The organism is Dermatophilaceae bacterium Sec6.4 (assembly GCA_039636865.1).
Taxonomy (GTDB): domain Bacteria; phylum Actinomycetota; class Actinomycetes; order Actinomycetales; family Dermatophilaceae; genus Allobranchiibius.
In genome coordinates, this window is record CP144172.1 from 3,568,346 (window position 1) to 3,624,917 (window position 56,572).

Here is a 56,572-nt window from a genome sequence, read left to right on the forward strand (position 1 = left end):
GGAGTCGGAGTTCTCGATCTCGGCGCGGATCTGGCTGACCCGACCGGCGATCTGGTCGGCGTCACCCGCACCCTCGACGATGGTCGTCTCGTCCTTGGAGACGGTCACCCGACGCGCGGTACCCAGCAGGTCCAGCTCGGCGGTGTCGAGCTTGAGGCCGACCTCTTCGGAGATGACCTGCGCACCGGTCAGGATGGCGATGTCGCCGAGCATGGCCTTGCGACGGTCACCGAAACCGGGAGCCTTGACGGCCACGGACTTGAAGGTGCCACGGATCTTGTTGACCACCAGGGTCGACAGGGCCTCGCCCTCGACGTCCTCGGCGATGATCATCAGCGGCTTGCCGGACTGCATGACCTTCTCAAGCAGCGGGAGCAGGTCCTTGATGCTGGAGATCTTGGAGTTGACGACCAGGATGTACGGGTCGTCCAGCACGGTCTCCATGCGCTCGGTGTCAGTCACCATGTAGCCGGAGATGTAGCCCTTGTCGAAGCGCATGCCCTCGGTGAGCTCGAGCTCCAGACCGAAGGTGTTGCTTTCCTCGACGGTGATGACGCCTTCCTTGCCGACCTTGTCCATCGCCTCGGCGATGAGCTCGCCGATCTGGGGGTCAGCAGCAGAGATCGAGGCGGTAGCAGCGATCTGCTCCTTGGTCTCGATGTCGACGGCCTGGTCCGAAAGTGCCTTGGACACGGCGGCCACGGCGGCCTCGATGCCACGCTTCAGCGCCATCGGGTTCGCGCCGGCCGCAACGTTGCGCAGACCTTCACGCACCATCGCCTGCGCGAGCACGGTTGCGGTGGTCGTACCGTCTCCGGCGACGTCGTCGGTCTTCTTGGCGACCTCCTTGACCAGCTCGGCGCCGATCTTCTCGTAGGGGTCCTCCAGCTCGATCTCCTTGGCGATGCTGACACCGTCGTTGGTGATCGTGGGGGCGCCCCACTTCTTCTCCAGCACTACGTTGCGACCCTTGGGGCCGAGCGTGACGCGCACGGCGTCGGCGAGGATGTTCATCCCTCGCTCGAGGCCGCGACGGGCCTCTTCGTCGAAAGCGATGATTTTAGCCATCTGTGTGGTCCTCCCACATTACGTACCGAAGCTGGCCATACGACGCCCGCGACGGACGAGTCGCGCCTGCCCGGGCGTACGGTGCGCGGGAGGTGAGCGGCTCTCGTCGGACGGCCACTGTCTGTCACTCTCATAGCGAGAGTGCTAACGCCATTATTGGCACTCTCCCCATGCGAGTGCAAACGACGGGACGGACCGTTCCTGAAGTCCTCGGTCGAGGCGGCTCAGTCTTTGTCGTCGTCGAAGCCGAGACGGCGCGCCGTGCGCTGCCGCATCCGACCGGCGCGCAGCCGCTGCAGGCGCTTGACGAGCATCGCGTCGTACGCCATCGCCTGCGGGGTGTCGATGAGGGAGTTCAACGTCTGGTAGTACCGCGTCGAACTCAACTCGAATGTTTCACGAATCGTCTGTTCCTTGGATCCCTGCAGCTTCCACCAGGTGCGCTCGAAGTCCAGAATGCTGCGTTCGCGCGTCGACAGGGCATTGACGGCCTGCGGCGGTTGGGCCTCGGCGGGGGCGACGCTCATCAGCATCCTCTCGGGACATCGGGGACGGGTGACCCAATAGTAGGAGCGAATGACACCGATGTCATTCCGGGACGGGGCAGTCGGGGTCGCCCCGATCTTCCGATAGGTTGTTGCTCGCTTACTATTTTGCTAGCATTCTTTCATGTCGCCCAAGGACCCGTCCCCGAAAGTGCAGTTCAACGTCTACCTGCCACCCGATCTCGTGACCCGCGTCAAGCACCGCGCGATCGACGAGGGCAGCAGTCTGTCCACCCTCGTCTCGCGGGCGCTGACCGACTACCTGGACGGCGACGCCCCACACCCCCGCTCCTCCCGCCCGGTAAAGGAATCGTGACCATGTCCCTGACTGTCGCCGCCATCCGCTACACCGATGATCTGCCCGCCATGCGCGACTTCCTGGAGCTGCTCGGGCTCTCCCCCGCAGTGGTGTCCTCGGGCTGGATCGACCTGCATGCCGGCGCGGGGCGCGTCTGGTTGCACGCCACCAGCAATGCCGACTCACCGAGCACACCCGGTCAGACCAACCTGTGTTTTGAGACCACCGACCTGCCCGGGCTCGCCGAGCGACTCGGCACGAACTACATCGATGAGACGTTCGGGGCGTCGCTGCTGATCACCGATCCATTGGGCGACACCGTGCAGATCAACTCGCGACACACCGACACCTACGGGTACGAATCGCTGCAGCCGCGCCCGGACCTGCAGACCTCAGTCGTCGCTGTGCGGTTCACTGACCCCGCCGGCTCGTACGTGCCGTTCCTGCAGGCACTCGGGCTGCGTCGTTCGGTCAGTACGTCGAATGCGGACTACGCAGAGTTCTCCGCAGGCACCGGCATAGTCGGCCTGCATACCGCGGGCCCGGACACCGGCGATCGAACGCACGCCACCAGCGCCCACGTGGCTGTCGTGCAGTTGGCACTGAGTACGACACGCGACCTGGACGCGATCGCGGAAACCCTGCGCAGCGGCGGCCACGGCGATGCCCACGTGGTGGCCGGAGGCTCCCAGCGCTCGGTCCATGTCACCGACCCCGACGGCCAGTCACTCGAGATTCACCCGGCGTGACCCTCGGCCGGCCTCGCCAAAGCGGCTCGGGTCGCATCTTGTGACGATGGGTGAGCAATAGCCGCACCCTCGTCAAAAGATGCACCCCGCGCCATCGTCCGCACAGTGCGTCCACCCCCTGCTGTTGTCGGGCCGGTTATCCACCGCACCCGGGAGCACACTGGCAGCCGATGCCGGGGTTGCTGGACTGTGGCCGATGTGACCCTCTTGACCATGCAACAGTCCACCTTCCCGGCCGGCATCAGCTCTGCGCTGATCGCCCGCGCCGCCGCGCAGGGGTATGCGTTCACCCGATCCGACGCACAGGAACTCGGGTGTCCCGACAGTCAGCTCCGCGCCTGGTGCCGGACCGGGCAGCTGCGCACGCCGGGTTATGGCGCCTATTACCTGCCACCGGCCATCAACAATGGCTCCTCGGACAGCCCAACGGACATCTCTGCCGACCTTTTCTCCGCCGACCGTGAGGACGCCGTGCGCCGGATTCGATCGATCGTCCTGACGATGAATGATTCTGTGGTCGTTACCCATGAGTCGGCTCTGCTGCTCCATGGGCTGCCGGTCTGGTCCACCAGGGCAGTTCTGGACACCCACCTGAGCAACGGTGGCATCCGGACGCGGACGCGCCGCAGCGGCGTGCGGATGCACCGTTCTGCACCGGCACTGCAGTCGATGCTCATCGATAACGTCTGGGTGGCCTCAGCTGCGTGGGCAGTGGCCCAGACGGGCTGCACCCTGGGACTGGAGGCAGCGGTGGTAGCCGCCGACGCGGCCCTGCACGCGGGGTTCACAAGCGTCGGCCGACTCGGCGAGGCATGCACGGAACTTACTGGCACCAGGGGCAGCAGCGCGCTCTCCGCGCATCCCCGACTCGTGGATGGCCGCTCCGAATCGCCAGGCGAATCTCGCCTCCGGCTGCTCGTGGACGGCGCGGGGTTCGACGTGACGCCCCAGCTCGTCATACGCAACGAATTCGGCGACTTCGTTGCGCGAGTCGACCTGGCACTCGATGGCTCACCGGTGATCATCGAGTTCGACGGGATGCTGAAATACCGCGGTGCCGCAGCTCGTGGTGCGTTGGTGGCCGAAAAACACCGCGAACTGTCCCTGAACCGGCTCGGCTACATCGTCATCCGGGTGACGTGGGAAGACCTGCCGCACCCCGAACGCATCGTTGGCTGGCTGCGCACGGCTCAGGCGCGCACCGGAGGTCGCATCTTGTGGTGAGGGTGACGCTATTGCCGCACCCTCACCAAAAGATGCGGCCGGAGCCGGATGAGCGACGCTCAGGCCATCGAGTCCAGAATCGCGACGATGTCGTCCTCGGTCGTGCGGGGGTTGACGATCGCGAACCGTGCCAGCGTCTCCCCGTCGTGCGAGGTCGGCACCACAAAACCTTCCTGGCGCTGCAGCAGGCCATCGGACCAGCGGTGGTAGTCCGCAGAGTCCCATCCGAGCCGGCGGAAGACCAGCACCGACAGGTCTGCATGATGGACCGCTTCGACGTATTCACGCGAGCGCACCTGCTCCTCGGCGAAACGGGTCACCTCCAACGTGCGTTCGACAGCATCGGTGTATGCCTGGGTGCCGTTCGCGACGAGGGAGAACCACAGCGGCAGACCGCGGGCGCGACGGGTCAGGCCGATGGAGTAGTCCGTGGGGTTCCAGTCGGGTGCGTCATTGAGCACGTCGAGGTAGGACGCGTGCTGAGTGTGCGCGGCGCGCGCCTGCGACGGATCGCGGTAGAGCAGCGCGCAGCAGTCGAACGGCGCGAAGAGCCATTTGTGCGGGTCGACGATGAAGGAGTCACATCGCTCGATGCCGTTGTACTTGGCCCGCACGCTCGGGGCGGCCAGACCGGCGCCGCCGTAGGCACCGTCGACGTGGAACCAGATACCGAACTCTTCGCAGACGTCTGCGACCGACGTGAGGTCGTCGATGACGCCGAAGTTGGTGCTGCCGCATGTCGCGACCACCGCGAAAAAGGTCTCCGGACCGTGCTCCAGCAGCACCTCGCGTAGCCGCTCCCCCGTCAGGCGCATCCCGTCATCGGTCTGCACCGGCACCATCTGCGCATCCATCACCTCACACGCCGAGGCAATAGAGGAGTGGGCGCCCACCGTCGCCGCAACACGGAAGGGCCGCCCGCCGCGACGATTGCGGGCGCTACTCCGCGCGGTCACCAACGACGACAGGTTGCCGATGGTGCCGCCCTGCACGAACGACCCCCCGGCGGTCTCAGGCAGTCCGACCAGACCGGCGATCCAGCCCAGCGCCTGGTTCTCGGCATACACGGCGCCTGCGCCCTCCAGCCACGACCCACCGTAGATCGAGGAGGCACCGACGACCAGGTCGAACATCGCCGCTTCGCGGGTCGGGGCGCACGGGATGAACGACAGGTAACGCGGGTGGTCAATCGACAGGCACGCCAGCGAGAGCTCCTCGGCGAAGAGGCGCAACGCCTCCTGCCCGCCGAGCCCGCCCGAGGTCAGCGCCTGCCCGGCAACCGAGTCCAGGTACTCCTTGCTGCGCGGGCCGTCCAGCGGCACCGGATCAAGCGCCAGACGCTCCGCGGCGTACCGCAGGATGGACTCGCCGAGGGCCTGGGTGTCTTCGTTGAACTCATGCACGCAGCGAGTGTAGGTGCCCCGGCTGGTAGGCACGGGCCGTGGCGGACCTCGTAAATTGGGGGTATGCCGACCGCTGCCCTCCCCGAGTCAATCCACCCGAGTTGGGTCCAGACGCTGGCCCCGGTCGCAGACAACATCGCTGCCTGCGGTGATTTCCTGCGCGCCGAGCTCGCGGCCGGTCGCGGATACCTTCCCCCGGGGCCGGCGGTCATGCGCGCATTCGAACAGCCGATGGACGAGGTCAAGGTGCTCATCCTGGGCCAGGATCCGTATCCCACCCCCGGCTACTCGATCGGGTTGTGTTTCTGCGTCGCTCCCGACGTCCGCCCGGTGCCGCGCAGCCTGGTCAATATCTACGCGGAGCTGAGCACCGACCTCGGAGTACCGACTCCGAGCAACGGCGATCTCACCCCGTGGGCGGCCCAAGGGGTACTGCTGCTGAACAGGGTGCTCACCGTCGAGCCGAACAACTCCGGTAGCCACCGCCGAAAGGGGTGGGAGGAGGTCACCGGGTGCGCTATCGCGGGTCTCGTGGCCCGTGCGCAGCCCCTGGTCGCGATCCTGTGGGGACGCGACGCCCAGTTGGTCATCCCGCAGTTGGGCAGTACTCCCTACATCGCGAGCGTGCACCCGTCGCCCTTGTCGGCACGCCGTGGATTCTTCGGGTCCAAGCCGTTCAGCCGGGCGAATACGCTGCTGACGGAGCAGGGATGCTCACCCGTCGACTGGAGTTTGGTATGAGGTGGCACAGGTACATCGCGATCGGCGACTCGTTCACCGAGGGCGTCGGCGACGCCGACCCGGGTGCGCCGGCGAACTACATCGGCTGGGCCGATCGACTCGCGGGGCAACTGGGCAAGCGAAACGACGAGCAACGGACCGAGTTCGAATACGCGAACCTGGCTGTCCGGGGGCGGCTGCTGCACGACGTCGCCGGGTCCCAGTTGGATGCCGCCCTGGCGATGAAGCCGGACCTGTTGTCGATGGTGGGCGGAGGCAACGACATCCTGAGACCCAAGGCCGATCTGGACGGCATCGCCGATCAACTCGAGGCCGCGACCCGTCGCGCGCGCGATGCAGGCGCCGATGTGCTGCTCGCCACCTTGGCCGACCCCGGCCTCGCCCCGGTGATCAAGGCTGCTCGACCACGCGTCTCGGCCCATAACGCCAACGTGTGGGGCATCGCCCAACGCACCGAGGCCTACGTCCTGGACATCTGGTCGATGCGTTCGCTGCGTGACATCCGCATGTGGGCACCGGACCGGCTGCACCTGTCCACCGACGGTCACCGCAGGGTCGCGCTGCAGGCCGCCTGGACCCTCGGGCTGATCGAGGGTGAGCGCGAGTGGGCGACGGCACTGCCGGCCGGGCCGCTGCAGTCACGCACCCGGATCGCGCATGAAAATGCCGTCTGGGCCAAGGACTACCTGGCCCCATGGGTGCAGCGGCGACTGCGCGGGCGCAGTTCAGGTGATGACCTGCAGCCCAAGGCCCCACAGCCGCGGCCGCTGACCCGGCCGAACGACTGAGCTGCCGAAGGGGTGTCACCTGAGCGAGCACGGATGACTCCGGCGGCGTACGCCGTGCTCGGAGCAATCGCTCAGGGCCCGACCCACGGCTTCGCCATCGCCCGACGTCTGCAACCCGGCGGGGACCTGGGCAGAGTGTGGAGTGTGACCCGGCCACTGGTCTATCGGGAGTTGGCCCGGTTGATCGAGCACGAACTGGTCATCGAAGAAGCCGACGAGCTGGGTGACCGCGGACCGCGCCGGACCGTGGTGCGCGTGTCGGCGGAGGGTCGAGCCGAAATCGAGTGGTGGCTCACCGAACCGGTGAGTCGGGTACGCGACTTCCGCTCGCTGTTCCTACTGAAGCTGGCCTTGATCGACGGTGTCGGGGATGCGCCTGCCGACCTGATCGGCGCTCAGCGCGCGGCATTCGAACTACGGCTGACCCACATGCAGCAAGAACTTGCCGGCACCGCAGACTTCGAGGCTCGAATTCTGTTGTGGCGCAAGCTGTCTACCCAGGCTGCTGTGGACTTCCTCAATGCAATCGACCAGGACCCGCCTCACTAGTCGCATCGTGACTACCCGTAGGGCAGGATGGGCGACCAACAGATGCTCTCCGGTGAAAGGCACTCTTCGATGAAACGTCTCCTCGGCGCCCTGGTCATCGCGGCTACTACCGCGACCGCCGTGGCGGGGTGCAGCAGTAGTTCCCCTGCGCCCGAATCCGCAACAGCCACACCTAGCTCAGGCGGTACGACGAAGGGAAGTGGCAAGGTCAGCGTTCTCTACGCCGGATCACTGGTGAAGCTGATGGAGACAAAGATCGGGCCGGACTTCACCAAGAACACCGGTTACGACTTCAGCGGCTTCGGTGCCGGTTCCACGGGTCTGGCGAATCAGATCAAGGGCAAGGTCCGCAAGGGGGACGTCTTCGTCAGCGCCAGCCCGGCCGCCGACAAGCTGCTTCAGGGTCAGGCCAACGGCAACTGGGTCAGCTGGTACATCACCTTCGGCTCCTCCAAGCTCGTCCTCGGCATCAACCCCAAGAGCAGGTTCGCGAATGATCTGAGGACCAAACCCTGGTACGACGTGATCACCGAGCCGGGGTTCAAGGTCGGCTTCACCGACCCCAGGACGGACCCGAAGGGCAAGTTCACCGCGCAAGCCCTGGCAGCGGTCGGCAAGGCCCATCCGGCCCTCAACAAAATTGCCGCCAGCCCCAAGAACGTCTTCCTCGAGGAGACCCTGGTGGCCGATCTGCAGACGGGTCAGTTGGATGCGGGGTTCTTCTACGCCAGTGAGGCGAAGACGGCAAACATTTCGACCGTGCCACTGACCGGCACTGACCTGGGGGCGAAGTACACCGTCACCGTCTTGAAAAATGCCCCCAACGCAGCGGGCGCGACGGCCTTCGTGAAGTATCTGTTGGGAACCCAGGTCCAGGGCATCTTCAAAGACGCCGCGTTCACCGTGGCCGACCCGCCGAAAGCAACCGGCACCGTACCTGCGGGCCTGCTGCCGGCGAAATAGGAGCGACCAGTCACCGCATCGCGCAGCATGACCCGCAGCAGCCCGTTGAAGTATCTCGGCGGGCTGCTCGCGATCTACCTCCTGGTGCCGTTGATCTACTTCGGGTGGCGGTTCGCGACATCCGGGGATCGCGGTTTCGGGCAGAGCGGCCTGTGGGCTGCAGCGCGTACCTCGGTGGTGGCCGCCAGCATCTCCACGCTCATCGTGGTGTTGCTCGGGGTGCCGCTCGCGCACTGGCTGGCGCACGCTCGTGGCCCGGTCGCGCGAATCGTGACGGTCGCTGTGCAGCTGCCGCTCGCGTTGCCGCCGGTCATGAGCGGCATCGTGCTGATCTATCTGGTCGGGCCCTACACCTGGCTCGGTTCACATTTCGATGACAACCTCACCGGCAGTCTGGCCGGGGTGGTCATCGCGCAGACTTTCGTCGCGGCCCCGTTCCTGGTGATTGCAGCGCGCTCAGCCTTCGCGGAACGTGACCCGGCCCTGGACGATCTGGCGGCGACACTCGGCCACGGACCGCTGTCACGATTCTGGAAAATCGATCTACCGCTGGCGTCGAACGGGATTCGCGCCGGTGGGGTGCTCACCTGGCTACGCGCGTTGGGCGAGTACGGCGCCACGGTGCTGCTCGCCTACCACCCCTACACGTTGCCGGTCTTCACCTCCGTGCAGTTCTCCTCGACCGGGCTACCCACGACGCAGGCGCCTACTGCGTTGGCTCTCGTCATCGCGGTCGCGGGCCTGCTGCTGAGCGGCTTCCGGCTGAAGCGACGTCGCCACCGAGCCCATCCCCCGTTGCCCGTGCACCCCGAACCGGCGATGGCGACGCCGGTAGCTTTCGCCCTCGACCACCGGGTCGGCGACTTCCGGATCCATCTCATGCATCGTGCCGGCAGCAACCGGCTGGCGATCCTCGGTGCTTCCGGCGCCGGCAAGAGCCTCACCCTCAGGGCCATCGCCGGCCTGTCGGACACCCCGGGCGAAACCGTGCAGTTCGGGGTGCGGCCGGTGGGCGACGTGCCCGCCGAGCGACGCGGCGTCGGTTACGTCCCACAGAACCGCGGCCTCTTCCCGCACCTCACGGTGTGGGAGCATGCGACCTTCGGGGTCCGCGCAGATCCCGGCCTGGCTGCCTGGTGGCTGACCGAACTCGGCCTGGGTGACCTCCTCGAACGACGACCCGACGAGCTCTCGGGCGGTCAACGGCAACGGGTCAGCCTGGCCGCGGCCCTCAGCAGCGCACCGCAACTGGTGCTGCTGGACGAGCCGTTCTCGGCACTCGATGCGCCGGTGCGCTCCGGCCTGCAGTCCACCGTCCGCAGACTCCAGCGCGAAAGCGGCCTCTCCACGGTGCTGGTGACCCACGATCCGGTCGAGGCCGCGATGCTGGCCGATGAAGTGCTGGTGATCGCAGACGGTGAACTGCTGCAGGCGGGCCCGATCACGCAGGTCTACCGACATCCGGCCTCACCGGCAGTGGCCCGCCTGGTCGGCATACCGGACGTCATGCCCGGCATATCCACCGCTGCCGGACTGCTGCGTGCCGGAGACTGCGATTTCGACGTGCTGACCGGCGTCGCTCCCGGGGCGCCGGTCACGTGGTGTATCCGCCCGCAGGACGTCACCCTGGGTGTGAGCGGGCGCTACGAAGCGCTCGTCGAGGACGCCGCCGACCTCGGCTCGCATGTTGCCGTCACCCTCCATCTCGGCGGGAGTGTGCGACTGTCCGCGAGCGTGCGGGATCTCGCCCAGGTGCCGTTGGGCAGCCGACGTCGCTTCGACGTGGACCCGGCACGCATCGTGGTGTGGCCTGTGCCCGACACGAGGACGACGGACATACTGGCGAAATGAGTCCCGCGCGCGAAACCGTCTTCACCTATGCCGCCCCCCACCTGAAATTGGGGCCGGGCGCCTCCCGCGAAGTCGGCTACGACCTCGCGGCGCAGGGCGCGAGACGGGTGCTGATCGTGACCGATCTGGGCGTCGCAGCCACCGGCGCTCCCCGACACGTCGCGGACTCGCTGTGCGAAGCCGGTGTGCAGGTTGCCATCTTTGACGGGTCGCACGTCGAGCCGACGGACGAGAGCCTGGCCGTGGCCGTCGAATGGGCCCGCGAGAACGGTCCGTGGGATGCCTTCGTCGCCGTCGGCGGTGGGTCCTGCATCGACACCGCCAAGGCGGTCAACCTGCTCACCACCAACTCCGGCGAGCTGATGGACTATGTCAACGCACCGGTCGGTGGTGGCGCCGACCCGACGCAGCCGCTCAAGCCGCTGATCGCCGTACCCACCACGACCGGCACCGGCTCGGAAAGCACCACGATCTGCGTACTCGATGTGCTGTCGCAACACGTGAAGACCGGCATCAGCCATGCCTCGCTGCGCCCGACCGTCGCCGTGGTCGACCCCGATCTGACGGTCAGTCAGCCCACCATGGTCACCGCCTGCTCGGGGATGGACATTTTGTGCCATGCCCTGGAGAGCTATACGGCGAAGCCGTACACCTCGTTCGCGGCCAAGAAGCCGGGCGAGCGGGTGCCTTACTGCGGCGCGAACCCGGTCGCCGACATGTGGGCGGAGAAGGCCCTGATGCTGATGGCCGGATCGTTCCGCCGGGCGGTGCTGGACGGCTCGGACGTCAGCGCGCGATTCGACATGGCGTTGGCCGCCACGTTTGCCGGGATGGGCTTCGGCAATGCAGGGGTGCACATCCCGCACGCCAACGCCTATCCGATTGCAGGACGGGTGCGCGACTACCGACCCGCCGACTACCCGCAGGACGAGGCGATGGTGCCGCACGGGATGTCCGTCGCCCTGACCGCACCGGCCGCGTTCGCCTTCACCTTCGACGCCTCGCCGGACCGGCACCTGCGCGCCGCTGACCTTCTCGCGCCGGACGCGCCACGCACCGACGACCCGGGCGACCAGTTGCCGTCGGTACTTCGATCCCTGATGCAGGAAATCGGCATACCGAACGGCGTCGGTGCCATCGGCTATTCAAGTGCTGATTTCGATGACCTCGTCGAAGGAACGATGAAGCAGCAGCGTCTGCTGGCGACGGCGCCGAAAGAGGTCACCGAGCAGGACCTGCACGACATCTTCGAGGCCTCCCTGAACCTGTGGTGAGTGAGCGTCAGCGGGTCATCTCCGTGCGGATCGCCGCCGCGAAGGCCTCGACGTCGTCCTCGGTCGTGTCGAAAGCGCACATCCAGCGCACCTCACCCGTGGCTTCGTCCCAGAAGTAGAACCGGAAGTGCTCCATCAGTCGCTCGCTGACCGCGGTCGGTAGGATCGCAAAGACCGCGTTGGCCTGCACCGGGCGTGGAATCTGCAGCCCGTCGATGTCGCGAACCCGCTCCGCCAACAGCCGGGCCATTGCATTGGAGTGCGCGGCGTTTCGCAGGTAGAGGTCATTCGTCAGCAGCGCCTCCAACTGGGTGGAGATGAAGCGCATCTTCGACGCCAGCTGCATCGACTGCTTGCGGAGGTACTTCATTCCCTGGACCACGTCGGGGTTGAGCACAACCACGGCCTCACCCACCATCAGACCGTTCTTCGTGCCGCCGAACGACAGGATGTCGACACCGGTGTCGGTGATCATCTGCTTGAACGAAACACCCAGTGTCGCTGCCGCATTCGACAGTCGCGACCCGTCGACGTGCAGCACCCAACCACGGGTGTGCACATGCTCGGCAATTGCTGCAATCTCCTGCACCGAATACGCCGTACCGAGTTCGGTCGTCTGGGTGATGGAGACCACCTTCGTCTGCGCGTGGTGCTCGTCGTTCTGCCGAATAGCCACCGTGTCGATGAGCGACGGGGTGAACTTGCCATCGGGCGTCGGCACCGTCATCAGCTTCAACCCGCCCATCCGCTCCGGTGCAGCGCACTCATCGACGTGGATGTGCGCGCTCGCGGTGCAGATCACCGACTCCCAGCGCTGCGTCACTGCCTGCAGCGCAACGATGTTCGCACCCGTTCCGTTGAACACCGGGAATGCCTCGACCCGGTCCCCGAAGTGCCCTTTGAAGACCTCCTGCAGCCGCGCGGTGTAGACGTCGTCGCCGTACGCCGTCTGATGGCCGCCGTTGGCTCGGGCGATCGCAGCGAGCACCTCCGGGTGCACCCCGGAGTAGTTGTCGCTGGCGAATCCGCGAGCGTTTCGGTCGTGCAGAATCGGCAGGCCCTCAGTCATACCGACATCGTCACAGATCCACCCGCCCGGGCGTTCATCGCACCCCGCCGTTGCAAGCGACATGCACTTCACGGCTGCCGACCCAAACAACCCCGCGGCTACGCAGTTCGGAAACCTGACGGGATTGAACTACCTGTCGCTCGCTGCACAGCGACCGCCCGCGCGACCGTGGATCGGACCCAGTCCTCGTTGTGCATCACGTGTTCCCACGAGAAGCGCAGCAACATCCAGCCACCCAGAATCAGCTCGTCGTATCTCCAGCAGTCCCGGACCAGTTGCGCGCGCTGTGTGTGGAACTCGTGGCTGTCCGCCTCGATCACGATTCGCAGTGACTCGCTCACCAGATCTGGACGTATCCGGTGTCCGGCGACCTCCAACTCGGCCTGAGGCGTGAAGACCGGGCCGACCGCTTCCAGGGCGAGCGCCCGCAAGGTCGACTCGAAGGGGTTGGCCGCGAGCGCTGAGGCCTGCGTAAAAACCAGCGCCGCCCGCGATCGGCCGAAGCGGGGAAGGCAAGCCACCTGTTCAACCAACTCGCCGGCAGAAAGCAACCCGGAACGTAGCGCCGAGTCGGCTACCGCGAGGGACTCGACCAAGGGCAGATCGCGCGCACAGTCCACGACGGTTCGGATCGGTGTCGTGAGCAGAATCTCCTGAACATCTCCCGTGGGCAGATCGCGCCACCGGATGTCGCACCCTCGACGTCGCGGCGACGCTATCTTCCGAGTCCGGTGAACGGTCAGTTCGGGCCGCGTGGGTTCGGAACGGACGGACCAACCGTGCAGCAGCGCGGCACTTCGATGGCTGATGACCGCGCTGAGCTCGCGCGCCGCCCCTCGCGTGGTGTCGAAACCTGCCGATGTGTACTGCCCGCGCCCCACCCGATGGATGACTTTCATCGCAACGGCGGTATCGATGCACCTGTCGCCGACAAAGGCCCGCAACTCAGCGCGAGTCGCCCATCCCCCGCACTGAGCAAGAGCCAGCAAAGCACTCTGGTCCATTTACCGAGCATTACCGAGTCAACTCGGCAGTCACCGAAGTTATCCACAGGTGCAGCGACGAACCTGCACTTCTAGGATCCGTGGCCGACGACTGCCCAGGTTGCGCGGTTGTTTGCCACGCCAGCCGTGAAGTGCATGTCCATCGCTGCAGACGGCTAGAGGATCGCGCCGTTGACCTCCGCCGCCGGGCGGTCCCACAGGCCGATCAGCTGCGCGGCGACGTCGTCGACCTCGCGGTAGTTCTTGAACGCCGCATCCGGGCGGGCCGCACGCATCGCAGGTGTGAGCAGCGCCATCAGCCGTACGACGCTCGCAGCGGCGTCGCTGTCCTTGAACGAGTCCGCCACGGCCAGCGTCCAGGCCTCGGCCGCTGCCTTCGCCGCTGCGTAGGCAGCATTCTTGGCCCGCGGTTTCGCGACCCCGGTCGACGACACGATCGCCAGCCGCCCGCGCGGACTGGCCAGTATCGGGTCATGCAGTGCCCGGCTCGCGTGCTGCAGCGTCTGGATCAGCGACGTATGCAGTACATCCCAGTCGGTGAGGTCGGATTCGACAATGCCCATGCCGCCACGCCAGCCGCCCACCAGATGTAGCAGCCCGTCGATACGTCCGTGGGTCTGATAGAGCTCGTGACCCCAGGCAAGGGTCTCCTGCTCGTTCGAGAGATCGACCGCGCTCGCGCTGACCGCTCCATTGCCTGCAGCAACCAACGTATCCATCGCTGCGGCGTCGCGCCCGACCGCGACCACCTGCGCACCGGCTGCGGCCGCGCGTCCCACAACGTCCGGTCCGAGCGCTCCGGTGGCGCCCGTGACGACGACGACAAGCCCGCTGAGGTCGGTCATGCGACCTGGGGTACTTCGGCGTTGACGGCCGTGATGCCGGCCGTCGAGGCGATCGTGGGGGTCATCTTCTTACGCAACGCCTCGTAGAACACGTTGAGCGGGAACTCGTCCGGCTGCACGGCATCCACCATCAGCTTCAACGGGCCGTCGAGCGGCAGTGCCTCCGCGCCCTTGGCCCAGGTCGACGCGGGGTGCGGTGCGACGTACCGCGCCATGAATTCATGCGCCGCGAGCCAGTGCCCGACGCGGGACCGATCGATGCCGGAACGGTAGAGGTGCTCGACCTCGTCGCACAGCGCCACGATGACCTCGGGCACCCGACGCCAGTCGAAGGACAGCTTGTTGTCGGTCCAGCGCAGCGCATCGTGCTGGTGCAGGTAGGCGAACATCAGTTGCCCACCCAGCCCGTCGTAGTTACGCGTACGGTCCCCGGTGATCGGGAAGCGGAAAATGCGGTCGAAGAGGATCGCGTGCTGCACGAACTTGGCGTACGGCTGACCCTGTCCTTCCAGAAGGACAGCCTGCCGGAAGGTGTTGAGGTCGCAGCGCAACTCCTCCAGCGCATACATCCAGAACGGCATCCGTTGCTTGATCATGAACGGGTCGAACGGCAGGTCACCGTGGCTGTGGGTGCGGTCGTGGATCAGGTCCCACATGGCGAAGGTGCTCGCTGCGATGTCCTGGGAGGCGACCAGTCGCTCGGCCTCCGGCGGCAGCTGTAGCGACAGCAGTGCGGATGCTTCGCGCACGACGCGGCGGAAGCGCGCACCCTCGCGGTCACAGAAGATGGCGCCCCAGTGGAACTTGGGAACCTCCCGCACTGCAACGGTTTCGGGGAAGAGCACGGCGGAGTTGGTGTCGTAACCGGGGGTGAAGTCGATGAAATTGACGGCCAGGAACATCGGGTTGTCGTAGGTCGCCTCCACCTTCGCCAGCCAGTCCGGCCACGCCACCCACAGCAGCAGGGCCTCGAAAACCCGGTCCAGGTTGCCGTTCTGGGTGTACATCGGAAAGACGACGAGGTGCTCGATGCCGTCTTCGCGGTGCTGATCGGGCCGGAAGGCGAGCAGGGAGTCCAGGAAGTCGGGGACGCCGAAGCCGCCATCGACCCAGGCGTCCAGGTCGACCGGTAGCAACGTCAGGTAGTCCACGTCGTGCGGGAATCGCGGTGCGAGCGCGGCGATCTCGGTTTTCATCGTGTCGACGAGATCGGCTGCGCGGGCGTGGTCGTGCGCCGCGCCGTCGATGGAGCCGTTCTTGGCCTGCATCAGGCGCAGCTCTTCAACAGCCTGCTTCAACCGCAGCCATTCACCCATGGTTTCGACACCACGGGTGAGGTGCCGAACGTCGCTGATCCGCTGCCCGGCCGCCCAGGTGACGGCGTTGGTCCAGAACTGCGCGTGATCCAACTCGGCAATGGAGTCATCGCCCATGATGTCGGAGTCGGCGAGGACAACGATCCGGCCCTCCCCGTAGGTCGTCGTCACTGCGAGCGCCTCACCGGATGGAAAGGCCGTGGGGCTGGTGCGGGCGAGTACGCGTACCTCGGCGCCGGCCTCGATGTCGATCACACCGGTGCGGTAGAAACAGAGTTGGTCCACTCCGGCGAGCAGGCCCTGACCGGATCGGTCGGGCATGTCGGCCAGCACCCAGGTGGCGTTGTCGTGGTGGCGGTGGCCGCCGTCGACGGACTCGTGCACCACGGTGCTGCGAACCCGCACCCCCACTCGGGCGAGCAGATCGTTCACATTGTTGCCGTGTACGTCCTGGTCACAGTCGGCCAGGACGACGAGGCCGCCGCCGCCGTGGACGAACTCCAGCACTGCATCGATCTCGGCCGGCTCGAACGCGGCGGGCAGCGTTCCGGCGACCCGCTCGGACCTGCCGTCGGCGGGGTGGGCGATGACGTAGACATCGGTATCGGCCAGAGCGGGCACGGTAACCGGGCCGTCATGGCGCGCCACAACTTCGAAACCCCGCGCGCGTAGTGCGAGCGCTGCCTGCTCCAGGCTGGCGTCGTCGGGATTGGCGGGATTGATGATCGCCGCGAGCGACCGCTCGAGCGCCCAGGCACTGGAGTGCTCCTGTTCGACCAATACCTTCGGAAAGACAGCCACGACGCCTCCAAGCGAGATTATTTATTGCATTTCGAAGCTTAAACGAGATTATTTGCGGTAGCAAGCTGCCGCGTGGGGTGCGTCACATCGAGGCTCCGGGGGCCAATTACAGTCGGAGGTATGACGGTCAATCGCCTCCTGCCCGACGATGCCGGCGCCGAACTCATCGCCCTTGTTCGAGAGTTGTGCGTCAAAGAGCTCGCGCCCCGCGTAGATGCCGCCGAACGCGACGGCGAGATGCCCCGGGAGGTCTACCGCACCCTGGGTGCAAGCGGCCTGCTGGGTTTGCCGTACGCCGAGGAACTCGGCGGCGGCGGGCAGCCCTACGAGACCTATCTGCAGGTCCTCGAGGAGATCGCCGCGACCTGGATGAGTGTGGCCGTCGGAGTCTCCGTGCATGCACTGACCTGTTTCCCACTGGTGAGCACCGGCACGCCGCAGCAGCAGGAGAACTGGCTGACCGACATGCTGGGTGGGGAACTGCTGGGCGCCTACTGCCTGTCCGAACGGGAGGCCGGCTCGGACATCGCCAGTATGAAGACCCGCGCCCGCGCCACGCAGGACGGCGACGCGTACGTCGTGAGCGGCACCAAGGCCTGGATCTCGCACGCCGGCCACGCCGACTACTACACGAGCTTCGTGCGCACCGCCGACACCGGAAGCAAAGGACTGTCCTGCTTTCTGGTGCCGGGCGACGCGGACGGCCTGAGCGCTGCGACGCCCGAACGCAAGATGGGTCTGGCCGCCGACCCGGTCGCCGAGATGCGCTACGACGACGTGCGGGTGGACGCGAGTCGACGCATCGGCGCGGACGGCGATGGGATGCGGCTGGCGCTGTCCGCCCTGGACGCCGGACGCCTCGGAATCGCCGCCTGCGCAACGGGACTCGCGCAGGCTGCACTCGATGCCGCCGTGCATTACGCGGGCACCCGCGAGCAGTTCGGCCGGACCATCGCCAGCAACCAGGGGTTGCAATTCATGCTCGCCGATATGGCCGCCTCGACCAACAGCGCACGCGCGTCCTACTTGTTGGCGGCGCGACTGAAGGACGCCGGACGCGAATACGCCGCGGAGGCCTCGATAGCCAAGCTCGTCGCCACCGACGCGGCGATGAAGGTCACGACCGACGCGATCCAGGTGCTCGGCGGGGCGGGGTACACCGCTGACTTCCCCGTCGAGCGGATGTTCCGGGACGCCAAGGTCACTCAGATTTTCGAAGGCACCAACCAGATCCAACGCATGGTCATCGCGCGGCACCTGCTGGCGCGCGTCACCCGCTAGCGCGGTGCAGGCAGTAGCTTGACAGTCGCTCTGCGCCTGGCCAGCAACTCTGCCCCTCATCGCACCGGCTCTATTTGGATTCATTGCACCCGAAAGGCTCACCCATGAAGATCACCGATTCGACCGTCGCCCTCATCACCGGTGGCGGATCCGGCCTCGGCGAGGCCACCGCCCGTCGCCTCCATGCAGATGGCGCGGCCGTCGTCATCCTCGATCTGGACCGGTCCCCCGGTGCCGACGTCGCGGACTCACTCGGCGAGCGCGCCCGGTTCGTGGCCGCAGACGTCCGCGACGAAGCCCAGGTGCAGGCAGCGATCGACGCCGCACGCGCACTCGGTGAACTACGCGTCACTGTCAACTGCGCTGGGATCGGCACCCCCGGGCGGATCGTCGGCAAGCGTGGCATCCACCCGCTGCAGGACTACAAGGACGTCATCGAGATCAACTTGATCGGCACCTTCAACGTGCTGCGGTTGGCAGCGGCGGCCATGCTCGAGAACGATCCGGTCGACGGCGAGCGCGGTGTCATCACGATGACCGCGTCGGTCGCGGCCTACGACGGTCAGATCGGCCAGGCGGCGTACGCCTCGTCCAAGGGTGGCATCGTGGGGCTCACCCTCAGCGCGGCACGTGATCTTGCTCAGCAGCAGATCCGGGTCATGACGGTAGCTCCCGGCACGTTTGAGACGCCGATGCTCGCAGGTCTGCCGCAAGAGGCGATGGAAGCGCTCGAAGCGCAGGTCCCGCACCCCTCCCGCCTCGGCAAGCCCGCCGAGTACGCCGCACTCGTCGCGCACATCATCGACAATCCGATGCTGAACGGCGAGGTCATCCGCCTCGATGGCGCGCTGCGGATGCCACCCCGCTGACCCGCCCTCCCCGCATTTTGGTCGCCAGCGAGGCAAACGTGAAAGCGGCAGGCGGAGTCGGTCGGGCGGGTCAGGACCCTTTGATGCCCCAGCTGCCGGTCCAGGTCTGTCCCGGCTCCAGCGACAGCAGTCCGTCGCCGGAGTTGAACGCGTTGGACGGGCAGGTCATCGGCTCGACGGCGATGCCGGTGCGCCGCGCCTTCTGCTCCGGCAACGAGTCACCGGTGAACACCTGCGCGTAGGGAAACCTGGTTGCGTCCGCCCACAACGTCGTGCGGTGCTCGCCCAGCTGAACTGACACCGACCATCGACCGTCATGGGCAGTGAGCCAGGCGTAGCAGTGGTCCAGCTGGGTGGCCCCGATCGACGCGCCGTCACGGAAGTCGAACGCCGTGCCTTCTACCCGGGCCGAACCGATCGGGATCAGCTGTTCGTCGACGGTCAGGGTGCGGGCGCCCGGGACGGTGAGCGTGACCTCGTCGTCGATCGACTCACCGACAGTCAGGTACGGGTGCGCGCCGTACCCGAACGGCGCCGTGCTGTTACTGAGGTTCGTCGCCGACGGCGTGACCATCAGCCCGTTGTCGCTGAGCGTGTAGGCGATCTGCAAGCGCAGCGTCCAGTCCCATCCTGGCTGCGGGCGCAGCACGTGCTGGACCACAACTGCATCAGCATCGTGTTGCTGCACAGTCCAGTTGGCCCAGCGCACGAGTCCGTGGGAGGAGTTGGACCGGGCCGGTTCGGTGAGGGCCAACTGCTGGGTTTTGTCGGCGAAGGTGTATTTCCCGTCCCGGATCCGGTTGGGCCAGGGCATCAGCACCTGCCCGCGCCCGGCATCCGCCTTGGCGCTCTCGGGGTAGCCGTGCAGCAGATCACGCTCACCGACCCGGTAACTACGCAGTCCGCCGCCGACACCGACGATCACCGCCTCATGGTCGCCGTGCTGGATGGTCCACTGCTCGCCACTGGGAAAGACTGTCTGCATAGCTCTAGTTGACCACGATTTGGACATGCTGGGCGGGTCAGATGTGACCCGCTCGGCATGTCCAAATGCTGGTCAGTCGGTGCTGGACAGGAGCCGAAGTGCCGCCTCGCGCATCTCCACCTTGCGAACCTTGCCGGTTACCGTCATCGGGAACTCCTGCGTGACGTGCACATACCGCGGGATCTTGTAGTGCGCGAGCTTGCCGTCGCAGAAGGCTCGCAGCGCCCCGACGTCCAACGCGGCGCGGTCCGGCCGCATGACCACCCAGGCCATCAGTTCCTCGCCGTACCGCTCGTCCGGTACCCCGATAACCTGCACGTCGGCAATGTCCGGGTGGGTGTAAAGAAACTCCTCGACCTCACGGGGATAGACATTCTCACCGCCGCGGATGACCAGGTCCTTGATGCGCCCGACGATGGCGACGTAACCGCGCTCGTCCATCGTCGCGAGGTCGCCGGTGTGCATCCAACGCGCCGCGTCCATCGCCTCAGCGGTCTTGTCGGGCTGCTCCCAGTAGCCGAGCATCACGCTGTAGCCACGCGTACACAGCTCACCGGTGACGCCGCGAGCCGCGGGCAGGCCCGTCGCCGGGTCGATGACCTGTACTTCCAGGTGCGGCATCACCTGCCCGACGGTTTCGGTGCGACGCGCGAGGTCATCGTCCATCCGCGTCATCAGCGACACCGGCGACGTCTCAGTCATCCCGTAGCAGATGGCCACCTCGCTCATGTGCATATCGGCGATGACCCGCTTCATCACCTCCACGGGGCAGGGTGAGCCCGCCATGATCCCGGTCCGCAGCGTGCTCAGGTCGAACGTGTCGAAGTCGTCCAGTCCCAGCTCGGCGAGAAACATCGTGGGCACGCCGTACAGCGAGGTACACCGTTCCTGCTGCACCGCCTTCAGGGTGACGCGGGGTTCGAAGGACGGCGCCGGTATGACGACACACGCTCCGTGTGAGGTGGCCGCGAGGTTGCCCATCACCATCCCGAAGCAGTGGTAGAACGGCACCGGCACGGCGATCCGGTCCTCGTGGGTGTAGCCGACCAGCTCACCGACGAAGTAGCCGTTGTTCAGGATGTTGTGGTGGGTGAGGGTCGCACCTTTGGGGAATCCCGTGGTGCCGGAGGTGTACTGGATGTTGATCGGCTGATCCGGCGCCAGCTCAGCGGCACGCCGGTCCAATTGCGCCGCACTGACCTCCCCCGCGCGTGACAACAGGTCCTCCCAACTGCCATCCCCGATGTAGACGACCTGGCGAAGCTCGGGGCACTTCCCCCGCACCTGTTCCACCATCGCGCGGTAGTCCGAGCTCTTGTGGGTGGTCGCGCTGAAGAGGGTGCGCATGCCGGACTGCTGGAGCACGTAGGACAGTTCATGCGCCCGGTACGCCGGGTTGACACACACCAGGAGTGCACCGATGCTCGCCGTCGCGTACTGCACCAGCACCCATTCGGGCAGATTCGGCGCCCAGATGCCCACCCGGTCCCCCCGCTGCACCCCGGTTGCGAGCAGCGCCCTCGCGACCAGATCCACGTCGGCGACCAGCTCGTCGTAGGTCCACCGCCGCCCGCTGAGCACGTCGACCAGCGCTTCCCGAGCCCCGTGCACAGCGGCCGTGCGACGTAGATCGGCACCGATGGTGCTCCCCAGCAGCGGGACATCTGAGATCCCGCTGGCATAGGACGGGGTCGCGTCGGGCGACACGGGGATCACGGACATGAGGTGGCCTCCTCGGCGTGGAGCGGTGCTTTCAGCGATGCTGGCTTTTGCACCCTAGCCCGGCCGTTCGGCAGTGCGACCTGTCGCGCAATATCCTGGTGGGGTGACATCTCGCAGTTTCGCCGACGACGTGCGGGGCCGCACCGATTCCCAATTGCGGCAGCTGGTCCTGCGCCGCCCCGACCTTGCGCGGCCCGCACCTGCTGATCTGACCGGTCTCGCGGCCCGCGCCGCGACCCGCCCCAGCGTGCAACGGGCCATCGAGGCCCTGCAGGCCGACACGTTGCGCGTGCTGGAGGCAGTACTGGTCGCCGATGAGCAGAGCGCGCCGGCCCTGCTCGGCACCACGAAGAAGGCCGTCACCCCGCACCTGAAGTCGCTGCGCGAGCTCGCCCTGCTGTGGAAGTCCCCCGAGGGACTCAAACCGGCGCGCGCCGTGGCCGAGATCGTCCCGGAACCCGCGCGGCTGGGACCGCCGGCACTGGAACTGGGTGTGCGACCGCCCACCGACATCCCCGCCGCGGTCGCGCAATGCTCAGAGCGCGCGCAGACCGCTCTGGATCGGCTGCGCTGGTCCGGTCCGCGCGTCACATTCTCCAGTGAGCGGGCCCGCGCGGTGCGTGATGAGTTGATCGGGGCGTCACTGGCCGCTGCGGTCGAGGACGACGCCGCGATCCTGCCCCGCGAAGTCGCACTCGCCCTACGCGGTGGCCGGTTGTACGCCGACGCCCTGACACGTCCTGAGCCGGTGGCAACGCCGCGCGAATGCACCGACGTCGACCGGGCGGGCGGGGTGGCGGCATCGGAGTTGCTCGCTCGCGTGGAGGAGTTGGCACTGCTGTGGGCCGCAGAGCGGCCTCGCGTGCTGCGTTCGGGCGGGCTCGGCGTCAAGGATCACCGTGCTGCCGCATCGGCGCTGGAGATCACCATCGAGCAGGCGGCGTTCGTGATCGAGATCGCAGCGGCCGCAGGCCTGCTCGGGCGCACCGCAGATGCTGTGTCGATCTTCCTGCCGACCGCGGCTTACGACGAATGGCTGGACGGTGAGCCCGCTGACCGCTGGTCGCAGCTCGTGCGCACCTGGTGGACCACCTTGCGCGCACCGAACTTGTCCACTGACGAGGACATTCCGGGCGGTACCGCCAACGTCCTTGCGCCGGAAGCCAGTTGGCCGCTTTTGCGGACGCGTCGCCATGAGGTGCTGAATGTGCTCGCTGCCCTCCCTGCGGGTCAACCGGCCACGCTGGAGGAAGTCGGGGAACTACTGCGCTGGCACCTGCCGATGCGGCTGCCCAGCACGGCGCCCACGCGCGCCGACATCGTGCTGCGCGAAACCGAGTGGCTGGGCGTGGTCGCCCTGGGTGCACTGACGGGAGCGGGTCGGGAACTGGTCGCCGACACCACGTTGCACCCGTCGATGCCGAAACCGGCCGATGAGTTGCTGGTACAGGCTGACCTGACCGCCGTAGCGCCGGGTGCGCTGAGTGATGACCTGCGGCGATTCATGCACCAGGCCGCAGAAGTGGAATCACGTGGTGCCGCCACGGTCTACCGGTTCACCCCGACCTCGCTGCGTAATGCCCTGGACGCCGGAGCCGACGCGGATGAGGTACTCGCCAGGTTGCGCGCGGCCAGTCGCACCCCACTGCCACAGCCGTTGGAATACCTCGTCGGTGATGTCGCGCGCCGGCACGGACAGACCCGGATCGGAGCGGCGGGCTGCTACCTGCGCAGCGACGACGAAGCCTCGCTGCAGGCGATCCTCGCCGATCGGGCGCTGGCGCCGTTGCAGCTGCGTCGGATCGCTTCGACCGTGCTGATCTCGCCCGCGCACCCGACGACGGTGTTGGAGATGCTGCGCGAGCACCGCCACTCCCCCGTTGCCGAGAGTGCCTCGGGCACCGTGATCGGCACCGGGCCCGCCAAGGACCGCGCACCGACCCCGCGCGCTGCGCCACCCGTTGCCGTCATGAGCGTCGACGACGCCCTGGCCGACCGGTTGGTCGTGGCACTGCGCGCGGGCGAACGTGACCGGCCGGAGCCGTCCGCGGGACCCCGTATCCCCTCGACCGAACCCAGCGTGACCCGGTCGATGCTGCAGGAGGCTGTCGGGGCAGGCGCTCGCGTCTGGATCGGATATGCCGAGCCCTCCGGGGAGCTGCGCCGGGCCATCTTCCGACCTCGTCGCATCGAGGGCGGGCGGGTGGCCGGTCTGATCAGCCCCGGCGAACACGATCCGGAACGCCCGCGCACCTTCTCGATCCACCGCATCACAGGCATCGCCGAAGTCGCCTGACCGGTCCGGCGGAGCACCCGACGTCAGTGTTCGCTGTCGCTCGATCCACGATGCAACGTCCGGTGCAGCTCGCGTACCTGCCCGGCAAGCTCGTCGACGGGACCCTCGACTCGGATGCCGGGAGCCACCTGCTGGATCGGCAACGGCGCAACCGGACTGACCGGGGCCCCGAATTCGTGGCTCCATGAGGTCAACTGCTGCGCCGAGCTCGCGTAGACGATGCGCCCCAGGCCGACCCAGGCGTGCGCGGCCGCGCACATCGGGCAGTGTTCACCCGAGGTGTAGACAGTCGACGACGCGCGATCGCCGGGGCTCATGTTCGTCGCCGCCCACTTCGCGATCGCAATCTCCGGGTGACGGGTGTGGTCACCGCAGCCAACTCGATTGCGGTCCTCCATGAGGACCACTCCCGTCGCGTCCACCAGAACCGAGCCGAAGGGTTCGTCCCCGGCCTGGACAGCTTCGACCGCCAACTGCACGCATCGGCGCAGATGTTGCAGGTCTTGCTCGTCCACTGTCATCGCTTCTCCTCTTGTCGTCCGCGATCAGAAGATACGTACCCGCTGGTCCTCGGGCAACCACATGCCGTCACCGTCCGTGACATCGAATGCCTGATGGAACTCGTGCAGGTTGCGCGCAACGTTGGCCCGGCAGTTCATCGGTGCGTGCGGGTCGATAGCCAGTAGCCGCTCCGCTTCCTCGGGGCGGGCCTTACCGCACCACACCTGCGACCAGCCGATGAAGAACCGCTGAGCACCGGTCAGACCGTCCAGCTCGGGTGCAGAGGCATCCTCCGTGGCGATCTCGTAGGCCTTGAAGCCGATCGTCAACCCGCCCAGATCACCGATGTTCTCCCCGACGGTGAAACCGCCGTTGACCTTCGATCCCGGCGCGGCTGCCGGTTCCTCGTCGTTGAACTGTTCGATCAGTTTCTGCGCGAGGGCGTCGAACCGCTCCCGGTCATCTGCTGTCCACCAGTCTTCCAACCGACCGGTCCCGTCGTACCGCGATCCCTGGTCGTCGAAACCGTGCCCGATCTCGTGGCCTATCACGCCGCCGATTCCGCCGTAGTTGACGGCGTCGTCGGCATCGACGTCGAAGAACGGTGGTTGCAGGATCGCCGCCGGGAAGACGATCTCGTTCATCGTCGGGTTGTAGTAGGCGTTGACGGTCTGGGGGGTCATGAACCACTCGTCGCGGTTGATCGGACCGCCCACCTTGGCCAGTTCGCGATCGGACTCGAACCGTGCCGAGCGCACCACATTGCCCAGCAGATCTGCTGGGTCGATCTGCAGGCCCGAGTAGTCGCGCCAACTGTCCGGGTAGCCGATCTTCGGGGTGAACGCGGCAAGCTTCTGCAACGCCCTGGCGCGGGTCTGCTCGCTCATCCAGGACAACGTCTGGAAGTCACGGCGGTAGGCCTCGATCAGATTGGCAACCAGCGCCACCATGCGCTCCTTGGCATGCGGCGGGAAGTGCCGCTCGACGTACAGCTGCCCGGCGACCTCACCCAGCGCCCCTTCGACCAGCGCGACACCGCGCTTCCAACGCTCCTTCAACTGCGGTGTCCCCGACAGCGTCCTGCCGTAGAACTCGAAATTGGCGTCGACGAACGCAGCACTCAGGTAGGACGCGCGCGCGCTCACGACATGCCACATCAGCCAGGACTTCCAGTCCTCCAAAGGGACCTCGCGCAGTACCTGCGAGAACCCCGTCAGAAAGGACGGCTGCCCGACGACGACCTGCGCGAATACCGCTGGCGCCACGCCCTGCGCAGATTCCCAGACATCCCAATCGAACTCGGGTGCCAGCTCCCGTAGACCGGCGGCGTCGTACTTGTTGTAGCTGTTCACCGCGTCACGGGTTGCGACCACATCCCAGTGGTGACCGGCGATACGGGTCTCCAGCTGCAGCACTGCGCTCGCGCGCCGCGCGCTGTCGTCGACTCCGGCCAGTGACAACATCCGCTCGATGTGCCCGACATACTTCTCCCGCACGGGCGCGTACTTCTCGTCGCGGTAGTACGACTCGTCGGGCAGCCCGAGACCGGCCTGTTCGAGATAGACGATGTAGTTGTCGGGATCTTTGGCGTCGACGTTGACGTATCCGCCGACTGCGCCCGCCACGCCCTCGGCGGACAGTGACCCGAGCAGCGTGCACAGATCGGTTACCGAGGCCACGGCGCTGACCGAGTCCAAGGTCGCGGTGATGGGGCCTGCACCGAGCGATTCGATGCGTTCGATGTCCATGAACGCGGTGAAGAGGTCACCCACCTTGCGAGCCGGCGTTGAAGGGGCGGCGTCCGACGCGGCAGCCTCCTGCACGATCTCCCGGACGTTCGCCTCAGACGCCTCGCGCAGTATGTCGAACGACCCGTAGCGCGCCCGGTCCTGCGGGATGTCCGTATTGGTGACCCACACGTTGTTCACGTGTCCGAAGAGGTCGTCCTGCACACGGATGCCCTCGTCGAACTTCGCGGTGATGCCTGACTTCATCGTCTACTCCCCATCGCTGAAAACTCATTGCTGGAAACTTCGTGGTCGAAAACTAGATCGGACAACCATCAGCTCATCGTGCCTCGGCACCGAGGGCGCGCACCACCCGGGACGGGGAGGGACGGCCCAGCTGCTGCGCCATCCAGACGCTCGTCGCCACCAACTGCGCCAGGTCCACGCCCGTTTCTATACCGAGCCCCTGACAGGCCCACACCAGATCCTCGGTCGCCAGGTTGCCGGTCGCGCTCTTCGCGTACGGGCAACCCCCCAGTCCACCTGCAGATGCATCGACCGTCCGCACCCCACGTGCGACCGCGGCGAGCGAGTTGGCGAGCGCCTGGCCGTAGGTGTCATGGAAATGCACTCCGAGACCCCCGGACTCGATCCCCTTGTCTCCCAACGCATCCAGCAGCCGTACGACGTGACCCGGCGTCCCGGTGCCGATGGTGTCACCGAGGCAGAGCTGGTCGGCACCGAGCGCGAGCATCCGCTCACACACCGCCACGACCTGGGCTATCGGCACGGCACCCTCCCATGGGTCGCCGAAGCACATCGAGACGTAGGCACGCACCCACAGACCCTCGCGCTTTGCTCGCGCCACGACGGGAGCGAACATCTGCAACGATTCTTCGACGCTGCGGTTGAGGTTCTTGCGAGCGAATGATTCGGTGGCCGATCCGAAGACTGCGACCGCACCGACGCCGGCGTCGAGCGCTGCCTGCAGGCCGCGCTCGTTGGGCACCAGGACCGGTCGATCGGGCCCCCGGCCCAGCTCACCGAGGGACTCCAGCAGCTGCGGGGCGTCACCCATCTGCGGCACCCAGGCCGCAGGGACGAACGACGTGGTTTCGATCGTGCTCAATCCGGACGCCGCCAACCGCCGCACGAATTGAGCCTTGAGATCGGTGGACAGCACCGTCTTCTCGTTCTGCAGACCGTCGCGTGGACCGACCTCGTAGATCGTGATCCGATCCGGCATCACGGGCGAGGACTCGACCTGAGGAAGGCTCATCCCGCCATGCTGCCACCGCCCAGCGACAAGAGCGATTCCCTGCGCGGCGTGACCCCCGTGCGATGCTTGGCCAGCACATCACCGCAACGGGAGAGAACATGAGCAACCAGCCGCCGCACGACGGCTCACACGATCCGATTCACGACCAGCCCACGCAGAGTGTTCCGCAGGTCCCGTCGGACCAGGATTCCTCTGACCAGGGGCCGGACAACAGACCCGACTGGTCGGCGCCGTCCTACGAACCGCCCGCTTGGCAGGCTTCGGGAGAGGGCAGCACTGCCTACGGCTCCGGCGGTGACCCCTTCGCGGCGCCCACCGGATCCGAATCGTCGAGTCAGCCTCCGCAGTACGGGCAAAGCGGCTCTGGTCAACAGGACCAGCAGCCCCCGTACGACCAGCGCAACAATGGCAGCAATGGCAGCAATGGCGGTTACGGCCAGCAGGGCCAATACGGTCAAGGTGGCGGTTATGGCGGTCAGAGCGACTCTGGCGGGTATAGCGGACATGGCGGATATGGGGCTGCACCGCAGTACGGCAAGGGCAGCTACGACCAGTCCCAGCAGGGCACGTACGGGTACCCCCAGCAGCAGGGCTACACCCAGCCGGGGTACTACGCCCAGCAGCCGCAGCAGCGTGGCGGCACCAACGTGTCGGCGATCGTGCTCACTGTCCTGGCGGGTATGACGGCGTTGTCGTTCTACTTCTCGTTGGCCGGCATCCCCGCTGTCATTATCGCGATCATCGCGCTCACGAAGCAGAACAACGACATGGCCGGGTCGCGACGACTGACGCGGATCGGCTGGATCGTCTGGGCAGTGCTGATGGTGATCTGCGTGATCGTCATCATCATCTTCTTCGCGTGGCTCGTCAGTACCAACTCCTTCGACAACCGTTTCTCAGACTCCTACGACCCCAGCTACTCCGGTGGCTCATCGTTCTGAGCACCGATTTGCACCGCTACGGGCGGCTCCGGAAGATCGGGGCCGCCCGTAGCGTTGTGTCGTTGTACCCACCAGCGAAAGAGCAGGTATGACCGACGGACCCCTGATCGTGCAGAGCGACAAGACGGTGCTACTCGAAGTCGACCACCCGGACTCGATTGCGGCGCGTCGGGCAATCGCTCCGTTCGCGGAGTTGGAGCGGGCGCCCGAGCACATCCACACCTACCGGATCACCCCCCTGGGTCTGTGGAATGCCCGCGCTGCCGGTCACGATGCCGAGCAGGTCGTCGACGCGCTGGTGCGCTTCAGCCGTTACCCGGTGCCCAATGCGTTGCTCATCGACGTCGCGGAGACAATGGACCGCTACGGACGCCTGGTGCTGGAGAAGCGCGAGGACGGTCAGCTGATCCTCACCAGCATCGACAAGCCGGTACTGGAGGAGATCCTGCGGCACAAGAAGATCTCACCGATGATCGGCGAGCGGTTGGACGACCTCACCGTCTGCGTGCACGCCAGCGAGCGCGGCGCGATCAAACAACAGCTGATCAAGGTCGGCTGGCCGGCTGAGGACCGCGCCGGCTATGTCGACGGTGAAGCCCACCCGATCGAGCTCGACAACGCGAACTGGTCACTGCGGCCCTACCAGGAGCAGGCCATCGAGGGTTTCTGGCACGGTGGCTCGGGGGTTGTCGTGCTGCCCTGCGGAGCCGGCAAGACGCTCGTCGGCGCAGGCGCGATGGCACGCGCCAAGGCAACCACCCTGATCCTGGTCACCAACACTGTCTCGGCGCGCCAATGGCGCGAAGAGCTGCTCAAACGCACGTCGCTGACCGAGGACGAGATCGGTGAGTACAGCGGGGCCCGCAAGGAGATCCGCCCGGTCACCATCGCGACCTACCAGGTGCTGACCCACAAACGTAAGGGCGTCTTCCCGCACCTGGAGTTGCTGGACGCGCGCGACTGGGGTCTGGTGCTCTACGACGAGGTACACCTGTTGCCGGCACCGATCTTCCGGATGACCGCTGATCTGCAGGCCCGGCGCCGTCTGGGGTTGACCGCGACGCTGGTGCGTGAGGACGGACGGGAATCCGACGTCTTCAGCCTGATCGGCCCGAAGCGTTTCGACGCGCCCTGGAAGGACATCGAGGCCCAGGGTTACATCGCCCCCGCGGACTGCGTCGAGGTACGGGTCACCCTGCCCGAGACGGACCGGATGGTCTACGCCACCACCGAACCGGAGGATCGGTACCGCTTCGCGTCCTGTTCGAGCGTCAAGGAACCGATCGTCGAGCAGCTGGTCGCCCGTCACGCGGGCGCTCCGACCCTGGTGATCGGTCAGTACCTGGACCAGCTCGACACACTGGCGAGCCGGCTGAACGCCGACATCATCACCGGGGAGACGTCGGTCGCGGTCCGACAAAAACTCTTCCAACAATTCCGCGACGGCGAGATCACCCTGCTCGTGGTGAGCAAGGTCGCGAACTTCTCGATCGACCTGCCCGAGGCGAGCGTGGCGATCCAGGTGTCGGGGACCTTCGGCTCCCGACAGGAGGAGGCGCAACGTCTGGGTCGGGTGCTTCGCCCCAAGAAGGACCACGGCACGGCGCACTTCTACACGGTGGTCGCCCGCGACACCGTCGACGCCGAATTCGCCGCGCACCGCCAGCGGTTCCTTGCCGAGCAGGGCTACGCCTATCGCATCGTGGACGCCGAGGATCTGGGCGATTTCGCACCGAAAGCGACGAACTGAACACTGATCGATACGCTGGCATCATGAGTGACCAGCCGCAGCGACCCGTTGTCGAGCCGCTGCGCGTGGACACCCAGCACATCATCATCGTCGGCCTTTCGGTGTGGGCGATTGCCCTGTTGTTGACTCTCGTCGTGCCCGCCCTGCACAGCGGAGAGCGCGCCTGGTGGCCGTGGGCGGCGGTCTCCGGACTGGCGCTCGGCACACTGGGCCTGATGTACGTACGACGCGGGCGCGGCAACGCGAGCGAGGCGTGATGAATCGTCCGACACTTCCTGGAAAGGCGTTCCATGCTTTCTGACCACGCTGACAAGGTGGCCCACCGTACGGCGACGGTCGTGCTCTTCGGGGCAACGGGCGACTTGGCAAAACGCAAGCTGCTACCGGGCCTGCTGCACCTGTTCAGCTCCCGGTTGCTGGGTGACCTACGCCTGGTCGCGACCTCTTTGGAGGAGATGACCCGCGATGAGTTCATCGATCTCGCGGCACGCTCTATCGACGAGTTCTCGGCGCACACCCGCGAGGACAAGGTTTGGCAGGCCTTCGCCAAGCGTGTGTACTACGTCCCGGGATCCGCCGGCCCGCAAGGGCTGGCAGACACGGTCGCCGAAGCCGAAGCCGAAGTCACCGACATCGAACCTCCCCAGCGGTTGCACTACCTGAGCGTGCCTCCCAAGGCTGCGCTCGCCGTGACGCGCACCCTGGCTCAGGCGGGACTGGCGAAGGGCAGCAGGATTGTGATGGAAAAGCCCTTCGGGACCGACCTGACCAGTGCGGTGGCCCTGAATACGGCGGTCCACGAGAATTTCACCGAGGACCAGGTCTTTCGCATCGATCACTTCCTGGGTAAGGAGGCGGCGCTCAACATTCTCGCGTTCCGCTTCGCCAACGGACTGTTCGAGCCGATCTGGCACCGCAACAACATCGAGCACATTCAGATCGACGTGCCGGAGATACTCGGTCTGGACCAGCGCGCCGACTTCTACGAGAACACCGGGGCCTACCGGGACATGGTGGTCACCCACCTGTTCCAGGTGCTGGCCTTCACGGCAATGGAGCCCCCCACCGCGCTGTTGCCGGAGGCGATCACCGAGGAGAAGAACAAGGTCTTCCGGTCGATGCAACCGATCAACCCACGAGATGTCGTTCGTGGCCAGTACCTCGGCTACCGCGATATCGACGGCGTGTCGCCGGAGTCGGAGACCGAGACCTTCATTGCGCTGAAGTGCTACATCGACAACTGGCGTTGGGCGGGCGTCCCGTTCTACCTACGCACCGGCAAGAAGCTCGCCGAAGGTCAGCGAATCATCTCAGTGGCCTTCAAAGAGCCACCGAAGTCGATGTTCCCGGCCGGCTCGGGTGTCGGACAGAACGGGCCGGACCACCTGACCTTCGACCTGGCAGACAAGGCCAGGTTGTCGCTGTCGTTCTACGGCAAGCGCCCTGGGCCCGGCTTCCGCCTCGACAAATTGTCGATGCAGTTCGCCTACCAGGACACCGGGTGGGCAGGGTCTGTCCTGGAGGCGTACGAGCGGCTGATCTTCGACGCGATCCGCGGTGACCACACGCTGTTCACCACCGCCGACGGCATCGAGCGACTCTGGGAGATCTCCGAGCCGTTGTTGGAAAACCCGCCGCAGGTACGCCCCTACGCTCCCGGCTCCTGGGGTCCGAACCAGATCCACCAGCTCGTCGCTCCTCATGCATGGCGACTGCCCTTCGAACGCAAATGGCGCAGCCCGACGGCCTGACGTCGCTGATTTACGCTGCAGAGCTGCGGAGCCGCAGAGCCGCAGAGCCGCAGAAACACAGACAACGGCCGACCCGAAAAATTCGGGCCGGCCGTTGTTTGGGTATCCGTTCGCGTTACTTCCGCACCAACCAGCTGTGCTGGAAGGAATTGGTCGTCTTGCCGGCTTTGCTCAGCTGGCGCATCTTCTTCTGGTTGCCGATCGACTGCACCAGGGGGTCGTTGTATCCGAGGGCGTCCAGCATCGGCTGCGCCGCGGGCAGACCGGCGACCGGCCGGTCACTGCGCAGGAACGCGGTGGCGGTCGTGGCGGCGTAGTCCACGTAGTAGCTGATGGTGGTGCCGTCGTCGACGCAGCTCGTGTCGGCGCCGACCATCCGGGTGTGCACGTTGGTCTTGGCGAGGTTGACGAACCAGTTCAGCCACCCGTTGCAGGTGGCGGCGCTGACCGAACCGGAGGGCACGCTGACGTAGTGCTCGAACGCCCACACGTTGTCGGTGTCGACGGTCGCGGTGCCGTTGATCAATGCCGGCAACCGGTTCGCGGTGTCCACGAACAGGTCGCTGGCGAAGATCGGCGCACCGGATGTCGAGGTGTACGCCGTGAGGTAGGTCCACTGAGCACCGCGGACCGGGTAGCAGGTGAAGCGCAACTCCGGGCCCTGGAACCCGGCGTCCTGGGTGCCGCCCAGCAGCGTCGAGGTCCTGGAGTTGTTGACCTGGCCGACCATCCAGCGGGCATGCGATTCGCAGTCGGCCCGCGACCAGAATTTTGCCTGCTTCGCGGTGCCGTGGAGATAGATCGATCCGGCGGGGTTGGCTGCGGCGTCTGCGGGGGTGGCGGCGGCAAGGGTGATGCCGGTCCCTGCGAGTGCGGTGGCCCCAACGACGGCGGCAAGCTTCTTGAGCATCTGGTGGGTCTTTTCTCGAGTGCCTGGTGAGGCGACAGCCGCCCTGTTGCAGATCCTAGGAGCTGAACGCCTGTCGCTGTCGAGATTGCGACCACCTGTTACTCGATCGTGGCCTATTCGGCGAGCTCCCGCACACTGACATCGAGCGCGAATTCGTCCAGCACGTGAGCGTGCTCAGGCTCCACGGACGTCAACTCCAGGTCAGCCTCGCTATGCGCACCGCATCCGTGGTCCAACGAAACCACCGTGCCGTCACTGGGCGACCAGGCGTTGGCGCACACGCCGAACATCTGACGCAGGGCGCCGGCCATCGGAACGAAGAAGCCGCATGACGCGCAGTGTGCGGGGGCCTTCTGCGCAATATCCGCGCCAGGACCGTGGCCACCGTCATACCAACGTGCCGCAGCATCAGCGCGACCCTGAGCAGACAACACACGCGGCCGCCCGAGGCCTAGTTCGAAGAACCCGACCTCATCGACGTCCTCGTCACCGGTTGCTTCGAACCCGGCCTCCAGGTACGGGTCGTCCTGGACGTACGGCGTGACGTCACCGGCTCCGATATCGCCCGGGGCCAGACGGTCGGCATAGGGCAGCCAGTCCGGCGACAGGATCGACCCGTCACCTGGAAGCAGGTTGGTCTCGCAGACGGTCGCCACCTTGGCACGGGGCGCGCGCGCGAGAGAGATGGACCAGTGCCAACCCGCGTATCCCTTGCGATCGCACGCGAACTGGTGCATTGCCAGTCGTTCGTCGAGCATGACGGCGCCCAGGTGCTCGCCCACATCGGCGGCGCTGGAGATACTTTCGGCCGCCGTCCTGGCCACCTGGACAGCATCGGTGAGCACTTTGTCCACCTTGGGCCTGGCGACCTTGGATCTGCCGACCCGAGCCTTCGTGACGCCGGCTTCGCCACCACCTTCGGCCGCGGCGCGGGTCGTGGTCGCCATACCTCAGCCCTCGAGGTCGTCGGCGACGGCCCGCAGCACAGCGGCGACCTTGGAGGTGTGCGACTTGTCCGGGTAACGCCCTCGTCGCAGGTCGTTACCGAGCTTGTCGAGCAGCTTGATCAGATCCTCGACGATCAGGCCCATGTCGTCGGCCGGCTTGCGATGCCGAGCAGCCAGCGATGGGGCAGCATCGAGGATGGTGACGCTGAGCGCCTGGGCACCTCGGCGCCCCTCGGCGACGCTGTACTCGACACGCGTGCCGCCTTTGACCGCCGTCGTACCCGCGGGCAGGGCGCTGGAGGGCATGAAGACGTCCTGGCCGTCGTCACCGGAAACGAATCCGAAGCCTTTGTCGGAATCGAAGAATTTGACCTTGCCGCTGGGCACGATGCACCTACTCGTTCGATGTTGCGCTGGGGGGTACAGAAGGCAAGGTTAACGCGCTGCGCGAGCCCTCTGGAACTCAACGAGTCGGGCCCCGAGCTCCCACAGATCCGCCACGACGTCATCGGCTCCCGCAGCACGAAGTGTTCGCGCGTCGTGCGGACCGGTTGTCACGCCCACGGCGTAGGCCCCGGCGCTGCGAGCTGCGTACATGTCCCCTTCGTGGTCGCCGACGTAGAACTGGGCCGAGTGCTCGAGCAGCGGCGCTGCCTTGTCGCGCGCGAAGACGCCGCCCACCACCACGTCGGGCCGCAGACCGACGTGCGCGAGCACCGCGTGAACAGCCGCCGGTGTTTTGGCGCTGACCACCAGGACGCGTCCCCCGTCGCGGTGGATCTGATCGAGTAGCGGGGCCGCCCCCGGCAGCGCGGTCGTGACCTGCACAGCGCGCTGCAGGTAGGCCGTGCGGTAGTCCTGCGCGGCGGCCTGCACCTGCTCGACCGGTAGGAACAATGCGAGGTTGGCCTCCAACGGGGTGCCGATCAGGGGCCACAACTGCGATTCGTCGACCTGCCGGTCACGCTCGGACAGCACCTGCTGCATACAGTCCACAATTCCCTGTCGGGAATCGACCAGGGTCATGTCGAGGTCGAAACCGACGACGAGAGGTGGCGTCGTCACCTCGGGCCGGGGCCCCACTGTTGCTGCCCGCCGACCTGCCACTGCTGACTCTGCTGCCACTGCTTGCGGCGGTTGCTGCTGCCGACCAGACGCACAATGGCCACGATGGTCAGGATCAGCCCGAGCACACCGAGCACAACCGCGATCCCGATTCCGACAATCAACGGGACTCCGATGTCCTTGCCCAGATTGTTCATCTGGGCCTGGCTGATCGCCCGGAGCGTGACATCACCGCAGTCCAACGTGTAGCTACCGGCCGCCGTCGTGGTGAAAGTGGCCTGCTCAGTCTGCTGGTTGATGCTGACACTGCCGGAGCTGAAGGTGAAGGGAATGAACGTCCCGGCCGGATCGGTTGCCCCGCAGCGATTCTGGGACTGCCCGCTGATGTCTCCCGACGCGAAAACCACGTATGCCGTGCTCGCGTCCAAGCGCTGCGGGGAGGACGCGGTCCAGTCTCCGGTCTGGAAGGTGTCCATGCCGCGGTGCACACCGAGCCAGATGCCGACGCCGAAGGCCGCCGGCGCGAGGATGAACATGCAGACCAGGCCGATGGCCAGCGGCCACCAGCCTCGGGTGGGTGGAGGGGCCGCGTTCCTGGCGTCGAACCCGCCATAATTCTGTGCCATCGACTGTTCCCCTTCCGCATGCGGCTGCTAGTGCACCCACCGCCTAGGCCGAAGGTTAGTGGACCCGTCAAGAGCTGCGAGACGCACCGCACGTTGTCCACAGGGACCAGCCCGCGCCGGAAGTCCGATCAGAAGTACCAGGGATAAGGCGACCAGTCAGGGTCGCGCTTCTGCAGGAATGAGTCTCGTCCTTCAACTGCTTCGTCGGTCATGTAGGCCAGCCGGGTCGCCTCGCCCGCGAATACCTGCTGGCCCATCAGCCCGTCGTCGGTGAGGTTCATTGCGAACTTCAGCATCCGCTGTGCGGTCGGGGACTTGCCGTTGATCTCGGCGGCGACCTGCAGTGCTTCACGCTCCAGCTCGGCATGATCGGCGACGATGTTGACCGCGCCCATCCGCTGCATGGCTTCGGCGTCGTAGGTGCGGCCGAGGAAAAAGATCTCGCGGGCGAATTTCTGGCCGACCTGTTTGGCGAGGTAGGCCGACCCGTACCCCGCGTCGAACGAGCCGACATCTGCATCCGTCTGCTTGAACCGGGCCTGCTGTCGGCTGGCGATCGTCAGGTCGCAGATCACGTGCAACGAGTGCCCGCCGCCGGCAGCCCAGCCACCCACGACCGCGATCACAACCTTGGGCATGGTGCGGATCAGCCGTTGCACCTCCAGGATGTGCAGCCGCCCGCCCTGCGCCTTGACGCGCGCTGCGTCAACGGTGTCTGCGGTCTCGCCTTCGGCGTACTGGTAACCGCTGCGTCCGCGGATGCGCTGGTCACCGCCGGAACAGAAGCTCCATTTACCGTCCTTGGGACTGGGCCCGTTGCCGGTCAGCAGCACGACACCGACGTCCGGCGTCATCCGCGCGTGGTCCAGCACCCGGTAGAGCTCGTCCACGGTGTGTGGCCGGAACGCGTTGAGCACCTCAGGCCGGTCGAAGGCCACCCGCACCGTGCCGCGTGCCGGCCCGGGCGTCGTACACCGGTGGTAAGTGATGTCGGTCAATTCGAAGCCGGGTACCGCCTCCCACGAGTCGGGATCGAACGGTTGGCCAGCGGCAGTCTCAGTCACCCCTCGACTGTATGGGCCAGCTGCCCGCGCCCGGCCGGTGGAAACACATTTGTGAGGAGCTCGTTTACGTCGCCAGCGACCCGAAAAGTCCGGATCAGTCGGTTTGACGCCCCGTTTGCGTCGCCGGCGACCACGACGCCGGGAGGCGGCGGTGGACGTACGTCGGGTCCCTCTGTGCGAGATCCCTACTGTTGCGTCATGCACTCTGCGGCGCCGTTCCTGCCTTCGTTACCGGACCTGCTGGCCGAGCTACGGGTGGTGAGCATTCCGCTGCGCACCCGCTTCCGCGGCATCGACTTCCGCGAGATCGCCTATCTACGCGGGCCGTCCGGTTACGGGGAGTTCGCGCCGTTCCTGGAGTACGCACCGCCGGAAGCCGCTCGTTGGCTGCGGTCAGCGATCGAGGCGGCCTACCGGACCTGGCCGAAACCGGTGCGAGAGAGCGTGCCGCTGAACGCGACAGTGCCGGCCGTCGCCGCGGTGCAGGTGCCCTCGATCCTGGCCCGCTACGACGGGTGCAGGACCGCCAAGGTGAAGGTCGCCGAAACCCCCGGTTCACTCACGGCGGATCTGGCCCGCGTCGCCGCTGTGCGCGCCGCGCTCGGCCCGACCGGCCGCGTGCGGGTGGATGCCAACGGCCGGTGGTCGGTGTCTGAGGCGGCGATTGCGCTGGAGCGGCTCGCGGAACATGACCTGGAGTACGCCGAGCAGCCCTGCGCGACCGTCGAAGAACTCGTCGAACTACGGGAGCTGCTGTCCCGCAGAGGAGTCGACCTCCTCATCGCTGCTGACGAGTCCATTCGTAAAGCGCAGGACCCACTGCGGGTGGCGCAGCTCGGGGCTGCGGACGTCGCGGTGATCAAGGTTGCGCCGCTGGGCGGGGTGCAGGCCGCCCTTGCGATCGCCGACGAGTGCGGGCTGCCGATCGTGGTCTCCAGCGCGCTGGACTCCAGCGTCGGCATCGCCGCCGGTCTGGCGCTCGCCGCGGCCTTACCGACGCTGGAATTCGCCTGCGGACTGGGCACGGTCGAGCTGCTCGAAGGAGACGTTGTCACCGACCGGCTGGTGCCACAGGGCGGTTCGTTGCGGGTGCGCCGGCCGGAGGTCTCGGAGCGTCTGCTCGTTCACTGGGCTGCGTCGGCCGAGCGCACCCAGTGGTGGCGCGACCGGGTGATCGCCTGCCACGCCGAACTCGCCACCACCTGACCGGCGCGCCGGAGGTCAGAGTGCGGCGAGCGGGCCTCGTACCTGTTCGAAGAGTTCCGGGGTAGCCGCTGCGAGCAACGGTTTCGCGAGGCTGCCCGGTTCGTACGCACGACCGTCGAGGTGCCCGACCTGGCCGCCGACCTCACTGACGATCAGCGCGCCGGGGATGTGGTCCCACGGCATCACCGAGCGGTAGAGCACGAAGTCGCATGCACCGGTGGCGAGCTTCGGGTAGTCGATCCCGCAGCTGACCCAGGTCAGCGTCAGTGGTTCCAGACCGGTCGGCGTCCGACCGATCTTCGCCCGGTCGGAGGTGCGCCCGTCCGCAGGATCGTGCGACTCACGACCGGCGAGCCGCTCGCCGTTGCAGTAGGCACCCGCGCCGCGCTCCGCGACGTACGAATCGCCGTATTCCGGCTGCCAGATCCAGGCGCGCACCGGCACCCCGCCGCGTACTTCGCCGATCATCATCGCGTGGTCGACAGACCCGTGCACGAAGTTCTTGGTGCCGTCGATCGGATCGACGGTAAAGAAATCGCGCTCAGTATGCGCTGCTTCCAGCAGAGCCGGATCGCCCGCTACGGCCTCTTCTCCGACGATCAGTACGTCGGGGTAGGCCTCCCGCAACCTGGCCGTGATCAGCACCTCGGCCTCCCGATCGGCCACCGTCACCAGGTCACCTGGATTCTTCTCCATCACCTGCCCGGCAGACAGCGAGCGGAAACGGGGGGTGACGACCTGCTCCCCCACCTGCTGCAGGAGCGCGAGAATGTCCTCGGTCTGCATCATTCGCGGTCGACCTTGTCCTTGCTGGCCTGTGCACGCGGCCGCACCAGGATGCTGTCGAGGTTGACATGCTCCGGCTGTCCGGCGACGAACGCGACGATCCGCGCGATGTCGTCCGCAGTCAGCGGCCCACCCTTCACCCCGCGGTAGGTCGAGTCCGCCTTCTCCTGGTCGCCGCCGAGACGGTTGAGGGTGAACTCCGGCGTGGCGACCATTCCAGGCTCGATCTCGCAGATACGTATCGGCTTGTCCCACAGCTCCAGTCGCAGTGATCCGATCATCGAGCGCACCGCCGCCTTCACGCCGCAGTAGCCGCCGCCGCCTTCGTAGGGCGCGATCGCGGCGTACGAACTCATCGCCAGGATCGTGCCGTGCGCGGTGATCGCAGCGGGCAGCAGCGCCTGGATCGTGGACACCGCGCCGAGCACGTTGACCTCGTACATCGCACGCCAGTCGTCGAGGTTGGCGGTCGCGACCGGGTCGACGCCGATCGCGTTTCCGGCGTTGGCGAAGATCAGGTCGACGCGGTCGCCCGCCACCTGCGCGAGACGCGCGACATCGGCTGCAACGGTCACGTCGCACTCCACAGCGCGGCCACCGATGTCCCGGGCGAGGGCTTCGATCCGGTCGACGCGGCGGGCCGCACAGATCACCTCGAACCCGTCGGCAGCCAGCCGTCTGGCCGACGCCTCCCCGATGCCACTACTTGCTCCGGTCACAACGGCGATGCGCTTGGTCATACGGCAACGATAGATGTGCCGCCTAGGCTGGTTGACCGTGCCAGCCCTACGCCCCTACGCCGTCCTCCCAGGGGACGTGCAGGACTACCGCGCCTCCCTGGTCGCGGCATTGGACGGCACCGGTCCCGCACTCGCGCCGAATGCAGGCGCACTGCCATCAGCCCCGCTACCGGACGGATTGGCACTGGTGGTCAGCACGTCGGGCTCGACCGGCGTGCCGAAACGAGCGATGCTGACGGCTGCCGCCCTGCGGGCGAGCGCGGAAGCCACCCATGAGCGCCTGGGCGGGCCCGGTCAGTGGCTGCTCGCGATGCCGGCGCAGCACGTCGCAGGAACTCAGGTCGTCGTGCGCTCGATCTGCGCGGGGACCGAGCTGCTCGCGCTCGAGGATTTCACCGTCGGCGGATTCGTAGCGCTCACCGCAGAACTCACACACGAGCGCGCCTACACAGCTCTGGTGCCGACCCAGCTCGGCAGATTGCTGGAGACCGCTCCGGGGAGTCTGCGGCGCTACGCCGCGATCCTGCTCGGGGGCGCCGCGGCCCCTCCCGCCCTGCTCGCAAGGGCAGCCGAGGAGGGGCTGCGGGTGCTCACGACCTACGGGATGAGCGAGACGGCGGGCGGTTGCGTCTACGACGGAATCCCCCTGTCAGGTGTCGAGGTGAGCCTGGACGACGGCCGAGTCGTTCTGTCCGGGCCGACGATCGCATCCGGTTACCTCGGCGACCCTGAGCGCACATCGAACGCTTTCGACCTCGCGTGCACGCCGCGGCGTTTCCGCACCGACGACCTCGGCGAGCTGCACGACGGCGTACTGCACGTGCTCGGCCGTCTCGATGACGTGATCATCACCGGCGGCATGAAAGTCGCTCCGTCAGTTGTCGAAGCAGCGGTCGCGGGGCTGCCGGGAGTCGCAGAAGTCGTGGCGCTCGCGCTACCGGATCCCGAGTGGGGCAACGCGGTCTCAGTCGCTCTCGTCCCGCGTTTTGGACATGCTGAACGGGGCATATCTGCCCCGTTCAGCATGTCCAAAACGTGGGACGTAAGGGGGTTGCGAGAGGCACTGCGAAGCGAACTTCCGGCGTACGCGCTGCCCCGGCGACTACTGGTGCTCGAGCAGATACCAGTGCGCGGGCCCGGCAAACCGGACCGGGTGGCATTGGCCGCCCTGCCCGGGTGGGAAGATTGACCGACCTCCCGCAGCTTTCGAAAGGCAACTCCGCGCGCCATGGCGACCTTGAATCAGTGGGTGGCCGGTGCCCGGCCCCGCACCCTGCCCCTAGCCGTTGCACCCGTGGCCGCTGGAACCGGAGCGGCGTACGCGATGGAGCGCGCCAACACCGCACACGCCCTGCTCGCGCTCCTGGTGGCGATCAGTCTGCAGGTCGGGGTGAATTACGCCAACGACTACTCCGACGGCATCCGAGGCACCGACAACGAGCGCGTCGGGCCGGTCCGGTTGGTCGGTCAGAAGCTCGCACCGGCAAACAACGTCAAATTTGCTGCGTTCATGTCGTTCGGATTTGCGGCGCTCTGCGGACTTGCGCTGGTCGCGCTGGCGAACGAGTTCTGGCTACTGATCGTCGGAGTGGCCGCTATCGTCGCCGCCTGGAAGTACACCGGCGGCAAGAACCCGTACGGCTATTTCGGGCTCGGCGAGTTGTTCGTCTTCGTCTTCTTCGGCCTCGTCGCAACGCTCGGCACGACCTACACACAAGCCGGCCGGGTGGAATGGGCCACCTGGTGTGCCGCCGTGGGCGTCGGTGCCATGGCCTGTGCGGTGCTGGTCGCCAACAACCTGCGCGACATCCCCGGCGACCGCGAGGTCGGCAAACGCACCCTCGCAGTGCGGATGGGTGAGCGCGGTACCGCGTTCTTCTACCTGGGGCTCATGATCCTGGCGCTGCTAGCTGCCATCGGAGCTGCGGTGACCCACCCGTACGCCGCGCTCGCGCTTCTCGGCGTTGCCGCCGCCGTCAAGCCGATGCTGTTGATCCTGCGCGGAACCTGTGGCCGTGACCTGATTCCGGCTATTGCGGGCACCAGCATCGCTGCTCTCGTGTACGGCTTGCTGCTCGGCGTGGGTTTCTACCTCGGGTACGCGCTCCGCTGACCCCCTCCCCGTTGCCAGCCCTGGGAACCTGCGGGGATTTGTTCGATTTTTTCCTGTGGATATCCCCCACAAGGCCCCTGCGTCGGTAATGCTGTCTGTTTTACCTGCCTTCGCCGGCAGCACGGACACACCAGCACCCTCGCTGGAGCCGGGGAGGACACCGATGTCACAGATCCGCATCACAATCACAACCGCGCTCTTGGCGGTGCTGACAGTCAGCAGCGTGTCCGGATGCTCGGGGAATCCGAAGCCTGCGCCCTCCACCCCGACCATGTCGAAAATGCCGACGTCGGGCGCAACAACATCGACGACGTCCAGCAAGCCCGCCCCCAGCCCCTCGCAGGACGAGTACACCGGACCAGCCAGCGTTCCCATGGCCGCACGAGCACACACCGACGCCGGCCGCATCGCCTTCGCGAAGCATTACATCGACCAGATCAACGAGACCGGCAAGAATCCCCAAACCGGAATCCTCGAACCTTTAGCACTCCCCACCTGCAAAACCTGCAACAATTATTCCGAAACTGTCGCCTCTCTGCAGCGATCACACACTCACTACGCAACGGACTCCTTCAAAATATTAGGTATACGGTTCCCGCAATCACCTGATGAAACTGTAGTTGAAATAGTCTGCCGTGGACTTCGTGTGAAGAAACTAGATTCGACAGGCCGCACCCTAGAAACATACCCAGAAGTAACGCGCGGAGGGCTTGCCTTTTATTTTTCGTGGAATAACCACTGGATTATCTCAAAGATAAAGTTTGATCTGGATGTGGTCCCCGGTGACTACAAATAGGATTACATTGGTCACAGCGATCTTGACCCTTCCTCTCGCAGGATTGCTTCAGCCTTCAGGTGCTGCGGGTCGCAGCATAATCAGCGCGGATTGCGTTCACTTCGATTGCTCTATTTCGAGTGATGGGGTTCAGATCGATCTGAGTAAGGCCCAGACTGCGGCGCTTCCAGAGGCGACTGCTGGCGGCGGAAAAGTAGGCACGACGACGTATAAGCCGGGCACAAAGTATGAGTACGACACGAAGTTCCGCTGCCCCTCCAACTTCCCGGGCCGGGAGGAGATACCTTGCGGAGCGGCTATGCAAGGCTGTAAAAATATCGAGAATGCCGGAACCGGCGACGTCTACCGCATTTGGCGACGCGTGGATGTCGACGGCAAAATCCGCGGCCCATGGGACAACGTGGGAACCACCTGTTGGCCCGAACTGGTCCCTGGATCTCATAAACCCCGCCTGACCCTGGCAATGATCGAACACGAATGGTCACTCACCCCCTTCACAAAACCCCAGCTGTCCATTCAACCGGTGAATAACCGGACACTCGTCACATTGCCCACCTACTTCCAACTGAGCTGGCCGACCACCGGCTACGAACCGGGCGAAGAGCGCACCGTCACCCTCCTGGGTCGCACCATCAAAATTCGACCCACCCTGAAGAGCAACAGCTACAGCTTTGGCGACGGCACCGACAGCGGGCCCACGACCTCCCTCGGCGGCCCCTGGCCCACCGGCGACATACGCCATGCGTACAACAATCCCGGCAGCTTCCGAGCCACCGTCACCACCACATATGCCGGGCAGTACACGCTCGACGGCGGCGCCTGGACCGACTTACCCGGCACCACCACGATCACCAGCCCCGCAGAACCCCTGCTGGTCCTGACCAGCACCAACCATCTCTACTGAAGCTGCCCGCCCCACCACCGGGGCGGTAGAAAAGGCGACACTCAGGCGCCGACCCGCACCCAGAAGACAGCCGGAAGGTAGTGGTGCTCATCGAGCCTCAGTCGTCGTTGTCCTCGGCGGTGCGCATCGCGTCGGCTTTGACCCGCTTCTTCTCCACCCGGCGCTCGACCTGCGCGGCGAACCGCTCACGGGGCACCTTCAACGCGTAGACGGAGATCACTGCGGAGATGAGCGCTGAGGAGACCAGTAGGGGCCACCCCCGTAGCTGAGCGAACCAGAGCGCGATAAGGGTGAGGAAGAAGATCGAGATTCGCATCAGCGAATAGCGAGCCATCACTCAGAGCCCCGAGTAGGAGTGCTGCCCGACGAAGAAGACGTTGACGATGCCGTAGTTGATCAGGATTGCGACAAACCCGGCGAGCGCGATGTACGCGGCCCGCTTGCCGCTCCACCCGGCCGTGGCGCGGGCGTGCAGGTAGGCGGCGTAGACGATCCAGATGACGAGGGTCCAGACCTCTTTGGGATCCCAGTTCCAGTAGTGACCCCAGGCCTCCTGCGCCCAGATCGCACCTGCGATGAGGGTGAACGTCCACATGGGGAACGCGACGATGAGCACGCCGTACGTGGTGCGGTCCAGCGACTGCGCCGACGGCAACGCGTCGAGGAACTTCCACTTGTCCTTACCCTTGGCGCGCTGCTCGTCGCGCCAGTTCTGTGCGAAGTAGGCCAGGGTCAGGCTGAAGGCCAGCGTCGACAGGCCCACCGACAAAGTGGCGACACTGACGTGGATGGACAGCCAGTAACTCTGCAGAGAAGGCAACAGCGCGCTGGCTGCGGTGTAGTAGATGACCGCGTCGAGCATCTCGAACAGCACAATCGGCAACGTGATGAAGACGCCCAGCCAGCGGATGTCCGAGCGCAACGACCAGCCCAGGAACGCCAACATCGCGAACATGCAACCGACCATCGAGAATTCGTACATATTGCCCAGCGGGGGACGTTGAACTGCCATCGTCCGGGTCACCACGGCCGCCACCAGCAGCAACGTACCCAGCCATGAGAGGGACATCCCGATGCCGGCCCACTTGCGCGGCTCGGTCACGGTGTCGACCGACGCCGGGGCGTCCACCATGACATCGCCGTTGCCCTCAGCGCGACGCATCAATGACTGCTTCTCACGTGCGGTGACTCGCTCAGCCCGACCGGGCGCACCGGCCAGGTCGAGGGCGAAGGAGATCATCGCCAGGGTCAGTACCAGCGCGGAGGCCCACAAGAAATTCGAGGACAAACTCGCCAAACCGGGATTGATCTGTTCGCCGGAGAAATCGGTGATCATGAGTGTGCGCCTGCCTGTGTGCGAACGGGTTTGTGCGAGGTCTTGCTACCGGCCATTTCCTGCGCCAGCGCATCGATGGCCACGTTCAGCCTCGGGTCCTGACCCTTGGCCAGACCACCGACACTGACCAGGCTACGCGTGGGATCTTCCGGGTCCGCAGTGACCTTCACGAAGACCCGACGCCGCCGCAGCGTCATCGACATGATCAGCCCGAGCAGGCCCAGGAGCGACCCGTACAGCGCGGGCATTTTGCCCGGATCGTGCCTGGTCGACAATCCAGCCCACCGCGGAACGCTGTCCAGGGTGATCGTGCCGGCGTTACCGGGCAGCTTGACGGTCTGCCCGAGCTTCACCACGAGACGCACCGGCTGCCCGTCAGGTGTCCTGACCTGCTTCATACCAGTGGGATCCAGGGTGTAGACCGACTGCGGGGCGTCACCGGGAAAGAGGTTGCCCTTGAACATCGCGAGAACCAGCGCCGGGTCCTTCAGCGCGGGAAAGGTCGAGACCGGGCCGGAGGCATCCGAGAACGCTGCCGTCGGCAGGAAGAAGCCGTTGAAGCCCAACCCCGCCGCGGTCACCTTGATGGCACCGGTGGATTTGTAGTCGTTGTCCTGGGCGAGGAAGGGGGTGGCCTGCGAATACAGCACGTTGCCCTTCGGCCCACGCACCGTCACCTTCGGCGCGTACCCGTTGCCGAGCAGGTAGACGTTGCTGCCGCCGATCGACAGCGAGTCGTTGACCGAAATGGTCTTCTTGACCGGGGACTTGTTGCCGTCCGTCACGGTGGTGTACGCCGTGAAGTTACGTGGCTGCCCGTACTGCGGCGAGGTCGACGGCACCCTGTCCTCGAACGTGACATCGAGCCTGTTCAAGTCCACCCTCCACGGCAGGAACTTGCTGGTGTCGACCAGCGGCCCGGCATTGACCGTGTCGTAGCTGCCTTGGGCATTCGCGAAACCTCCACCCACCGGCACGATCACGTCAGCCCGCCACCCCCACAGATGCCCCGCGGCAACAGCGAGCACCACTGCGATCAGGCAGCTGTGGAAGATGAGGTTGCCGGTCTCGCGCATCCGGCCCGCCTCGGCGGCGACAGAGTAGGAACCGACCGGCGATCCTGCCGGCATTTGATCTTCCCGGACCCGGTACCGCTTGCGCCGCAGGACCTCCCGCACCCGGTCCAGCACGACGTCAGGAGATTCTTCGACCTGGTGCTGCACGTAAGCGGGCAGCCGGGACAGGTTCTTCGGGGTCCGCGGCACTGGTGCCCGCACGTTGCGTAGATGGATGCGCACCCGTGGCAGGACACAACCGACCAGCGATACCAGCAGCAGCAGGTAGATGGCCGCGAACCAGGGAGAGACAAAGACATTGAAGAAGCCCAGCTTGCCCAGAACCGGCGCCAAGGTCGTGTGGTCCAGCTTGTACTGAGCAACCCGCCGGGCGTCGATACCGGTCTGCGGGATGATCGAGCCGGGGATCGCGGCGACAGCGATCAGCAACAGCAGGAACAGTGCCGTGCGCATCGAGGTGAGCTGACGCCAGGTCCACCGCAGCGTGCCGAAGAAGCCCAACTTCGGCTGGGTGATAGCACTACTCATCAGATCACCGGATCGAATCCGGATCCAGCTACGCGGCTCTGTACCCACAAGATCATCTGCTGCCACTCTCCAGTCACCATCAGAATCCCGACCACCAGCATGAGCCCTCCACCGATCAACTGAATCGGCCGGTGGTGGTCACGGACCCACCGCGAGGCACGCTCAGCTTTCGCCCACCCTGCGGCGATCAGTACGAACGGGATACCGAGCCCGATCGTGTACGCGATTGCCAGCACCAAACCACGCGTGGCCGGCCCGCCGGTCGACCCGCTCGACGTTGCACTCAAGAGAATCGCGCCGTAGACCGGTCCGACACACGGGCTCATCCCGAGGCCGAAGACGACACCGAGCAGCGGCGCTCCGAGCAGACCGGCAGTGGGCCGCCACCGCACCGACAACCCGCGCTGGCCGATGAGACCGAGGTAGACCAGCGCCAACAGAATGACGACGACCCCGCCGACCCGCGTCACGACGTCCTGATACCCCAGGGTCAACTCGTGCACCCAGGAGATCGCGACGGACACACTCACCAGGACGACACCGAACCCGAGCACGAAGAGCAAAGCGCCGGAGATCAGTCGCGTACGGCGCCGCTCGTCCGTCAGACCGGTCACGTAGGCCAAGAATCCAGGTACGAGCGGAAGCACGCACGGCGACGCGAAAGATACGAAGCCGGCGACGAGAGCCAGACCCAGCGCCAGCGGCAAGCTGCCGCTGGCGACCACCTGCGTCACATCGGTGGAGAGCGCGGTCACCGGATGCGGCTCACTTACCGGCAAGTGTGTCGGAGATCAGGCCGTTCAGAGTCGTAACGTCCACCGGACCGGTGACCCGCGCCGCGATGCGATGGCGGGTGTCCAACACGATGGTGGTCGGCGGCGCTACGAAGTTGCTGCCCAGGCTCAGGACTGTCTTACCGTTGTCGTCGCGTAGTGACGGGTAGGTCAGGCCGCGCTGCTTGACAGTGGCCAGCGCCGTCGCAGGGTCTTCTTTGTAATCCTGCCCGATCAGCTGCACCGGTTTGCCGGCAGCCTGCAGCCCCGTCCACACCTTCTGCAAACCCGCGAATTCGCCCTGGCACGGCCCGCACCACGATCCCCATACATTGAGTACGACGATCTTCCCCTGGACATCGGAGGTGGACCACGGCTGACCGGTCAGCAGCGTGCCGGAGATCGTGAGCGGCTTACCCCGTTTCGCAGGTGGCACCTGCACCACCGGACCATTCGCGGACCCACCGCCCGCGTTGTTGGCTGCGTCACCGATACCGTTGCCGCCTCCGCCGTTGCTGCACCCGGTCAGCGCGATGGCAGCGCACGCCGCTGCTGCGGCCAGTTGACGCCTCATGCGCCCGGCACCACGGAGGCCTGCGCGAGCAGCGAAGCGGCCGGCTCCGCATACGTCACGTTCCGCAAAGTGGCCCCGTCGAACGTCAGGCTGGTGACCGAGGCGAGGGAGCACTCACGCTTGGTCGGTGAGTGCCAGAGTCGTTGGCCCTGCGCGTCGAGGCGGGCGATCCACACCGGCAACTGATGGGAGACGATGACTGCCTCGTGGCCCTGCGCGGCGCGGCGCGCGTCGTCGATGGCGGCTCGCATCCGGGCGGCGATCTGCGTGTACGGCTCGCCCCATGACGGCTTGGTCGGGTTGATCAGTTTTGGCCAGAACCTGGGGTGCAGCAGTTGCTTGGGGTTGGACCCCACCGTCAGTCCCTCGAAGTCGTTGTCGGCCTCGATGACCCGCTCGTCCAACGTGACGGGAAGATGCGCGGCTTCGGCCAGCGGCTCGATCGTCTGCTGCGCCCGCTCCAGCGGCGACGAGACGAGGTGCACGATGTCGTGGTCCCGCAGATAGGCGGCGCTCAGGTGTGCCATCTGCACGCCGAGCGTCGAAAGTTCGAATCCGGGCATCCGTCCGTAGAGGACCTTGCCCGGGTTGTAGACCTCCCCGTGTCGCACCAGGTGAACGGTGGTGCGGTCACTGCTGCTCATACGTCCAAGTTTCGCATCCGAGCCTGTGTGACCTGCATCGCCCTCGGGTCGACGTGCACACGCCGCACTCAGGCCTGCGCAGCCGCCCGGGCCGCAGCGGGGAACGCGGCGAGGATCGTCTCGACGGCCTCGTCGTCATGCGAGGCGCTGACGAACCATGATTCGAAGGCGCTCGGGGGCAGGTGCACACCCGAGTCGAGCATCGAGTGGAAGAACCGGCCGAACGCGGCAGTGTCCTGATCGCGCGCGTCGTCGTAGGCGTGCACCGGGCGGTCGCGGAAAAAGACGCTGAACATCGAGCCCGCGCGACCGACGACGTGCGGCACGCCGGCAGTGGTCAGCGCCTGCGTGACGCCCTCGACGAGCGTGTCGCTCACCTCGCCGATGCGTGCATAGACCTCGGCGGTGCACCCTTGCAGGGTCGCCAGACCCGCGGCAGACGCCACAGGATTCCCCGACAGCGTGCCCGCCTGGTAGACCGGCCCGTCGGGAGCCAGGTGCGACATCAGCTGCGCCGAGCCACCGAAGGCGGCCGCCGGGAAACCGCCGCCCATGACCTTGCCGAAGGTGAACAGATCCGGTGCACCCCCCTCGGGCTCACCCTCCAGCCCGAACCATCCGGCGCGTGAGCAGCGGAAGCCGGTCATCACCTCATCACTGATCAGCAACGCCCCGTGGGCACTCGTGACCCGGCGTAGCGCAGCGGTGAACCCGGGCGCCGGTGGCACGACGCCCATATTTCCGGCCGCTGCTTCAGTGATCACGCAGGCGATCTGGTCGCCATGTTCGGCGAACGCCGCCTCGAGCGCTGCGACGTCGTTGTAGGGCAGCACAATCGTCTCGTGCGCGCTGGAGGCGGGTACGCCGGCCGAATCCGGCAGCGCGAACGTCGCCAATCCGCTGCCCGCCGCCGCCAGGAGAGCATCGACGTGACCGTGATAGCAACCGGCGAACTTCACGACCTTGCTGCGACCGGTGGCACCGCGAGCCAGGCGCAACGCGCTCATCGTCGCCTCGGTGCCGGAGCTGACCAGTCGAACCTGCTCCAGCGGGGCGACCCGGTCGACGATCTCGGCTGCCAGAGCCACCTCGTTCTCACTCGGAGTACCGAACGAGAACCCCTTCGCCGCCGCCTCGCGTACTGCCCGCTCGACGTCCGGGTGGGTGTGCCCGAGGATCATCGGACCCCAGGAGCAGATCAGATCGACGTACCGGTTGCCGTCGACGTCGGTGAGCCATGGGCCCTTCCCCGACGCCATGAACCGCGGCGTGCCCCCGACGGACCGGAAGGCCCGCACCGGGGAATTGACCCCACCCGGTATGACGCTGCGCGCCGCCGCCAGTAACTCATCGGAACGACGCGTGGACGCAGCAGCAGACATACCCAAAGTGTCTCAGCTGACCGCGGTGTCCTGACCGGTGAGGTGGCGACGTACCTCGTCCATTGCCTGACCCAGCACACCCAGATCAGCCTGATCGATCTGGTCGATGAAGTGTTGGCGGACCCCGTTGACATGCACGCGCGAGGCACGGCGCACGGTGTCCCAGCCGCTGGGAGTCAGCGCCAGCAGCACACCCCGCCGGTCCTCCAGTGCGTTGCTGCGGGTCACCCAGGAGCGACGCTCCAGCCTGTTGGCGGTGTGGGTGACGCGGCTGCGTGACTGGACGATCTGCTCGGCAAGTGCGCTCATGCGCATGGTGCCGTCGGGCGCTTCGGACAACATGGAGAGCAACTCGTACTCAGCGAACGACAGGCCCGCGCTCTGTAGTTCGTTGTCCAGCCGCACTTCGAGGTGGCGACTCGCACGCAGGTAAGAACGCCATGCGTGCTGCTCGGCCTCCGTCAGCCACGGGTCTTCGGTGTGCATAATTTTCCCATCCACGATGGCGGGACACTACCCCTGACCTCAGGATCGGCGAAACTCGCCCGCAAGCTGCGCCGCCACCTCGACGGCGTAATACGTCAAGATGATGCCGGCACCTGCCCGCTTGATACAGGTGAGAGACTCCAAAATCATGGCCTCTCGATCAATCCAGCCGCTGGCGCCGGCCGCCTCGATCATCGCCATCTCGCCGCTCACCTGATACGCCGCAACCGGTATATCGACCCGCTCGGCGACAGCTTTCAGCACGTCCAGACAGAGCAGCGCAGGCTTGACCATCACGATATCGGCGCCCTCGGCCAGGTCGAGCGTGACCTCACGCATCGACTCCGCGAAGTTGGCCGGGTCCTGCTGGTAGGTGCGGCGGTCGCCGTCCAACGTCGACTCCACTGCCTCGCGGAACGGCCCGTACGCGGCCGAGGCGTATTTGGCGGCGTACGCGAGGATCACCGTGTCGGGGTATCCCGCGTCGTCCAGAGCCGCCCGACATACGCCGACCTGGCCGTCCATCATGCCCGACAGGCCCACGACGTGAGCCCCCGCTCGCGCCTGCTCAACCGCCATCTGTGCATATCGCAGCAGCGTCGCGTCGTTGTCCACCCGGCCCTGGTCGTCGAGCACACCGCAGTGCCCGTGCGAGGTGAACTCGTCCAGGCACAGATCAGCCATCAGCACCGTCTCGTCGCCCAGTTCATCGCGCAACCTGCGCAGCGCGACATTCAGGATGCCGTCCGGATCCGTTGCACCCGTGCCGGTCTCATCCCGGACGCTGGGGACGCCGAAGAGCATCACGCCGCCCACTCCGGCCCGCACGGCATCGCGCGCAGCCACGACCAACGAGTCCAGGCTGTGCTGCATGACGCCCGGCATCGACGTGAGCGCGACCGCCTCGGTGAGGCCCTCCTTCACGAAGAGGGGCAGCACCAGATCCGCCGCGTGCAACCGGTTCTCAGCCACCAGCCGGCGGACAGCGCGATTCTGCCGTAACCGACGTGGGCGCTGCATGAGCGGCTCCATCAGGCTTTCGCCTTACGACGAGCCGCAGACCGCCGTTCGCTGGGCCGCCGCACGTCTTCGCCCGCCTGGCTGGCCGACAGCGCGAGGCCGCGACCATAGTCCGCGAGCGCCTCGACCAGTGCGGTTGCCGACGGTTCAGGGGCCAGCACGTCGACGCGCAGTCCGTGCTCCTCTGCCGTCTTCGCAGTTGCCGGCCCGATACACGCGACCACGGTGGAGGCGTGCGGCTTGCCGGCGATTCCGACGAGGTTGCGCACAGTGGAACTGGAGGTGAAGAGCACGGCGTCGAACCGCCCCGCCTTGATCGCCTCACGCACCTCGGGAGCCGGCGGCGCGGCGCGCACGGTCCGGTAGGCAGTGACGTCGTCCACCTCCCAACCCATCTCCTGCAGACCGGCGCACAACGTGTCGGTGGCAATGTCGGCGCGGGGCAGGAAGACCCGGTTGATCGGATCGAGGATGTCGTCGTATTCGGGCCACTCGGCGAGCAGCCCCTTGGCAGACTGTTCACCGGTCGGTACGAGGTCGGGCTCCAGGCCCCACTCGCGCAGTGAATCGGCCGTCACGCCACCTACTGCGGCAATCTTCAAACCCGCGAACGCCCGTGCGTCGAGACCGAATTCGACGAACTTCTCACGCACCGCACGGACTGCGTTGGCCGAAGTGAAACCGACCCACTCGTAGCGCCCGGTGACCAGGCCCTTGATCGCGCGCTCCATCTGCTGGGGCGTGCGGGGCGGCTCCACGCTGATCGTCGGCACCACGTCGCTGCAGGCACCGAAGGATTCCAGGCGGGCCGTCATCGTGCCGGCCTGCTCCTTGGTCCGAGGCACCAGGACATTCCAACCGAAGAGTGGCTTGGTCTCCCACCACGACAGGTCCTCGCGCAACGAAACAGTAGATCCGACCACGGCGAGCGTCGGAGAGTGCATCGTGTCGGCCCGCACCGCGTCGCTGGCCTCGCCGAGCAGCACCGTGTGGGTGACCTGCTCGATGGAGGTGCCCTGCGAAGTGAGTGCGACCGGCGTGGCGGCATCACGTCCGGCTGCCAGCAGCCGGGAGAGGGCCTCTGCGAGCTGCTCGGCCTGGCCGAGTAGCACGACGGTCGTGTCGTCGGCGGTGGACCGCTCCCATGTGCTGGCCGCCACCTTGGAAACCTTCACATCGGCAGCATTGATGATGTGTACAGCGCGGGTTCCGTTCGCGGTCAACGGAATACCTGCGTATGCAGGAACAGCTGAAACCGCGCTGACGCCCGGCACGACCTCGAAAGGAATACCAGCCTTGTGCAACGCAGTGGCCTCTTCGGCAAGGCCGTTGAACATTGCTGGATCGCCGTCCATCAGTCGCACGACGAGTGCTTCACAGGCATCTGGGTCACTGGGCACGGCCGCCTTGGCGGTGCGCAGCAGGAGCTTGGCCCGGGAGGCTCTGGTGAGCGGTTGACCCGCCTCGCCGTGCCCGGCATCAACGATCACTACCTCTGGCTGGGCGTACGGCGCCACGAAACTCTCGCGGGCCACCTGATCGATGACGATGACGTCGGCGCGGCGCAACAGATCCACGGCGCGCATGGTCAGCAGCCCCTGGTCACCGGGGCCTGACCCGACGAAAGAGACGGTTGAGGTGGTGTTGTTCTTACGGGTGGGTGCATTGGTCGAGCTCACGATTCACGCTCCGCGGCGATCGTTGGGACGAGGTCTTCGGGGGTGGGCAGGGACGCATCCGAGATGGGAGACGCCCCTTGGGGTATGACATCGGCGGCACCATCCCGCAGGAGGAGCCTGGCTAGTTCCTGACCCAGTTCGGCGGCGTCCTCAATGGGGCCGGTCACCGACCTGCGCAGCTCGAGACTGCCGTCCCTACTCCCTACGAATGCACGCAGGGAGATGTGTAGTGAGCCGTCGAGTTCCTCGACCACTTCGGCGAGTGCCCCGATCGGTGAGGAGCACCCGGCCTGCAATGCCGCGAGCAGCGCGCGTTCTGCGGTGACAGCCGCGCGCGTATCGAAGTCATCCAGTTGCGCCAGGACAGAACGCAACTCGGTGGCCTCGGCGCGTACTTCCAGGGCCAGTGCTCCCTGACCGGGCGCCGGGAGCATCTGCAACGGATCCAGCACCTCGGTGATCTCATCAGTACGCCCGAGGCGCGCCAGCCCGGCGCGAGCGAGCACCACGGCGTCGACTTTGCCGTCGGTGACCGCAGCGACGCGGGTGCCGACATTGCCGCGGATGCCCCGGGTGACCACGCCCAGTCCGAGCGCGTTCAGCTGAGCGACCCGCCGTGGCGAACCGGTGGCGACCACCGCACCCTGGGGTAGCTGCGCGAGGGTCAGCCCGTCACGGGCGATGACCGCATCGCGGGGATCCTCGCGACGGGGCGTCGCCGTCACGACGAGGCCAGGCTCGGGCGCGACCGGCAGATCCTTCAGCGAGTGCACCGCCAGATCCACCTCGCCGGCCAACAGCGACTTGCGCAGCGCAGCCGCGAAGACACCTGTGCCGCCCATGGTTTCCAGGGGAGCGTGGTTGATATCGCCCTCGGTGGTGATCATCACCAGTTCCACGTCATGGCCCAGGGCCCGCAACGCATCAGCGACGCCCTCGCTCTGAGTGGTTGCCAGCAGGCTCCGGCGGGTTCCCAGTCGGATCATCATTCGGTCTCACCGTCCGGCAATGCGCTGACCCGGTGCTCGTGCGGATCCAGATCGAACAACGTACGCATCAAGGCCGTGTAGTCCTGCTGGCCCTGTCCCGGCACCTGCTCTTCACCGACCAGTTGCTTGATCCGCACCGTGGGGGTGTGCAGGATCTTCTCGGCCACCCGGTGCAGTGCCTGACGCACCTGGGCTGCCTGCGTCAGGTCCAGCTCGACCTTGCCGCTCAGCCGGTCCATCTCCCGCTCGACGACGCCGGCAGCCCGCGCCCGCAGGGCTGCAACAGTCGGACCTACTGCGGCCGCACGGCGGTGTACGAGGAACTCCGCCACTTCGGCCGTCACCATGTCCTGCACCACACGCATCGAGTCACGCGCCGGACCGTTCAGGGCCGTGCGGGCACCCAGTTCATCGAGTGTCAGCACGGTGACGGCATCCAGCTGCGCGCAGGACGGATCGACGTCGCGAGGTAGTGCGAGGTCGATCAGTACCACCGGCGAAGCTGCCTCGCGCTCCGCCAGGAACTGCGGTACGACGATGTGTCCGGCGGCTCCGGTGCACGAGATCACGATGTCGGCCTGCGCCACCAGAGACGGGAGCTGCTCCCACGTCGCTGGGATACCACCTGTCGCCTGAGCCAACCGCGCTGCGCGTTCTGGGGTCCTGTTCACGATGTGCAGCGTGCCGATGTCGGCACGCATCAACGTGTGAGCTGCCAACCCGCTCATCGAGCCCGCTCCGATGACGACCGCCGTCGCCTGGCCCAGTTCACCCAGCCGGTCGGCCGCGATGTCCAACGCATGCTCGACCAACGAGCGGCTGACCAGATCCAGTGCGGTCTCGGTGTGTACTCGCTTGCCCACCCGCAGCGCATGCTGCACCAACTCGGTCAACGCCGTGCCGAGACGGCCTGCGGCCTGGCCCGCGCGCATAGCGGTGCGCAACTGCCCGATGACCTGGCTCTCACCGATCGCCATGGAGTCCAGACCTGCGGCAACCGAGAACAGATGTGCGACTGCACGATCTTCGAAATGTACGTAGAGGTGGTCGCGCAACTGGGGCATCGGCATACCCGTGGCTGCCGCCAGCGCTTCACTGATCGAGGTAACGGCCCCGTGGAAGGTGCCCACCTCGGCGTACAACTCGGTGCGGTTGCACGTCGAGAGCACCATCAGTTCGCTGACGTGTTCGTTACCGGCCAGCGAAGCGGCGATGTGCTCTTGCGCGGCATTGCTCAACACCACGCGCTCGAGGGTCTCCAGGTCTGCAGTCCGGTAGGAGACACCGACGACGATCAGACTCATCGGCCCGCCCCTGCCGACGTCGCCGACTCAGCGGACTTACCGCGCTGCTCGTGGAAAGCGAGGATCTGCAGCTCGCTGGCCAGGTCGACCCTGCGGACCTGCGTGTCGGAAGGCACCTGAAGCACTCCGGGCGCGAAGTTGAGAATCGAGCGCACGCCGAGGGCGACGACCGAGTCCGCCACCTCTTGAGCGACGTGCGGCGGGGTGGCGATGACGGCGATCACCTGGTCGGTCACCACCTGCGCGAACTGGTCGAAATCAATAACGGTCAGGTCGCCGATCACGGTGCCGACGATCTCGGGGTCGTGGTCCACCAGCCAGCACACCGTGAATCCGCGATTCGCGAAGCCGCTGTACGCGGCGAGCGCGTGACCCAGGTTGCCCATCCCGACGATGGCCACGGACCAGGGCCGCACGAGTCCGAGCTCGCGGGTGATCTCGTTGGCCAGCCGCTGGACGTCGTAGCCGACACCGCGCACGCCGTATGAGCCGAGATAGGACAGATCCCTGCGCAGACCGGCCGAGCGGACACCCGCAGCGGTCGCCAGTTCTTCGGAGGAAACCACCTCGATGTGGTCCGCCAACATCGGGCGCAGAGCGCGCAGATATCCAGGAAGTCGTGCCACGGTCGCGTCCGGGATGACCCGGCGTGCCGTTGGATCAGTCGTCACGTGAGTTCCGACTCCTCCCGGGGTGGGCGGGCACCTATACCAGGCGCCCGCACAGAGGATGTAAGCCCCCCGACCATAAGACTTTGTGAACGAATGCACAAAATCGGGGACCGGGGGCCTGCACGCAAACCGCACTACACCTGCAGCATTACCCGCGACCGGGCCCAGGCACAGAAACTGCTGAAGCCTTCAGGAGGTGCGCTTCGCCTGCAGCGCCGCGCGCAACCGCCGCTCATCCACCCGCCAGTAGTCGTGCTGAGCGCCGTCGACCAGCGTGACGGGAATCTGCTCGGCGTATCTGTCCAGCAGCGCGGCGTCGTCGAGGATCGAGATCTCACGCCACCCGGCTCCGGTGTCAACGGCGACTGCAGCGATGATCTCCCGCGCCTGGTCGCACAGGTGACAGCCCGGCTTGCCGATCAGCGTGATGCGCGGGCCGGACGCATCTGTGGTGTGTTGTTGCCGGCTCACCAGAACACCGAACGACGCTGCAACAGCAGCGAATACAACGTCTGCTGGATGGTCTCGCGCACCTGGTCGGTGAGTTCGAAAACCAGCGACGGGTCGTCGGCCTCTACCGGATCGAAGCCTTCAGTGTGGATCGGGGCGCCGAATTCGATGATCCATTTGCTGGGTAGCGGCACCAGTCCGAGCGGCCCCAACCACGGGAAGGTGGCGGTGATCGGGAAATAGGGAAAGCCGAAGAACCGGGCCAGCCCCTTGGCGTTGCCGATCAGGGGATAGATCTCTTCGGCGCCCACGATCGAGCAGGGGATGATCGGGACGCCGGTGCGCAGCGCGGCGCTGACGAACCCGCCGCGACCGAACCGCTGCAGTCGGTAGCGCTCGCTGAACGGCTTACCGACGCCCTTGAAACCTTCGGGGCAGACGAACACCAGCTCCCCCGCGCGTAGCAGCCGTTCCGCGTCGGAGTGCGCCGCCAGGGTGGAGCCCGTCTTACGGGCCAGGGTGCCGATCCCGGGCGACTGGAACACCAGGTCAGCGCCGAGTGCCCGGGCATGGCGGTGGCCGGGAGTCTCGTCGTGAATGGCCACCTGGGCCATCAACCCGTCGATCGGCACCGTCCCGGAGTGATTGGCCACGACCAGGGCGCCACCCGCGAGCGGGAGATTTTCGATCCCGCGCACTTCGACCCGGAACCAACGCTGGTAGATGGGGCGTAGCAGCGGCAGCCAGACCTGTTCGGTGAACTCCTGGTCGAAGCCGAAATTGTCGATGTCGTAGTCGCCGGTGAGCCTGCGCCGCAGGAACGCCAGGGCCTGGGTGATGCGCCGGTCCAGGTCTTCCCCGGAGAGTCCGGCAACGCCTCCTGCGGCGCGCATCATGCCGACCAGAGCATCGA

56 protein-coding genes (2 of these 56 cut by a window edge) are annotated in these 56,572 nt (G+C 66.3%); 21 read left to right on the forward strand and 35 right to left on the reverse strand.

Annotated features, from left to right (window positions below; translation table 11 throughout):
- Together groL and V3G39_17015 are read right to left on the reverse strand one after the other, a co-directional pair.
- On the reverse strand, window positions 1–1,068 hold the 5' portion of the coding sequence (gene groL, locus V3G39_17010; GenBank protein ID XAS76319.1) for a chaperonin GroEL. The gene continues 570 nt to the left of window position 1, outside the view; 1,068 of the gene's 1,638 nt are visible here — the first part of the coding sequence; it begins with the start codon at window positions 1,066–1,068; its stop codon lies off the left edge, out of view.
- 224 nt (window positions 1,069–1,292) lie between these two features.
- On the reverse strand, window positions 1,293–1,595 hold the full coding sequence (locus V3G39_17015; protein XAS76320.1) for a DUF3263 domain-containing protein: 303 nt from the start codon (window positions 1,593–1,595) through the stop codon (window positions 1,293–1,295).
- A gap of 142 nt (window positions 1,596–1,737) precedes the next feature.
- On the opposite strand from V3G39_17015, the gene V3G39_17020 reads away from it, so the two are divergent.
- From V3G39_17020 to V3G39_17030, 3 genes are all read left to right on the forward strand, one after another.
- Window positions 1,738–1,929 carry a CopG family transcriptional regulator gene (locus V3G39_17020; protein ID XAS76321.1) on the forward strand — a complete coding sequence of 64 codons (192 nt, stop codon included), beginning with the start codon at window positions 1,738–1,740 and terminating at the stop codon, window positions 1,927–1,929.
- A 2-nt stretch (window positions 1,930–1,931) separates the two neighbouring features.
- On the forward strand, window positions 1,932–2,660 hold the full coding sequence (locus V3G39_17025; protein XAS76322.1) for a VOC family protein: 729 nt from the start codon (window positions 1,932–1,934) through the stop codon (window positions 2,658–2,660).
- A gap of 213 nt (window positions 2,661–2,873) precedes the next feature.
- Window positions 2,874–3,884, forward strand: a complete 1,011-nt coding sequence (locus tag V3G39_17030) for a type IV toxin-antitoxin system AbiEi family antitoxin domain-containing protein (protein XAS76323.1) — start codon at window positions 2,874–2,876, stop codon at window positions 3,882–3,884.
- Between the two features lie 59 nt (window positions 3,885–3,943).
- On the opposite strand, the gene V3G39_17035 is transcribed toward V3G39_17030, so the two are convergent.
- A complete protein-coding gene (locus V3G39_17035; protein XAS76324.1) occupies window positions 3,944–5,287 on the reverse strand; it encodes a pyridoxal-dependent decarboxylase in 1,344 nt (447 codons plus the stop codon).
- A gap of 63 nt (window positions 5,288–5,350) precedes the next feature.
- Here V3G39_17035 and V3G39_17040 point away from each other — a divergent pair, with 63 nt between their 5' ends.
- The 6 genes from V3G39_17040 (at window position 5,351) to V3G39_17065 (ending at window position 11,453) form a co-directional block, all read left to right on the forward strand.
- Window positions 5,351–6,028, forward strand: a complete 678-nt coding sequence (locus tag V3G39_17040) for a uracil-DNA glycosylase (GenBank protein ID XAS76325.1) — start codon at window positions 5,351–5,353, stop codon at window positions 6,026–6,028.
- The gene (locus V3G39_17045; GenBank protein XAS76326.1) at window positions 6,025–6,816 is read left to right on the forward strand and encodes an SGNH/GDSL hydrolase family protein; all 792 of its coding nucleotides are present in this window, start codon (window positions 6,025–6,027) and stop codon (window positions 6,814–6,816) included. The genes V3G39_17040 and V3G39_17045 overlap by 4 nt, the downstream gene beginning before the upstream one ends.
- 33 nt (window positions 6,817–6,849) lie before the next feature.
- The gene (locus V3G39_17050; GenBank protein XAS76327.1) at window positions 6,850–7,365 is read left to right on the forward strand and encodes a helix-turn-helix transcriptional regulator; all 516 of its coding nucleotides are present in this window, start codon (window positions 6,850–6,852) and stop codon (window positions 7,363–7,365) included.
- A gap of 69 nt (window positions 7,366–7,434) precedes the next feature.
- The gene (locus tag V3G39_17055) at window positions 7,435–8,328 is read left to right on the forward strand and encodes an extracellular solute-binding protein (GenBank protein ID XAS76328.1); all 894 of its coding nucleotides are present in this window, start codon (window positions 7,435–7,437) and stop codon (window positions 8,326–8,328) included.
- A gap of 27 nt (window positions 8,329–8,355) precedes the next feature.
- Window positions 8,356–10,179 (forward strand): ATP-binding cassette domain-containing protein, encoded by a 1,824-nt coding sequence (locus V3G39_17060; protein ID XAS76329.1) that lies wholly within the window; start codon window positions 8,356–8,358, stop codon window positions 10,177–10,179.
- A complete protein-coding gene (locus V3G39_17065) occupies window positions 10,176–11,453 on the forward strand; it encodes a hydroxyacid-oxoacid transhydrogenase (GenBank protein ID XAS76330.1) in 1,278 nt (425 codons plus the stop codon). Before V3G39_17060 ends, V3G39_17065 begins: the two co-directional genes overlap by 4 nt.
- Before the next feature lie 7 nt (window positions 11,454–11,460).
- Here V3G39_17065 and V3G39_17070 read toward each other — a convergent pair whose 3' ends face one another.
- From V3G39_17070 to V3G39_17085, 4 genes are all read right to left on the reverse strand, one after another.
- A complete protein-coding gene (locus tag V3G39_17070) occupies window positions 11,461–12,522 on the reverse strand; it encodes a low specificity L-threonine aldolase (GenBank protein ID XAS76331.1) in 1,062 nt (353 codons plus the stop codon).
- A gap of 98 nt (window positions 12,523–12,620) precedes the next feature.
- Window positions 12,621–13,526 carry a DUF559 domain-containing protein gene (locus tag V3G39_17075; protein XAS76332.1) on the reverse strand — a complete coding sequence of 302 codons (906 nt, stop codon included), beginning with the start codon at window positions 13,524–13,526 and terminating at the stop codon, window positions 12,621–12,623.
- Between the two features lie 155 nt (window positions 13,527–13,681).
- Complete coding sequence (locus V3G39_17080) at window positions 13,682–14,371, reverse strand: SDR family NAD(P)-dependent oxidoreductase (GenBank protein ID XAS76333.1); 690 nt, start codon at window positions 14,369–14,371, stop codon at window positions 13,682–13,684.
- A complete protein-coding gene (locus V3G39_17085) occupies window positions 14,368–16,488 on the reverse strand; it encodes a DUF6421 family protein (GenBank protein XAS76334.1) in 2,121 nt (706 codons plus the stop codon). The genes V3G39_17080 and V3G39_17085 overlap by 4 nt, the downstream gene beginning before the upstream one ends.
- A gap of 120 nt (window positions 16,489–16,608) precedes the next feature.
- Between V3G39_17085 and V3G39_17090 the strand changes: the two genes are divergently transcribed.
- Together V3G39_17090 and V3G39_17095 are read left to right on the forward strand one after the other, a co-directional pair.
- Window positions 16,609–17,769 carry an acyl-CoA dehydrogenase family protein gene (locus V3G39_17090; protein ID XAS76335.1) on the forward strand — a complete coding sequence of 387 codons (1,161 nt, stop codon included), beginning with the start codon at window positions 16,609–16,611 and terminating at the stop codon, window positions 17,767–17,769.
- Between the two features lie 104 nt (window positions 17,770–17,873).
- Window positions 17,874–18,638, forward strand: a complete 765-nt coding sequence (locus V3G39_17095) for a 3-hydroxyacyl-CoA dehydrogenase (protein XAS76336.1) — start codon at window positions 17,874–17,876, stop codon at window positions 18,636–18,638.
- A 70-nt stretch (window positions 18,639–18,708) separates the two neighbouring features.
- On the opposite strand, the gene V3G39_17100 is transcribed toward V3G39_17095, so the two are convergent.
- Both V3G39_17100 and V3G39_17105 read right to left on the reverse strand, forming a co-directional pair.
- Entirely contained in the window at window positions 18,709–19,623 is a 915-nt protein-coding gene (locus V3G39_17100; GenBank protein XAS76337.1) for an aldose 1-epimerase family protein, read from the reverse strand.
- A gap of 72 nt (window positions 19,624–19,695) precedes the next feature.
- On the reverse strand, window positions 19,696–21,345 hold the full coding sequence (locus tag V3G39_17105) for an AMP-binding protein (protein ID XAS76338.1): 1,650 nt from the start codon (window positions 21,343–21,345) through the stop codon (window positions 19,696–19,698).
- 103 nt (window positions 21,346–21,448) lie between these two features.
- On the opposite strand from V3G39_17105, the gene V3G39_17110 reads away from it, so the two are divergent.
- The gene (locus V3G39_17110) at window positions 21,449–23,641 is read left to right on the forward strand and encodes a helicase-associated domain-containing protein (protein XAS76339.1); all 2,193 of its coding nucleotides are present in this window, start codon (window positions 21,449–21,451) and stop codon (window positions 23,639–23,641) included.
- Window positions 23,642–23,664: 23 nt separating this feature from the next.
- Here the strand turns inward: V3G39_17110 and V3G39_17115 are convergent, their stop codons facing one another.
- The 3 genes from V3G39_17115 to V3G39_17125 all read right to left on the reverse strand — a co-directional run bounded on the left by V3G39_17115 (window position 23,665) and on the right by V3G39_17125 (window position 27,148).
- The gene (locus V3G39_17115) at window positions 23,665–24,162 is read right to left on the reverse strand and encodes a nucleoside deaminase (protein ID XAS76340.1); all 498 of its coding nucleotides are present in this window, start codon (window positions 24,160–24,162) and stop codon (window positions 23,665–23,667) included.
- 24 nt (window positions 24,163–24,186) lie between these two features.
- A complete protein-coding gene (locus V3G39_17120; protein XAS76341.1) occupies window positions 24,187–26,136 on the reverse strand; it encodes a M13-type metalloendopeptidase in 1,950 nt (649 codons plus the stop codon).
- A 73-nt stretch (window positions 26,137–26,209) separates the two neighbouring features.
- A complete protein-coding gene (locus V3G39_17125; protein XAS76342.1) occupies window positions 26,210–27,148 on the reverse strand; it encodes a hydroxymethylglutaryl-CoA lyase in 939 nt (312 codons plus the stop codon).
- A 98-nt stretch (window positions 27,149–27,246) separates the two neighbouring features.
- Here V3G39_17125 and V3G39_17130 point away from each other — a divergent pair, with 98 nt between their 5' ends.
- From V3G39_17130 to zwf, 4 genes are all read left to right on the forward strand, one after another.
- On the forward strand, window positions 27,247–28,089 hold the full coding sequence (locus V3G39_17130; protein ID XAS76343.1) for a hypothetical protein: 843 nt from the start codon (window positions 27,247–27,249) through the stop codon (window positions 28,087–28,089).
- Window positions 28,090–28,177: 88 nt separating this feature from the next.
- Window positions 28,178–29,839: a DNA repair helicase XPB gene (locus tag V3G39_17135; GenBank protein ID XAS76344.1), complete on the forward strand. Its 1,662-nt coding sequence runs from the start codon at window positions 28,178–28,180 to the stop codon at window positions 29,837–29,839.
- A 23-nt stretch (window positions 29,840–29,862) separates the two neighbouring features.
- On the forward strand, window positions 29,863–30,096 hold the full coding sequence (locus V3G39_17140) for a DUF2530 domain-containing protein (protein XAS76345.1): 234 nt from the start codon (window positions 29,863–29,865) through the stop codon (window positions 30,094–30,096).
- Between the two features lie 33 nt (window positions 30,097–30,129).
- A complete protein-coding gene (gene zwf / locus V3G39_17145; GenBank protein ID XAS76346.1) occupies window positions 30,130–31,590 on the forward strand; it encodes a glucose-6-phosphate dehydrogenase in 1,461 nt (486 codons plus the stop codon).
- A 115-nt stretch (window positions 31,591–31,705) separates the two neighbouring features.
- On the opposite strand, the gene V3G39_17150 is transcribed toward zwf, so the two are convergent.
- The 6 genes from V3G39_17150 to V3G39_17175 form a co-directional block, all read right to left on the reverse strand.
- Window positions 31,706–32,500, reverse strand: a complete 795-nt coding sequence (locus V3G39_17150) for a hypothetical protein (GenBank protein XAS76347.1) — start codon at window positions 32,498–32,500, stop codon at window positions 31,706–31,708.
- Window positions 32,501–32,613: 113 nt separating this feature from the next.
- Window positions 32,614–33,447, reverse strand: a complete 834-nt coding sequence (locus V3G39_17155) for a DUF3027 domain-containing protein (GenBank protein ID XAS76348.1) — start codon at window positions 33,445–33,447, stop codon at window positions 32,614–32,616.
- Window positions 33,448–33,450: 3 nt separating this feature from the next.
- Complete coding sequence (locus tag V3G39_17160; protein XAS76349.1) at window positions 33,451–33,834, reverse strand: cold shock domain-containing protein; 384 nt, start codon at window positions 33,832–33,834, stop codon at window positions 33,451–33,453.
- A gap of 48 nt (window positions 33,835–33,882) precedes the next feature.
- A complete protein-coding gene (locus V3G39_17165) occupies window positions 33,883–34,530 on the reverse strand; it encodes an HAD family hydrolase (protein ID XAS76350.1) in 648 nt (215 codons plus the stop codon).
- The gene (locus tag V3G39_17170; GenBank protein XAS76351.1) at window positions 34,509–35,138 is read right to left on the reverse strand and encodes a hypothetical protein; all 630 of its coding nucleotides are present in this window, start codon (window positions 35,136–35,138) and stop codon (window positions 34,509–34,511) included. The genes V3G39_17165 and V3G39_17170 overlap by 22 nt, the downstream gene beginning before the upstream one ends.
- Before the next feature lie 128 nt (window positions 35,139–35,266).
- On the reverse strand, window positions 35,267–36,202 hold the full coding sequence (locus V3G39_17175; protein ID XAS76352.1) for a 1,4-dihydroxy-2-naphthoyl-CoA synthase: 936 nt from the start codon (window positions 36,200–36,202) through the stop codon (window positions 35,267–35,269).
- Window positions 36,203–36,400: 198 nt separating this feature from the next.
- Between V3G39_17175 and V3G39_17180 the strand changes: the two genes are divergently transcribed.
- Entirely contained in the window at window positions 36,401–37,408 is a 1,008-nt protein-coding gene (locus V3G39_17180; protein ID XAS76353.1) for an o-succinylbenzoate synthase, read from the forward strand.
- A 15-nt stretch (window positions 37,409–37,423) separates the two neighbouring features.
- Here the strand turns inward: V3G39_17180 and V3G39_17185 are convergent, their stop codons facing one another.
- Together V3G39_17185 and V3G39_17190 are read right to left on the reverse strand one after the other, a co-directional pair.
- A complete protein-coding gene (locus tag V3G39_17185; protein ID XAS76354.1) occupies window positions 37,424–38,197 on the reverse strand; it encodes an inositol monophosphatase in 774 nt (257 codons plus the stop codon).
- A complete protein-coding gene (locus V3G39_17190) occupies window positions 38,194–38,934 on the reverse strand; it encodes an SDR family oxidoreductase (protein ID XAS76355.1) in 741 nt (246 codons plus the stop codon). The genes V3G39_17185 and V3G39_17190 overlap by 4 nt, the downstream gene beginning before the upstream one ends.
- A gap of 37 nt (window positions 38,935–38,971) precedes the next feature.
- Here V3G39_17190 and menE point away from each other — a divergent pair, with 37 nt between their 5' ends.
- The 4 genes from menE (at window position 38,972) to V3G39_17210 (ending at window position 42,747) form a co-directional block, all read left to right on the forward strand.
- Entirely contained in the window at window positions 38,972–40,123 is a 1,152-nt protein-coding gene (menE, locus tag V3G39_17195; protein ID XAS76356.1) for an o-succinylbenzoate--CoA ligase, read from the forward strand.
- A gap of 39 nt (window positions 40,124–40,162) precedes the next feature.
- Window positions 40,163–41,047 (forward strand): 1,4-dihydroxy-2-naphthoate polyprenyltransferase, encoded by an 885-nt coding sequence (locus V3G39_17200; GenBank protein XAS76357.1) that lies wholly within the window; start codon window positions 40,163–40,165, stop codon window positions 41,045–41,047.
- A 163-nt stretch (window positions 41,048–41,210) separates the two neighbouring features.
- Window positions 41,211–41,843 carry a hypothetical protein gene (locus tag V3G39_17205; GenBank protein ID XAS76358.1) on the forward strand — a complete coding sequence of 211 codons (633 nt, stop codon included), beginning with the start codon at window positions 41,211–41,213 and terminating at the stop codon, window positions 41,841–41,843.
- 22 nt (window positions 41,844–41,865) lie between these two features.
- Entirely contained in the window at window positions 41,866–42,747 is an 882-nt protein-coding gene (locus V3G39_17210; protein XAS76359.1) for a hypothetical protein, read from the forward strand.
- 97 nt (window positions 42,748–42,844) lie between these two features.
- Here the strand turns inward: V3G39_17210 and V3G39_17215 are convergent, their stop codons facing one another.
- From V3G39_17215 to V3G39_17285, 15 genes are all read right to left on the reverse strand, one after another.
- Window positions 42,845–43,081 (reverse strand): DUF4229 domain-containing protein, encoded by a 237-nt coding sequence (locus V3G39_17215; protein ID XAS76360.1) that lies wholly within the window; start codon window positions 43,079–43,081, stop codon window positions 42,845–42,847.
- Between the two features lie 3 nt (window positions 43,082–43,084).
- Window positions 43,085–44,083, reverse strand: a complete 999-nt coding sequence (ccsB, locus tag V3G39_17220) for a c-type cytochrome biogenesis protein CcsB (protein ID XAS76361.1) — start codon at window positions 44,081–44,083, stop codon at window positions 43,085–43,087.
- Entirely contained in the window at window positions 44,080–45,687 is a 1,608-nt protein-coding gene (locus V3G39_17225) for a cytochrome c biogenesis protein ResB (GenBank protein XAS76362.1), read from the reverse strand. The genes ccsB and V3G39_17225 overlap by 4 nt, the downstream gene beginning before the upstream one ends.
- The gene (locus tag V3G39_17230; GenBank protein XAS76363.1) at window positions 45,687–46,442 is read right to left on the reverse strand and encodes a cytochrome c biogenesis protein CcdA; all 756 of its coding nucleotides are present in this window, start codon (window positions 46,440–46,442) and stop codon (window positions 45,687–45,689) included. Before V3G39_17230 ends, V3G39_17225 begins: the two co-directional genes overlap by 1 nt.
- 10 nt (window positions 46,443–46,452) lie before the next feature.
- Window positions 46,453–47,034: a TlpA disulfide reductase family protein gene (locus V3G39_17235; protein XAS76364.1), complete on the reverse strand. Its 582-nt coding sequence runs from the start codon at window positions 47,032–47,034 to the stop codon at window positions 46,453–46,455.
- Window positions 47,031–47,678, reverse strand: coding sequence for a histidine phosphatase family protein (locus V3G39_17240; GenBank protein XAS76365.1), 648 nt, complete (start codon window positions 47,676–47,678; stop codon window positions 47,031–47,033). The genes V3G39_17235 and V3G39_17240 overlap by 4 nt, the downstream gene beginning before the upstream one ends.
- 68 nt (window positions 47,679–47,746) lie before the next feature.
- Window positions 47,747–49,060: a glutamate-1-semialdehyde 2,1-aminomutase gene (hemL, locus tag V3G39_17245; GenBank protein ID XAS76366.1), complete on the reverse strand. Its 1,314-nt coding sequence runs from the start codon at window positions 49,058–49,060 to the stop codon at window positions 47,747–47,749.
- A 12-nt stretch (window positions 49,061–49,072) separates the two neighbouring features.
- Entirely contained in the window at window positions 49,073–49,561 is a 489-nt protein-coding gene (locus tag V3G39_17250) for a MarR family transcriptional regulator (GenBank protein ID XAS76367.1), read from the reverse strand.
- Window positions 49,562–49,585: 24 nt separating this feature from the next.
- Window positions 49,586–50,566 carry a porphobilinogen synthase gene (gene hemB / locus V3G39_17255; GenBank protein ID XAS76368.1) on the reverse strand — a complete coding sequence of 327 codons (981 nt, stop codon included), beginning with the start codon at window positions 50,564–50,566 and terminating at the stop codon, window positions 49,586–49,588.
- 11 nt (window positions 50,567–50,577) lie between these two features.
- A complete protein-coding gene (locus V3G39_17260; protein XAS76369.1) occupies window positions 50,578–52,245 on the reverse strand; it encodes a bifunctional uroporphyrinogen-III C-methyltransferase/uroporphyrinogen-III synthase in 1,668 nt (555 codons plus the stop codon).
- A complete protein-coding gene (gene hemC, locus V3G39_17265) occupies window positions 52,242–53,234 on the reverse strand; it encodes a hydroxymethylbilane synthase (protein XAS76370.1) in 993 nt (330 codons plus the stop codon). Before hemC ends, V3G39_17260 begins: the two co-directional genes overlap by 4 nt.
- Entirely contained in the window at window positions 53,231–54,538 is a 1,308-nt protein-coding gene (locus V3G39_17270; GenBank protein XAS76371.1) for a glutamyl-tRNA reductase, read from the reverse strand. Before V3G39_17270 ends, hemC begins: the two co-directional genes overlap by 4 nt.
- Window positions 54,535–55,209 carry a redox-sensing transcriptional repressor Rex gene (locus V3G39_17275; protein ID XAS76372.1) on the reverse strand — a complete coding sequence of 225 codons (675 nt, stop codon included), beginning with the start codon at window positions 55,207–55,209 and terminating at the stop codon, window positions 54,535–54,537. The genes V3G39_17270 and V3G39_17275 overlap by 4 nt, the downstream gene beginning before the upstream one ends.
- Before the next feature lie 189 nt (window positions 55,210–55,398).
- The gene (locus V3G39_17280; GenBank protein XAS76373.1) at window positions 55,399–55,680 is read right to left on the reverse strand and encodes a glutaredoxin family protein; all 282 of its coding nucleotides are present in this window, start codon (window positions 55,678–55,680) and stop codon (window positions 55,399–55,401) included.
- Window positions 55,677–56,572, reverse strand: the 3' portion of a protein-coding gene (locus V3G39_17285; GenBank protein XAS76374.1) for a lysophospholipid acyltransferase family protein. It continues 202 nt past the right edge of the window; only the last 896 of its 1,098 coding nucleotides appear in the window; the start codon falls outside the window, past its right edge; it ends in the stop codon at window positions 55,677–55,679. Before V3G39_17285 ends, V3G39_17280 begins: the two co-directional genes overlap by 4 nt.

Excerpts from the sequence above, each read along its gene's own strand:
- V3G39_17080 (XAS76333.1), bottom strand. The coding sequence starts at position 14,371 with ATGACCGACCTCAGCGGGCTTGTCGTCGTCGTCACGGGCGCCACCGGA.
- V3G39_17170 (XAS76351.1), bottom strand. The coding sequence starts at position 35,138 with ATGGCACAGAATTATGGCGGGTTCGACGCCAGGAACGCGGCCCCTCCA.
- V3G39_17200 (XAS76357.1), top strand. The coding sequence starts at position 40,163 with ATGGCGACCTTGAATCAGTGGGTGGCCGGTGCCCGGCCCCGCACCCTG.
- V3G39_17240 (XAS76365.1), bottom strand. The coding sequence starts at position 47,678 with ATGAGCAGCAGTGACCGCACCACCGTTCACCTGGTGCGACACGGGGAG.
- V3G39_17095 (XAS76336.1), top strand. The coding sequence starts at position 17,874 with ATGAAGATCACCGATTCGACCGTCGCCCTCATCACCGGTGGCGGATCC.
- V3G39_17020 (XAS76321.1), top strand. The coding sequence starts at position 1,738 with ATGTCGCCCAAGGACCCGTCCCCGAAAGTGCAGTTCAACGTCTACCTG.
- V3G39_17105 (XAS76338.1), bottom strand. The coding sequence starts at position 21,345 with ATGTCCGTGATCCCCGTGTCGCCCGACGCGACCCCGTCCTATGCCAGC.
- V3G39_17215 (XAS76360.1), bottom strand. The coding sequence starts at position 43,081 with ATGGCTCGCTATTCGCTGATGCGAATCTCGATCTTCTTCCTCACCCTT.
- V3G39_17070 (XAS76331.1), bottom strand. The coding sequence starts at position 12,522 with ATGACTGAGGGCCTGCCGATTCTGCACGACCGAAACGCTCGCGGATTC.
- V3G39_17180 (XAS76353.1), top strand. The coding sequence starts at position 36,401 with ATGCACTCTGCGGCGCCGTTCCTGCCTTCGTTACCGGACCTGCTGGCC.
- ccsB (XAS76361.1), bottom strand. The coding sequence starts at position 44,083 with ATGATCACCGATTTCTCCGGCGAACAGATCAATCCCGGTTTGGCGAGT.
- V3G39_17115 (XAS76340.1), bottom strand. The coding sequence starts at position 24,162 with ATGACAGTGGACGAGCAAGACCTGCAACATCTGCGCCGATGCGTGCAG.
- V3G39_17135 (XAS76344.1), top strand. The coding sequence starts at position 28,178 with ATGACCGACGGACCCCTGATCGTGCAGAGCGACAAGACGGTGCTACTC.
- V3G39_17040 (XAS76325.1), top strand. The coding sequence starts at position 5,351 with ATGCCGACCGCTGCCCTCCCCGAGTCAATCCACCCGAGTTGGGTCCAG.
- V3G39_17045 (XAS76326.1), top strand. The coding sequence starts at position 6,025 with ATGAGGTGGCACAGGTACATCGCGATCGGCGACTCGTTCACCGAGGGC.
- hemC (XAS76370.1), bottom strand. The coding sequence starts at position 53,234 with ATGATGATCCGACTGGGAACCCGCCGGAGCCTGCTGGCAACCACTCAG.
- hemB (XAS76368.1), bottom strand. The coding sequence starts at position 50,566 with ATGCAGCGCCCACGTCGGTTACGGCAGAATCGCGCTGTCCGCCGGCTG.
- V3G39_17130 (XAS76343.1), top strand. The coding sequence starts at position 27,247 with ATGAGCAACCAGCCGCCGCACGACGGCTCACACGATCCGATTCACGAC.
- V3G39_17140 (XAS76345.1), top strand. The coding sequence starts at position 29,863 with ATGAGTGACCAGCCGCAGCGACCCGTTGTCGAGCCGCTGCGCGTGGAC.
- V3G39_17025 (XAS76322.1), top strand. The coding sequence starts at position 1,932 with ATGTCCCTGACTGTCGCCGCCATCCGCTACACCGATGATCTGCCCGCC.
- V3G39_17225 (XAS76362.1), bottom strand. The coding sequence starts at position 45,687 with ATGAGTAGTGCTATCACCCAGCCGAAGTTGGGCTTCTTCGGCACGCTG.
- V3G39_17205 (XAS76358.1), top strand. The coding sequence starts at position 41,211 with ATGTCACAGATCCGCATCACAATCACAACCGCGCTCTTGGCGGTGCTG.
- hemL (XAS76366.1), bottom strand. The coding sequence starts at position 49,060 with ATGTCTGCTGCTGCGTCCACGCGTCGTTCCGATGAGTTACTGGCGGCG.
- V3G39_17100 (XAS76337.1), bottom strand. The coding sequence starts at position 19,623 with ATGCAGACAGTCTTTCCCAGTGGCGAGCAGTGGACCATCCAGCACGGC.
- V3G39_17125 (XAS76342.1), bottom strand. The coding sequence starts at position 27,148 with ATGAGCCTTCCTCAGGTCGAGTCCTCGCCCGTGATGCCGGATCGGATC.
- V3G39_17060 (XAS76329.1), top strand. The coding sequence starts at position 8,356 with ATGACCCGCAGCAGCCCGTTGAAGTATCTCGGCGGGCTGCTCGCGATC.
- V3G39_17150 (XAS76347.1), bottom strand. The coding sequence starts at position 32,500 with ATGCTCAAGAAGCTTGCCGCCGTCGTTGGGGCCACCGCACTCGCAGGG.
- V3G39_17155 (XAS76348.1), bottom strand. The coding sequence starts at position 33,447 with ATGGCGACCACGACCCGCGCCGCGGCCGAAGGTGGTGGCGAAGCCGGC.
- V3G39_17090 (XAS76335.1), top strand. The coding sequence starts at position 16,609 with ATGACGGTCAATCGCCTCCTGCCCGACGATGCCGGCGCCGAACTCATC.
- V3G39_17190 (XAS76355.1), bottom strand. The coding sequence starts at position 38,934 with ATGACCAAGCGCATCGCCGTTGTGACCGGAGCAAGTAGTGGCATCGGG.
- V3G39_17015 (XAS76320.1), bottom strand. The coding sequence starts at position 1,595 with ATGAGCGTCGCCCCCGCCGAGGCCCAACCGCCGCAGGCCGTCAATGCC.
- zwf (XAS76346.1), top strand. The coding sequence starts at position 30,130 with ATGCTTTCTGACCACGCTGACAAGGTGGCCCACCGTACGGCGACGGTC.
- V3G39_17270 (XAS76371.1), bottom strand. The coding sequence starts at position 54,538 with ATGAGTCTGATCGTCGTCGGTGTCTCCTACCGGACTGCAGACCTGGAG.
- V3G39_17050 (XAS76327.1), top strand. The coding sequence starts at position 6,850 with ATGACTCCGGCGGCGTACGCCGTGCTCGGAGCAATCGCTCAGGGCCCG.
- V3G39_17065 (XAS76330.1), top strand. The coding sequence starts at position 10,176 with ATGAGTCCCGCGCGCGAAACCGTCTTCACCTATGCCGCCCCCCACCTG.
- V3G39_17055 (XAS76328.1), top strand. The coding sequence starts at position 7,435 with ATGAAACGTCTCCTCGGCGCCCTGGTCATCGCGGCTACTACCGCGACC.
- V3G39_17120 (XAS76341.1), bottom strand. The coding sequence starts at position 26,136 with ATGAAGTCAGGCATCACCGCGAAGTTCGACGAGGGCATCCGTGTGCAG.
- V3G39_17030 (XAS76323.1), top strand. The coding sequence starts at position 2,874 with ATGCAACAGTCCACCTTCCCGGCCGGCATCAGCTCTGCGCTGATCGCC.
- V3G39_17075 (XAS76332.1), bottom strand. The coding sequence starts at position 13,526 with ATGGACCAGAGTGCTTTGCTGGCTCTTGCTCAGTGCGGGGGATGGGCG.
- V3G39_17235 (XAS76364.1), bottom strand. The coding sequence starts at position 47,034 with ATGAGGCGTCAACTGGCCGCAGCAGCGGCGTGCGCTGCCATCGCGCTG.
- V3G39_17185 (XAS76354.1), bottom strand. The coding sequence starts at position 38,197 with ATGATGCAGACCGAGGACATTCTCGCGCTCCTGCAGCAGGTGGGGGAG.